The sequence below is a fragment of the Sulfitobacter mediterraneus genome, from assembly GCF_003054325.1.
Lineage (GTDB): Bacteria > Pseudomonadota > Alphaproteobacteria > Rhodobacterales > Rhodobacteraceae > Sulfitobacter > Sulfitobacter mediterraneus.
Genome location: NZ_QBKU01000007.1, coordinates 1 through 56,731, shown reverse-complemented (window position 1 = coordinate 56,731; position 56,731 = coordinate 1). Strand labels below are relative to the sequence as shown.

Genomic DNA, 56,731 nt, shown 5'->3' with positions numbered 1-56,731 from the left:
AAGCGCACCCGCAGGGGCAAGCCCCTGAGCACCTCGGACAGGGACGCGATGATCCCGATATAACGCAGGTTCAGCGCCGCCCCCGCCAGTGCCGCGCCCAAGACAGCGCCGCCGGTGGCGAATTGTTCAACCGCCACGATCTGCGACGATCCAGCGTGGACAAGCCCGCTCATCAACGCCACGCCCCACCATGGAAATCCGACCTGCGCGGCCAGCAATCCAAAGGCAAAACCATAGACCGCCGCACCCGCCGCCAAGGGCAATATTGCAAAAGCACCGTGTTTCATACGCCCCAAGTTATGCGGCTCCGTTGATCTATGGTAGTTGTGTTTTTATGATTATGTGATGCACTAAGATCAATATGTGCCACCAAATGAAAGAAGTCAGTCATGGACAAATCCGACCTCAAGCTGTTGGCCTTGCTGCAAAACAACGCCCGAACCACCGTGCAGGCCATGGCAGACCGGATCGGCGCGTCCACCGCATCAGTCCAGCGCCGCCTTAGAATGCTGCGCGAGGGCGGTGTCATCAAGAAAGAAGTGGCCGTGCTGGACGCGCAAAAACTGGGGTTTGATGTGACCGCCATCGTGTCTGTTGAGTTGGAACGCGACCGGCTCGATCAGATTGATGCCTTCAAACGCAAAGCGCGGATAGATGCGCAGGTTCTGAACTTCTATTGCATCGCCGGGGATGCGGATTTTGTGATGGTGGTCGTGGCCAAGGACATGCGCGACTATGAAGCCTTTACCCACAGGTTCTTTTTCTCTGACAAGAACGTGCGCAAATTCCGCACCTCCATCGTTGTTTCCACCGAAAAGGCGACCCTGGCCCTGCCGATTTGACCACAAACAAAAAGGCCCGCGTGCATCACGGCAAACGGGCCTTTTTCTAAGTCATGCAATCAGACCTCAGGCTGATGCTTTCTCCGATTGGCTTTCGCGCCGCGCCGACAGCTCTTCTGCCACGAGGAAGGCCAGTTCCAGAGACTGGCTGGCGTTCAGGCGCGGATCACAAGCGGTGTGATAACGATCTGACAGATCCTCATCAGACACAGCTCGCACGCCGCCGGTGCATTCGGTCACGTCTTGGCCGGTCATTTCGAAATGCACGCCGCCCGGCACAGTGCCTTCAGCGCCATGCACGGCAAAAAATTCGCGCACTTCACGCAATACGGAATCAAACGGGCGGGTTTTGTAGCCGGTCGAGGATTTGATCGTATTGCCATGCATCGCATCGCAAGTCCAAACCACGTTGGCGCCCTCTTCCTGCACGGTTTTGATCAGACGCGGCAGGTGTTCACCCACCGATCCGGCACCGAATCGCGCGATCAGGGTCAGACGCCCCTCTTCGTTGTCGGGGTTCAGCGTTGCCATCAATTTCTTGAGATCTTCGCTGGTCATCGTGGGGCCACATTTCAGGCCAATCGGGTTTTGCACACCCTTGGCAAACTCCACATGTGCGCCGTCCGGCTGCCGTGTACGATCACCAATCCAGATCATGTGGCCGGACCCGGCCAGCCATTTACCTGTCTGGCTGTCCTGACGGCACAGCGCCTCTTCATACTCAAGAAGCAGCGCCTCATGGCTTGTGTAGAACTCCACCGATTGCAGGGTATGGGCGGTCTCTGCGGTCACACCGGCCGCCGCCATAAAGTCCAGCGTATCGGAAATGCGGTTGGCAATTTCGCGATACTTTTCGGTCTTTTCGTTGTCGGTAAAGCCAAGCGTCCAGCCGTGCACCTGATGCACATCGGCATAACCACCTGTCGAAAACGCACGGATCAGGTTCAGCGTCGCTGCCGCCTGTGTATAGGCCCGCAGCATCTTTTCCGGGTTCGGAATGCGAGATTCTGCAGTAAAATCAAGCTCATTGATGATATCACCGCGATAGCTTGGCAGCTCAACACCATCAACAACCTCGGTCGGGGCCGAACGCGGCTTGGCAAATTGCCCGGCCATGCGGCCCAGTTTGATCACCGGCACCTTGGCGCCGTGGGTCAACACAATCGCCATCTGCAACATCACCTTGAAGGTGTCGCGGATCGCATCAGATGAGAATTGTTCAAAGCTTTCGGCGCAATCGCCGCCTTGCAGCAAAAACGCCTCACCGCGCCCTGCGGCCGCGAGGTTCTTTTTCAGACGACGCGCCTCTCCGGCAAAAACCAAAAGCGGATATCGTGCCAATTGTGCCTCAACCGCATTCAATGCGGCCTGATCAGGGTAATCAGGCATCTGGATCCGCGGTTTCGCGCGCCAGCTTGATTTGCTCCAATTGGTCATCGTCTTTTCTCCGGTCTGTTGCGCCACGGTTAGCGCGATCAAGAAATCTTTCTATACAAAAGCTTGGCCAGAGTGACCAGAACTCAAATTCGACCTCTTGACGAACTGCGCAACGCGTGAGCAAAGATTACGTCAGGTTATGTCGCAATTACGTGGTATAACCTCGTGAATACCCCAAACAAAGGACGCCGCGATGTCAGACCCGCGCTCGGCCACCCGCATCCCCCCCAATGAAGACAAACCCATGCGATTTGTCTTTGTTCTGCTTGAGCAGTTCAGCATGTTGTCCTTTGCGACAGCAATTGAAAGCCTGCGCATTGGCAACCGGATGGCAGGTAAAACCCTCTATACTTGGCTTGTCATCGGTGAAGGGGGCGAAAATGTCACCTGTTCTGCGGGCACTGTTTTTCAATTGGACGATGATTTGATTGATCTGGCCCGTGACGACAAGGTCATGGTTTGCAGTGGCCTTGACGTGCAAGATTTCACCGGCAAGCGCGTGCTTGGCTGGCTGCGCCGCGAGGCCCGCAAGGGGCTGGTTATGGGCGGTCTTTGCACCGGTGCATTTGCGCTGGCCAAAGCTGGCCTGATGGATGGCAAACGCGCCACGATCCATTGGGAGAATCAGGACAGCTTTTCCGAAGAGTTCCAAGAGGTCGAGCTGACCAAATCGGTCTTTGTTGTGGACGGCAACCGCCTGACCACGGCGGGCGGCACGTCGTCAATTGATCTGATGCTGAAGTTGATCGCGGATGATCAAGGCGAAGATCTGGCCAATGCGGTGGCCGATCAATTGATCTACTCCTCGATCCGCACGGACCAGGACACCCAGCGTCTGTCAGTGCCCACCCGGATCGGCGTACGCCACCCCAAGCTCAGCAATGTCATTCAGATGATGGAAGACAACATCGAAGAGCCGATCAGCCCATCGATCCTTGCAAAAGAGGTCGGCATGTCCACGCGGCAGCTTGAACGCCTGTTCCGGCGCTATCTGAACCGTTCGCCCAAACGCTATTACATGGAATTGCGTCTGCAAAAGGCCCGCAACCTTTTGATGCAGACCAATATGAGCGTGATCAACGTGGCGCTGGCCTGCGGCTTTGCCTCTCCGTCGCATTTCTCCAAATGCTACCGCTCGCACTACGACACAACGCCTTACCGTGAACGCGGCAGTCACGCGGCGCGGTTGTCTTTCTAGATCAAAAACGGTCCATAATTGGTGTGCTGTTTGAATTGAGCGCGAAATTGATCACCACCAGATCATTTTCGCGCTGATGCAACAGCGCGTAGAAGTAGCAATAGCTTTTGCCTGTCCAATACATCCGCGCCTCTTGCGACACGCCGCCGCCCAGATCCTGTCGGTTGAACACCGTGCCGTTTTGAAAATTTGCAGACCAGATGCCGTCGAACTGCCGTTGCAGGCTGGCGATCTCTTCTTTGGTGTATTCGTCGCGCCCACCCAGACGTAGGATCACCTCAGTAAAATCGCGGGTGCTGATATGCTGGTCTACAAAATGGGCATAGGCCGCATAACCGGGAAAAACACTGTCCGTCTCCTGCGCCCGCAGCGGCAGGGCGGCAAGGGTGAACAGGAAAAGGGAATATAGAGTAGCGCGCATAGCGGACCTCAATTTTTGGGTACAATGCGGTAAACGCTACCCTGCCCGACCGAAATAAACCAGATCGCGCCGTCCGGACCTTCAACGATGTCGCGCACGCGGAGGGTTTCATCGGTTTTGATCTGTGCCACCTCTTTCAGCGGATCACCGGCCAGCACGGCGATATGATCGAATTTGAGCGATCCGACAAAGAAATGCCCGCGCCATGCGGGAAATTGCGCACCCGAATAGATCATCAACCCTGACGGAGCGATGGACGGATCCCAATAATACGCAGGCTGTTCCATGCCGGCCTTGGCCGTGCCCTCGCCAATCTTGGCACCGGAGTAATGCCGGCCATAAGAGATAATCGGCCAGCCATAGTTGGAACCGCCCCGCACGGCATTCACTTCATCGCCGCCACGTGCGCCATGCTCGGCCACCCATAAATTGCCCCTGAGATCCAACGCCGCACCCTGCGGGTTGCGGTGCCCGTAAGACCAGATTTCCGGCAACGCATCGCCCTGCCCAACAAAAGGATTGTCCGCAGGCACCGATCCGTCTGCGGCAATCCGGATGACGCTGCCATTGTGACGGGTCAGATCCTGTGCCGATGGCCGGTCGCCGCGATCTCCGATTGTCAGGAACAGGCTGCCATCCGGGGCCTCCACCACGCGCGAGCCAAAATGCCGCCCGCCGCGACTGCCTTTCTTCATCGCGAACAGCTCTTTCACCTTTTCCAATCGTGTGCCATCCGCCGACAATTGCGCCGAAGCAACGGCCGTGCCGCTGCCGCGCAGACCCTGCGGTTTGGCATAGGTCAGATACAATCTGCGACTTGTGGCAAAATCGCGGGCCAGGGTGATGTCCAAAAGACCGCCCTGCCCGCGCACCGCGACCTTTGGAACACCCGTGACAGAGATGCGCCTTTCGCCATCATAATAGATCAAAGCGCCGCCCCGCTGGGTCACCAAAACGCCGCCGCCGGGCATAGGTGCCACCGCCCAAGGGGTATCAAGACCGTCCAAGACCGGCTCAATCTGATAAGAAACCTGCCCATATGCGGCGGTTTGGGCAAGGATGAGCCATCCCGCACAGAGCATTTTCGCGAAGAATCCTTTCAGGGCATCCATAACGCACCTCCGTTTTTGAACATCTGTCCCGCATATCGACCATTTCAAGCAATAAATTGTCGTGAATTGATATGCAGACAAGGACATTGCAGCATCTGCAATCCGTAAAAACCGCTTTTCTTTTTCAAGGCCTTTGCCTAACCTTTGCGCCGAACGTTACGTTCCAACAAGGGAGATACCTCATGAAGAAGATGCTTTTGGCCACAACGGCCGCGGCTCTTGTGGCGACAACGGCAATGGCCGACGGCCACGCAAAAGAAGTGAAACTGGGCGTTGAATTTGGCTTTACCGGCCCGATTGAATCGCTGACCGGTCCAATGTCTGCGGGCGCTGAGCTGGCGATGAAAGAAGTCACCGACAGCGGCATGCTGCTGGACGGCGCAAAAGTCACATCCATCCGCGCAGACAGCGGCTGTATCGACAACGGTCTGGCTGTGGCCTCTGCCGAACGTCTGATCGCCGAAGGCGTAAGCGGCATCATCGGTGCGGATTGCTCCGGTGTGACCGGCGCGGTTCTGCAAAACGTTGCCATTCCAAACGGCATGGTCATGATTTCGCCTTCCGCGACATCCCCAGGCCTGACCACAATGGAAGACAACGGTCTGTTCTTCCGGACATCCCCATCGGATGCACGTGAAGGTCAGGTTATGGCAGAAATCCTGCAAGAGCGCGGCGTCAAATCCATCGCGCTGACATATACCAACAACGACTACGGCAAGGGTCTGGCGGACGCCATCGAATCCTCGTTCAAAGCGGTTGGCGGCGAAGTGACCATCGTAGCGGCGCACGAAGACGGCAAAGCGGATTACTCTGCTGAAGTTGGCGCACTGGCATCTGCTGGCGGTGATCTGCTGGTTGTTGCGGGCTACCTTGACCAAGGCGGCGCAGGCATCATCAAAGCGGCGCTGGACGCCGGCGCATGGGATCAGTTCGGTCTGCCAGGCGGCATGATCGGTGAAAACCTGCCAAAAACCATTGGTCCAGACCTGAACGGGTCTTACGGTCAGATCGCCGGCTCTCAGGGCAACGGCATCGAGACCTTCACCAAGATGGCCGAAGCCGAAGGTTTTGACGGCACATCCCCCTACGCACCGGAAGCCTATGACGCAGCAGCGCTGTTCCTGATGGCGATGCAGGCGGCAGGGTCCATGGATCCGGCTGACTACAAAGACAAGATCCTCGACGTGGCCAACGCGCCAGGCGAAAAGATCTATCCTGGTGATCTGGGCAAAGCGCTTGAGCTGATCAAAGCGGGCAAAGACGTAGACTACGTTGGCGCCTCCGCGGTTGAGCTGATTGGCCCCGGCGAATCTGCGGGCACCTACCGCATGATCGAGATCAAAGACGGCAAAAACGAAACCATCGGTTTCAAATAAGCCCTCTTCGACCACAAAAAACACGAGATGCAGCCCGGACACTCCGGGCTGTATCTTCATAAGGGGACCGGCCAACAAGGCCGGCACGGGGAAAACATATGATCGTCGTTGACGACCTGCACAAACACTTCGGCGGCTTTCATGCCGTGGACGGGGCCAGCCTGTCTATCGAACAAGGTTCCATCACCGGGCTGATCGGCCCAAATGGCGCCGGAAAAACCACTCTTTTCAACGTGATCGCCGGGGTTCTCAAACCGACCTCTGGCCGCGTTTACATGGACGGGGAAGACATCACCGGGATGCCCCCGCACGAGCTTTTTCACAAAGGGCTATTGCGCACCTTCCAGATTGCGCATGAATTTGCCTCCATGTCCTGCCGCGAAAACCTGATGATGGTGCCGGGCGGGCAATCGGGTGAAACACTGTGGAACACATGGTTTGGCCGCAAACGCATCGCGGATGAAGAACGCGCCCTGAGGGCCAAGGCCGACGAGGTGCTGGAATTCCTGACCGTCGAACATCTGGCCGACCACAAGGCAGGCCAGATCTCTGGCGGGCAGAAAAAGCTGCTGGAGCTGGGCCGCACGATGATGGTGGATGCCAAGATCGTATTCCTCGACGAGGTCGGCGCGGGCGTGAACCGCACCTTGCTCAACACCATTGGCGACGCGATCATCCGCCTGAACAAAGAACGCGGCTATACCTTCGTGGTCATTGAACACGACATGGATTTCATTGGCCGTCTGTGCGATCCGGTGATCTGTATGGCCGAAGGTCATGTTCTGGCCCAAGGCACCCTGGCCGAGATCAAAGCCAACGAACAGGTCATCGAAGCCTATCTTGGCACCGGCCTCAAGAACAAGGCGCAGGTGGGCGCATGATGCGGCTCGCCATGACGGCAGCACAAGCTGCCCCCCTCACCAAGTTGGCCACAACGCCGCTTGTTTCAGCGCATTTTCAAAAGGATAAAACGCATGAGCAGTGATCCTTACGACGATCGCGGCAACAAAGACGCCTCGATCACCAACCCCAAGGGCATGGGCAGCCAGATCCCCAAGTCCAGCGGCACCAGCTTTTCCGCGCCGGGCGGTCCCTTTCTGATTGGCGACACAATGACTGGCGGCTATGGAAAAGGGCCCGACATCCTGCATGATTGCACCATCGCCGTGGAACAGGGCGAGATCGCCGTGATCGTTGGCCCCAATGGCGCTGGCAAATCCACCGCGATGAAAGCCGTGTTCGGGATGCTGGATGTCCGGTCGGGCAGTGTGCGGCTGGATGGTGAAGACATCACCAACCTCAGCCCGCAAGACCGCGTTGCCAAAGGCATGGGTTTTGTCCCGCAAACCTCGAACATCTTCACCTCCATGACGGTCGAAGAAAACCTTGAGATGGGCGCCTTCATTCGCCGCGATGATTTCAGCGATACCATGGCGCAAGTCTATGACCTGTTCCCGATCCTCAAGGAAAAGCGCAAGCAAGCGGCGGGGGAATTGTCAGGCGGGCAGCGACAACAGGTGGCCGTGGGCCGTGCCCTGATGACCCAGCCCAAGGTTCTGATGCTGGATGAACCCACAGCGGGCGTATCCCCCATTGTGATGGACGAGTTGTTCGACCGCATCATCGAGGTGGCCCGCACGGGCATTCCGATCCTGATGGTGGAACAAAATGCCCGCCAAGCGCTTGAAATCGCTGACAAAGGCTATGTTCTGGTTCAAGGCGCCAACGCCTATTCCGGCACCGGCAAAGAACTTCTGGCTGATCCGGAAGTCCGCAAATCGTTCTTGGGGGGCTGAGCCATGGACCTACTCAACGCAATCGTCGCTTTCCTCAACTACGTCTTTGTGCCCGGCGTCGCCTATGGGTCGCAACTGGCGCTTGGCGCGTTGGGCGTCACGCTGGTGTATGGCATCCTGCGGTTCTCGAACTTTGCCCATGGTGACACCATGGCGCTGGGCGCGATGGCCACTGTGCTGGTCACATGGCTGTTTCAGTCCTGGGGCCTTTCGCTGGGGCCACTGCCAACCGCCCTCTTGGCCCTGCCCTTTGGCATCGGTTTTGCCATCCTGCTTTTGCTGTTTACCGACAGAACCGTTTACAAATTCTACCGTGAGAAAAAGGCGAAACCGGTGATCCTTGTGATTGTCAGCCTTGGCATCACCTTTATCTACAACGGTGTAACCCGGTTTATCATTGGTGCGGATGACCAGAACTTTTTCGACGGTCAACGCTTCATCATCTCGGCGCGGGAATTCAAAAAAGCCACGGGTTTGAGCGAAGGTTTGTCGTTCAAAACCACCCAAGGCATCACCATCATCACCGCCATTATCGTTGTGGCGCTGCTGTTTTGGTTCCTGAACCGCACCCGCGCTGGCAAGTCCATGCGCGCCTATTCAGACAATGAGGATCTGGCGCTGCTGTCGGGGATCAACCCCGAGCGGGTTGTGATGATCACATGGATGATTGTGGCCACACTCGCAACCATCGCAGGGGTGCTTTACGGGCTGGATAAATCCTTCAAACCCTTCACCTATTTCCAACTTTTGCTGCCGATCTTTGCAGCGGCAATTGTGGGTGGTCTGGGCAATCCCATTGGCGCCATTGCAGGCGGTTTTGTGATCGCCTTTTCCGAGGTGACGATCACCTATGCGTGGAAAAAGATCCTTGTTTATCTGATGCCTGACAGCCTTGAGCCCAGCGGGCTCGTGCAGCTGATGAGCACGGATTACAAATTTGCGGTCAGCTTTGTGATCTTGCTGATTGTGTTGCTGATCAAACCTACCGGACTGTTCAAGGGGCAATCGACATGAACGAGACGCTCAAAAACACGATGCTGTTTGGCATCATCGCACTGCTGATCATCTATGTCGGCTTTGTGCAAAGCTGGAACTCGGCGCTGCTGATTGTGGCGATGGGTCTGATCTCATCCATCATGGCGCTGGGCGTGAACCTGCAATGGGGGTTTGCGGGCCTCTTTAACGTCGGTGTCATGGGCTTTGTCGCCCTTGGCGGGCTGGCGGCAGTTCTGATCGGGATGCCGCCCACCGAAGGTGCGATGCGTGCGGGCGGATGGAATGTGGTTGGGGCCTTGCTGCTGGGTGCCGGTACGGTCTTTGCCGCGATCATCCTTGCCAAGACATTGGCAAAGGGCTGGTTGCGCAATCTCGCCGTGATTGCCATGCTTGTGATCGGTTTCTTTGTCTTCCGCGGTCTGCTGGATCCAGCGGTGGAGCTGGTCGAAGAGATCAACCCGGCGCAAACCGGCTATCTGGGCGGTCTTGGCCTGCCTGTGTTGCTGGCATGGCCAGTGGGGGGGCTCTTTGCGGCTGCTGCGGCTTGGATCATCGGCAAAACAGCCCTTGGCCTGCGCTCTGACTATCTGGCCATTGCGACCCTTGGCATCGCCGAAATCATCATCGCAATCCTCAAAAACGAAGACTGGCTAACGCGCGGCGTGAAGAACGTGATCGGCGTGCCGCGCCCGGTGCCGTATGAGATTGATTTGCAGGGCAGTGCAAGTTTTGTCGAACGGGCGGCCTCGTTCGGGTTCACCCCGGTTGAAGCATCCACGCTTTGGGTCAAAGTTCTTTATATCCTGCTGTTTGCGGCGGTTCTGATCATCCTGATGTGGCTGAGCCAACGGGCGCTGCATTCCCCTTGGGGCCGGATGCTGCGGGCGATCCGCGACAATGAGGTCGCCGCAGAGGCGATGGGCAAAGACGTCACCGCAAGGCATTTGCAGGTCTTTATTCTCGGCTCCGCGATCTGCGGCATTGCCGGCGCAATGATGACCACGATGGACAGCCAGCTAACCCCCGGCACCTACCAGCCGCTGCGCTTTACCTTTCTGATCTGGGTGATGGTGATCGTTGGCGGATCGGGCAACAACCTTGGCGCGGTTTTGGGCGGGTTCCTGATCTGGTTCCTTTGGGTGCAGGTCGAGCCGATGGGCCTGTGGTTGATGAACCTTGTCACCTCCGGCATGGCCGAAGGATCGGCGCTTAAGGCGCACTTGTTGGAAAGCGCGGCGCACATGCGTTTGCTCACCATGGGTCTGGTTCTGATCCTGGTCCTCAGGTTCAGCCCACGCGGTTTGATCCCTGAGAAATAAATCAAAAGGCCCCGCAAACTGCGGGGCCTTTTCTTTTGGCTGACGGATACCGGCCGATGCCTGGAATGGCGCGGCCCTATCGAAAGGTTTACAAATGAGCGGTTTGGTCTTTGTGGCGGTCATAGGCGCTGCCCTCCTCCATGCGGCGTGGAACGCCTTGGTCAAGGGAGGGGCTGACAAAACGCTCAGTATGGGTGCCGTTGTGATCGGGCATCTTCCCATTGCGCTTGTGGCACTTCCGTTTGTGCCGCTGCCAGCCGCCGAAAGCCTGCCATATCTTGCGGGCGGGCTCGTGCTTCATTTCGGGTATCAGCTGTTTTTGCTCCAGTCGTATAAAATGGGCGACCTGACGCAGGTTTACCCAATTGCGCGTGGCTCTGCCCCGTTGATCGTTGCGGTTTTCTCTGTGCTGGTTCTCGGGGTTCACCTTAACGGGCTCGAACTCCTTGCGATTGCGATCATTGGCTTGGGCATCATCAGTCTGGCACTGGTCAGGCAAAGCGATGGCCAGCAAAACAAAAACGCCGCCGCCTTTGCTTTGACAACCGGCGTTTTCATTGCGTCATATTCCTTGGTGGACGGGGTCGGAGCGCGGATTGCGGGCACCTCCTTGGGGTTCTATTGCTGGCTTTCATTGGGCAACGGGATCTTGATGATTGCCTATCTCGCGGCCAGATCACCACAAACCCTGCGGGCAATCCCCCGGACCGGCCTGCCCATTCTAGTGCTTGGTGGCGGCGCGTCCTTCATCGCCTATGCTGTTGTTACATGGGCCTTCACCCAGGCGCCGATCGCATTGGTTACAGCGCTGCGAGAGACAAGCATTGTCTTCGCCCTTCTGATCGGAGTGTTCTTTCTGAAAGAACCGCTGAACTTGGTAAAGGTTTTCTCAACTTTCTCTGCCCTGCTTGGCGCGATTTTACTGCGGTACGCAAGATCGTGAAAATTCTCGCCTTCTCCGACCTGCACCGCGACAAAGATGCCGCCAATGTGATCCTGTCGGCCAGCGTCGAGGCCGATATCGTTGTCGGCGCGGGCGATTTTGCGACCAAGAGAACAGGTGCAAAAGACACATTGGATATTCTCGCCCAGTGCCGCGTGCCGCTCGTCGTGGTCCATGGCAATCATGACGCGCCATCCGAGATCGAACACATCTGTGGCCAAGCGCAAAACCTGCATTATCTTCACGGGGCGGGAATGACTTTGCGCGGTATTTCATTCTTTGGATTGGGCGGCGAGATCCCGTCCAGAAATACATTTCACTGGAACGCCTCAGAGACAGAGGTCAATGCCGCAAAGATGCTAACCGCTTGTCCGCCAAACGCGGTTTTGATCACCCATACGCCGCCATTTGGCGCGGCTGATCTGCAAAACAATGGCAATCACGAAGGTAGCATTGCAATCCGGGATGCAGCGGAAAACCTCGCGCCTCAGTTGCTGCTGTGCGGGCATATCCATCACGCCTGGGGGTCACATGGCAAGGTCGCGTCGACACCGGTTCACAACTTGGGACCAACCATCAACTGGTTCGATGTATGACCATAAGCCTGTGAAATAGGATCAAAGCGCCTTGGCCGGTTCGCCCCCGATGGTTATCCATCTCAAATCTCCGGTAGGTTCAGCACCTTCACCCCGGCTTCATCACTGTCAACAAAACCGATGGATCCGTAATACGCCAGCCCGGCTGCATTTTCCGTCCCGATCTGCGCTTCCACATGTCGCAATCCCGCCACCAGCGCCACTTTGATCGTCTGCCCAGCCAGCCTTTTGCCAACCCCGCAACGCGCTGCAGAGGGGTGAATATGGGTGCCGATGATGCCCCATCCCTCCGGTGTGCCATAAGGGTTGCCCAGCGTCGCCAATCGCAAGGATTGAAAGCCGATCACCTGCCCGTCAACCTCGGCCACCGTGCATTGGATGCGGTCAGGATGAGTGATGTAATGGCCCATAACCTCCTCCGCATCCCCTGCTGTGCGCCGTTTTCCAGCGGCCTTCAAGGCCGCCAAGACATTCGAAATGCCCTGCGCGTCATTCTCCTCCGCAGGGCGTAAGATCACTTCAACAGTTTGGTTTTCCATGGAAACTATTACCGCCCTTTGAACAGGCCGCCCAAAATACCGCGCACGATGCGGCGTCCGGTTGTGCCTTTCAATTCCTTAATCACCACCTGCGCCACGGCTGCGCCGAACCCCTCTTGCGACTTGCGGCGGGGTCGCCGCGAGGTGGAGCGGGTCACGCCCTTGCCCGCATAGCGCCGGGCATTGTTGAACTCGCGCAATGCTGGCGTCTCCACTTCTTCGGCCTTCTCTTCCGCCTCGGCCGCCTCTTTCGCGGCGTCATCGGCCCGCTTGCGTAAAATCTCAAAGGCGGATTCGCGATCCAGCCGCTTGTCGTATTTGCCGGACATCGGCGACGCGGCCATCACCCCTGACCGTTCCATCGGCGTGATCGGGCCAAGCTGCGAAGACGGCGGGCGGATCAATGTCCGCTCAACAATGCCCGGCACACCTTTCTTTTGCAGAAAAGACGTCACTGCCTCGCCCACACCGACCTCACGGATCGCCTCTTCGGTGTCAAAACGCGGGTTCTCGCGGTAGGTTTCCGCCGCCATGCGCAGCTCTTTTCGGTCTTTGGCCGTAAACGCCCGCAAGGCATGCTGCACCCGGTTGCCAAGCTGGCCCAGAATATCGTCGGGCACATCCGCAGGGTTCTGGGTGATGAAATAAACACCAACCCCCTTGGACCGGATCAATCGCGCCACCTGTTCGACCTTATCCACCAGCGCCTTGGGCGCGTCATCAAAAAGCAGATGCGCCTCGTCGAAAAAGAACACCAGTTTGGGTTTGTCCGGATCGCCGACCTCTGGCAGTTCCTCGAACAATTCGGACAGCAGCCACAAAAGGAAGGTTGCGTAAAGCTTGGGCGCGGCCATCAGTTTGTCCGCCGCAAGGATATTGATCGCCCCGCGCCCATCCGCATCGGTGCGCATCAGATCGCTGAGGGCCAGCGCCGGTTCGCCAAATAGATCCGCCGCGCCCTGGTTCTCCAGCACCAGCAACCGCCGTTGGATCGCCCCGACCGAAGCAGCAGAGACATTGCCATAGCGCAAGGCGAGATCCTTGGCATTTTCCCCAATCCAAACCAACAGGGCTTGCAAATCCTTCAGATCAAGCAGCGCCAAGCCGTCTTCATCCGCGACCCGAAAGGCGATGTTTAAAATGCCTTCCTGCGCCTCTGTCAGGCCAAGAAGCTGCGCCAACAACAACGGCCCCATCTCGGACACCGTTGTCCGGACAGGGTGGCCTTGCTTGCCGTAGAGATCCCAAAAAGTGACGGGGAAAGCCTCATAAAGATAGTCATCAAACCCGATCTTTTCAGCGCGACTGGTGAAGGCGTCATGCAGCCTATGTGCCGCGCTGCCCGATTTGGCGAGGCCGGACAGATCACCTTTGACGTCGGACAGGAACACGGGCACACCCTGATTTGCAAACCCTTCGGCCAGAATTTGCAAAGTGACTGTTTTACCGGTCCCTGTGGCCCCTGCGATCAACCCGTGGCGGTTGGCATAGCCAATATTCAGGAATTGTTTGGTGGCGTAGTCTTCGCCGCCGCCGCCGATAAAAATGTCTTGCGTCACTGTAATACTCCTCAGGCCCGGCCGGGCGTCCGTTTGGAATGAGCATACTTACTTAACCTTTTTGCGCCACTGTCTAATTGTTCCGCTGGCAAAGTCCTTTTGCGGCGGAACATCCTCCCTGTCAGACTGGCCGCACCTTCGGGTGCGGCACTTTTTCCCGCTATGGTAGTGGTTTGAGAGCATTGGAAAATATTCAATTTTCCCTGTTGACCCGCGCACGCCCCTTTCGTAACGTCACGGCAATAAGTCGGCCCAGTCCGACGGGGAGAACCAAATGCAAAAAGAGGATGCTTCGCGTCCTCTTTTTCATTTTACGCAATGCCTTGAGATCAGCGGGTTCTTGCCAGATTATCAACCCCAAACCGACCAATCGCCACTGACATTGCCGCACGGGCGTGGTATTGGGCGGCAACTTAACAAACCTGGAATGATCATGAGCAATTTTTTCAAAGCGCTGCCGCTCTGTGCAGCATTGGCGTTGATCGCCCCAACCGGCGCATTTGCGCAGACCACAACCGAGACGAAACCAGCCGAAGCGACCACATCAACGGCAGATCAGGTCGTAAGCCAGCTGAGCCTTGGCGAAGATGCCGATGTGGATCCTGAACTGGGCAAACCCTACACCAAAGAAGTGATTGGTGCGTGGGAAATGCGCTGCATCAAGACCGAAGAAGAAGTCGATCCCTGCCAGATGTATCAGCTTCTCGATGACGGCGAAGGCGCACCCGTGGCCGAAGTTTCCCTGTTCCGCCTGCCCGGATCCGGCAAGGCCGAAGCGGGCGCAACCATCGTTGTGCCTCTCGAAACCGCATTGCCCCAGCAGCTGACCCTGTCGGTGGATGGCGGCAAGGCGCGGCGCTACCCCTATGCGTTCTGCAACCCGGTCGGGTGCTACGTGCGTCTGGGCCTGACAGCGGCGGATATTGCAGCGTTCAAAAAGGGAAACGAAGCGGTGGTGACGATTGTGCCTGCGCTGGCGCCTGACCAGAAGGTTGAGTTGAAAGTGTCCCTTGACGGGTTCACCGCCAGCTATGGCAAAGTGTCTGTTATCGAACAATAAAATGCCGCAGCCGAGTCTGTATGCACGGCGCGGAACTGTCTGATTATCAAAAAGGGGCTGCCTGATTGGCGGCCCCTTTTCCATGGTGTTTAGCTGTGCACAAAATGCACCTTGTCAAAGGTTTGACGCCATTCTGATACCTCTGGCAAAACCCCCTCTCCACGCAGTCCTGAAGCGATCAAACCTGCCAATCTCGGGGCGTCTGCCTCTGCCATGCCCCAGCGCACAAGCTCAGGTGTGCCGATGCGCAAGCCGTTCAGATCGCCCTCAACCGGATCAATAGGCAGTCCGATCCCGCAGGCCAGAAACCCGGCTTGCCGCAGTGTTTTGGATGCGGCTTGCCCCCCACCAAAACCCTCTGCGAGAACCGCAAATTGATGGGAATGCGTGGCCCCGCCAGCACCGGTAAAGACCGGCACGCCCTCCTCCTGCAACGCCTTTGCCAGCGCCTTGGCCATGGCAATCATCTGTGCTGCATAAGCCAGTCCATGGTCACGCCAATCCAGCATTGTCACCGCCAAAGCTGCCGATTTTGCCGCATCAAAGTTAGCTGTCATCCCGGGAAAAGCGATGGCATCCAAGGCTTTGGCAATTTCTTCATCATTGCTCACGATCAGGCCACCTGCGGGGCCGCCGAGGCTCTTGTAGGTGCTCATTGTCATCAAATGTGCGCCTTCCGCCAAGGGATTTGACCATGCTTTGCCCGCGATAATCCCGCATTGATGTGCGGCATCAAACAGCACCTTGGCCTCCACCTCGTCCGCAATAGATCGGACCCCGGCAACGGGATGTTCAAAGAGGTTCAGACTTCCGCCAATGGTGATCAGTTTGGGCCGCTCCTTCAACGCCAATGCCCGCAATCCATCCAGATCCACGGTATAGCCATCCGCCAACACGGGCGCCTCGATAATCCTCAATCCATATAGGCCGGCGCAGCCCGCGTTGTGGTGGGTCACGTGCCCGCCAATGGTTGCGGGCGGCACGATGATGGTATCGCCGGGTTTGCAAATCGCCATGAAGCCATAAAGATTTGCAATTGCGCCCGATGGCACCCGAATTTCTGCAAAGTTAGCGTCAAAGACCTCGGCACATAGGGCGGCAGAAATCACCTCGATCTCTTCAATCGCCTCAAGCCCCATCTCGTATTTGTCCCCTGGATACCCCAAAGACGGCCGCGAGCCGAGACCGCTGGCCAATAGCGCCTCTGCCTTGGGGTTCATCACATTGGTGGCAGGGTTCAGATTGAAACAGTCCACCTCGTGGATCTGTTTGTTGCGCTGCACCAAGCGTTCGATTTGCGTCATCAGCGCCTCTGAACTTGCCTGCGTTGTCTGACCCGCAATCTCCTGCATCCGTGTTTCACATTGGGCCGGAACCCAGTTTCGTTTGGCCAAAGTCATTTCCACGTCCTTTACTGTTTGACCCAATGTGCGCGGCACAATTGGACAGCGCAAACCAGTTTTGCTATTTCTTGCCCTAGAAAAACTAAGGCTATTGAAATGACTGTCCGCCCCCCGCGCCCAAAGGGGCCACCCTTGACTGCGATGCGCGCGTTTGAAGCGGCGGCGCGACTGGGTGGATTTGTGGCCGCCGCCGAGGAATTGAATGTGACCGCCGGCGCGGTGTCGCAACAGATCAAGGCTTTGGAAGGCTGGGCCGGTGTGGCCCTGTTTCATCGCAGCGCCCAGGGCGTTGTCCTGACCGAGGCAGGCCGCACCTTGCAACCCAGCTTTAGATCCGCGTTTGATGCGCTCGCCGATGCCACCCACGCGCTGCGCAATCTCAGCGCGGAGGTCGAAATTCATATCGCCGCTTTGCCCAGTGTGGCGCAGCTATGGTTGCCGCCCCGTTTGGGCAAAATCCGAAGCCATTTTCCACAGCTAAAGTTTTCGGTCACCGCGATGGAAAAACCGCCCAGCCTTCGGCGTGACCTGTTTGATATGACACTCTTTTTCGGCACTCCGAATCCCAGCGACACATGCATCACCCTTGCCAAAGACGAGATCACACCGGTTGCCGCACCCGCGCTTGCCGCCTCAATCCGCCAAGCAGAGGATCTGGCCGTGGCAACGCGGCTTCAGGATCGTACTTGGCAGCAGGACTGGCCGAATTGGTGCGCGGCCTCGGGGCTTCAGATTGATGATCCAACCGATGGGCCGGGCTATTCGCTTTATAGTCTGGCGGTGGAAGAGGCAAAATCAGGTGCGGGGGTTTTGATGGGGCATCTGTGCCTGATCGAGACCGCGTTGGGCAGCGATCAATTGGTGCCGCTTGGTCTTGAGACAATACCCACCGGCCGCACCCTGATCCTGACCCTGCCCGCCGCAAAATCACGGCGGCCGGTTCTGGAAGAGATCGCTGATTTTCTCAGGGCTTAACCCGGTTAGACCCGCCGCAGCGCCAGCACCGCATTCATGCCGCCAAAGGCAAAAGCGTTGCTGAGCGCCACATCCACCTTGGCCTCGCGGGCGGTGTTGGGCACAACGTCCAATGCGCATTCCGGGTCCGGTTCCTGATAGCCGATGGTCGGCGCAACCACCCCGTCACGCAACGCCATGATGCAAGCCAGCAATTCCACCGCGCCGGTACCGCCAATCAAATGACCATGCATGGATTTGGTCGAGGACATCATCAGATTGTCAGCATGAGGCCCAAATACATCCGCCACGGCAGCGCATTCGGTTTTGTCATTGGCCGCGGTGCCGGTGCCATGGGCGTTGATGTAACCCACCTCTTCGGGGTTGAGTTTTGCATCCTGCAATGCCCCTGAGATCGCCCGCGCCGCGCCCGCCTTGGATGGCATCACGATGTCGGAGGCGTCTGACGACATGGCAAATCCGGCAACCTCACACAGGATATCCGCCCCGCGTGCATGGGCGTGATCGTAGTCTTCGAACACAAAGATCCCGGCCCCTTCGCCCTGCACCATGCCATTGCGATTGGCCGAAAACGGGCGGCATGCATCGCGGCTCATCACGCGCAATCCCTCCCATGCTTTGACCCCGCCAAAGCACAACATGCTTTCTGATCCGCCGGTCACCATCGCGGGCGCCATTCCAGAGCGGACCATGGCAAATGCCTGCGCCATCGCGTGATTGGAGGAGGCACAGGCGGTCGAAACGGTGAAGGACGGCCCCTTGAGGTTGAACTCCATACTGACGTGGCTGGCGGCGGCATTGTTCATCAACTTCGGCACCACAAAGGGATGCACCCGGTTTTTGCCCTCTTCATAAACCGCGCGGTAATTGTCATCCCAAGTCGATACGCCGCCCCCTGCCGTGCCAAGCACCACACCGGATTTTGCGGACAGTTCACCATGAAAACTGAGGCCCGATTGGGCAATCGCCTCTTTCGCGGCGGCCAAAGTGAACTGGGTAAAGCGATCATAGAGAGACATCTGCTGGCGGTTAAAACGGCCCTCGGCCTCAAACCCATGCACCTGCCCGCCGATCTGGATCGACAGGCGTTCAACATCCCGAAATGACAGCGGACCGATGCCGCAGACCCCTTCGCGCATCGCGGTCAGGGTCTCGGGCACCGAATGCCCCAAGGCATTCACAGTCCCTGCGCCGGTGATGACAACCCGTTTCACCTGCCTAACCCTGTTCGGCCTTCAACCGCTCAATCCCGGCAATGATGCTGGCCACGTTGGAAATATCAAAGTCAGACTCGGAGGGGTTGTTGGCATTGAACGGCACCGAAATGTCAAAGGCCTCTTCAATGGCAAAGATGCTTTCGACCAGCCCCAAGCTGTCAATGCCAAGGCTTTCCAGCGTGCTGTCCAGCGTCACATCTTCGGGTTCCAACACCGCCTGCTCGGCAATGATGGCTATGACCTGCTCTTTGATGCTCATCGAGTTCACCCCTGAAACTTGCTCAAGGATGATTTAATCATCCTCGCCGGTCTTGAAAACAGCCTTTTGTAACGCCTTGATGTCACGCAGAACACGCGGCAATCGTCGCAGGGCCTTGTAGCTTTCGACCTGTTTGTCCATTTGGGTCGCCGGATAGCCCAGCATGGTACGGCCCGCTGGCACATTGGACATCAACTTGGTGCCGCCCCCCGCAATCACACCGTCACCGACAAAGATATTGTCGCTGACCCCGCATTGGCCGCCCAGCACCACGTTATCGCCGATCACCGCAGATCCGGCGATGCCGACCTGTCCGCAGATCAACGAGTTTTCACCGACCACCACATTATGCCCCATATGCACCTGATTATCGAGCTTGGTGTTGTTGCCGATCATCGTGTTGCGGATGGTGCCGCAATCAATGGTCGCGCCCATCCCGATTTCAACATCATCGCCGATCGTAACAGATCCAAGCGAATGGATGCGGATCCATTGCTGTGCCTTGCCTTCCCCTTGATCGCCAAGGGTTTTGCGGGCGGTTTCAACGGCACTGGGTTCTGCGGTGACAAAGGAAAACCCGTCGCCGCCAATCCGTGCGCCGGGCTGCGCAATAAAGCGAGCCCCAATCGTCACTCTCGCACCGATGCTGACCTGTTCACGCAGCAAAGCATCCTCGCCGATCTGCACATCGAGGCCGACAAAACAATGCGGCCCGATCACCGATCCGGCACCAATCGTTGCCCCGGCAGAGATAATCGCCAGCGGGCCGATGCTGACATCTTTGCCAATTTGCGCGGTCGGATCGACCACGGCACTAGGATGCACGCCGGGGGCAAACCCCTGCCCTGTGTCCAGCACGCGTGTCATGCCAGCCATGGCGAAGCGCGGACGCTCTGGCAGAATTGCGGCTTTCAGACCAAGGGCCTGCCAGTTGGCACCGGGCCAAAGCATTGCGGCCTGCGCCGCGCCATCCGCAAGCCCTTCGGCGTATTTCGGGCTCATTGCCAAGGCCAGTTGCGCCGGCCCGGCCTGTGCCGGTTCGGAAGCGCCTGTGATGATCAGTGATGTATCTCCGACCGCCTCGGCCCCGATGGCCGCTGCGATCTGTTTAACCGTGAAGGCCATTCGGCACCCCCTGCAAATGTTGCAGGCAGAATTACCCCTGAACGCCGCCCAAGACCACCCCTGCCTTGGACAGAGCGGCCCAGATCCGCGCATCACGCCCGTAGATGTCGGCGCGGTATTCGGTGTGGCCCCGCGCATTGGTCACGGCAGTCCGGTAGATCAGATGCACGGGAACTGGCTCCTTGAGCACAATCTTGGTCTCTTTGCCGGAATTCAGCGCCGCCTTGAACGTGCCCTCTGGATCGTCCGATTGTTTGGCAAGCAGCGCATAGGCAAAATCAAACGGATCGGCCAGACGCACACAGCCATGGCTGAACGCTCGGATGTCTCGGGCAAAGAGGCTCTTGGCCGGGGTGTCGTGCAGATAGATGTTGTGTTTGTTCGGGAACATGAACTTGACGAGACCCAGCGCATTGCTGCGGCTTGGCGGTTGCCGCATGGCAAAGGGGAAGGTCCGTTCGTTATATTTGCTGAAATTCGCAGTGCTGCGATTGACCACCCGGCCCCGACTGTCGGTGATTTCGATATGGCGCACCGCGTTTGGATTACGCTTGAGCTGCGGCAGATATTCCTTGGTGACGATCGAACGCGGCACATACCAGCTTGGGTTGATGATCATATGCTCCATCACATCGGAGAACTCCGGTGTGGGGCGATCTTTTGAAACGGCCCCAACCACAGACCGTGTGCGGAAAGTGACCTTGCCATCGTCGATGACCTTGGCCGAGAAATCAGGGATGTTAACCAGGATATGCCGCTTGCCGCGTTCGGTGTTGAACCAGCGTTCGCGCTCCATCGCGACCAGAACCGATTGCAGGCGCTTTTCCACGCCAACGTTGATCTGCTGCATGGTGGCCGCGCCCGCCACACCGTCGGCGTTCAGCCCATGATCCACCTGAAACTGCTGCACAGCGGCCTGCAAAGTATCATCATAGGTGACCGTGTTGGAACGCGTCAGATAATCCATCGCAATCAAACGGTTGCGCAGCGCAATAACCGCATTTCCTGAGGCACCAGGCTTGAGCGATTTGGCCGGAACACGCGGCCCCCAGCCGCCCTGCTGCAACAGCCGCTCCATCGTGACCTTTTCCTTGATCAGCGCGTTGTATTCCATGCTGCGCGGCGGCAATGACCGGAAGAATGTCGCCGGTTTCGTCTCTGCCAGACCGGTCAAATAGGCGCTGCGATCACGGTAGGGAATGTCGCGCACGATCCGGCTATCGACGCGGTTGGGGATCAACATGCCCGTCTGCACATCACGGGCGTATTTGAGAAACAGTTTGCTCAGCTCGACCTCGACGATGCCGCGATCCCGCGGGGTCTTGGCCGAACGCAGCAGATCCATCAGCCCTTGCGGGTCATAACGTGCCACGGGCAGCCCGTGATCATTCGCGTTTTCAATTGCATGCAGCAGCGCGGCCCGGCGGGCGCGATCGGCCTCACCTGCCCCGGTCCAGATCGGTGTATAGCCGTTGGTCCGGTAAAAACTGGCGATATCCTGATCTCGGGCTGCGGTTTCGGCAACCGCCTGTTTGAAGGCCGTCACCTGCGCAAAGGCCGGTTGCGGCGCGGTCATGGTGACACTCAAGCCAATTGTCACCGTTACTGCCAGCAAACCCCGGCGCAAAAAGGAATCGCGCATCATCATTATCCCCGAAAAACCAATAAACGTCCTGTTCTTGTCGGAAATGCTCCCACGTCTGTCCATTCACAAAACCGCAAGACCTTAAACAACCCTTAACCTGATGCCCAAAAAACACCCGGTTTGCCGGATCTGACAGAGGTGTTTGATCACTTTTGGCAGAAATTCGCCTAAAAAAGCAGTGGGATGGAACCAATCGGATTCAACACTTGGTTCATGATTCCCGCTATGTCATAAAGTTGACGCATCTGGGGGACAGATGAACGGCCTATGTAACATCATGGCCACAGGCAGACGACGGGACAGAAGACTTATGGCAGGCAATGATAGCACCTCGGGCATGACCCGGCGCGCCGTTTTGGGCGCTTTCGCCGCAACCACACTGACCGCGGCACCCACGTTCTCCAATGCAGCAGGCTTTCTGCGCGGCGCAGGCGACATTCGCCGCATCCGCATGTATTCCGGCCGAACTGGCGAACGCATCGACATGATCTATTGGATCGAAGGCCAGTACATCAAAGATGCTGTGAAAGAGGTGAACTATTTCATGCGTGACTGGCGCACCGATGGCGTCAAAAGCATTGATCTGCGCACCGTCGATATCATGGCCGCCTCGCACAACCTGCTGGACGTGAACGAACCCTACATGTTGCTGTCCGGCTATCGCAGCCCCAAGACCAACGCGATGTTGCGGTCCCGGTCGCGCGGCGTTGCCAAGAATTCCCTGCACATGCGCGGCCAAGCTGCGGATCTGCGGTTGTCCTCGCGGTCGGTGCACCAGATGGCCCGTGCGGCAACCGCCTGTCAGGGCGGCGGCGTTGGCCGCTACTCCCGCTCCAACTTTGTTCATATGGATTGCGGTATTGTTCGGTCCTGGGGCGGTTAAGCCTTTCAGGAATACGAATACGACAGGCGCCTTTCGAGGCGCCTTTTTTATGCGTCAGGTCTAACTTTGATCTGCCCTGGGCCGGATCATCATCGCGCCATAGGACAAGGCAAACCCGCCAAAGGCGATGACCCAGGCCGCGCCCGAAACCGCATGCAGGATGCCCTGCTGCTCTGGCCAGTTGCCCGCAAGCCACCGCAAAATAACTGAAATCACGATTGCGGCGTAGATCACCACCGTCACTGGATCACTGATCAGAGCCCGCCCGGAATGGCCAAGCGAGGCGCGGGTCATCACCGCAAGTGTCATCACCCCAAGCGCCCCTGCCATCCAAAGATGCTGTGCCGCCGCACCATTGCCAAAACCCAAGATGCCAAGCCCGATGGCCAGCGCCCCAAGCGGCACAAAAGCATAACCCAGATGCAGAATGACCACCAAAGGCTCTGCCAAAGTGAGATGTCCGGCCCAGCGGCCCAGCCGGAGCAGATGCAGGCACCCCGCCAATACCAAAAGCCCACCTGAAACGGCCCAATCTGGCATGGCCAGCCAACTGATCATGGCGGCCAGCAAGGCCAGCAGCGCGATCTTGTCAAATCCGGCCATCACCGGCGCGGGCAATACGGCGCTGCCCTGTTTGACCAACCAATTGCGCGTAAACGCCGGCACTATGCGCCCGCCAATCACCGCAACCATCATCACTGCCGCGCTGATGCCGATCCGCAGCCCAATGCCCTGCGCGGCATATTCACCGCCTGCCGCCTCAAAATGAAACACAGCATTGCCGCCCAGAAAGGCCAGCAGCATCGCGACCACAATCAGATTGCGCCAGTTCTGACCCGCGACTATCTCGCGCAACAGCCAAACCAGCACGGCCGCCAAAAACGCCAGATCAAGCGCGATGACCAAAGCGGCCGGCCACCACATTGCCGTGAGAACCGCCAGCCGCCCCAAAAACCACAACAATAACAATGCGATCAGCGGCGCGCCTGACAGCGCTGCGCGTCCTGTCCAATTGGGCACCGCCGTCAGCAAAAACCCGGCGATCACCGCGCTGAGATACCCAAACAGAAAGGCATGTGCATGCCATGACACCGGATCAAGCCCTATGGGCAATGCCAGCACGTCAAACATCTGCGCCAACCAAAGCGCCATGACCGCCACCGCCCAAAGCGCCGCGCCGAGGAAAAACGGGCGAAACCCAAGGGAAAAGAACATCGCAAGCGGTGAACGGGGTTGTGAAGTGGTATCGGTCATGCGCCTGCCTTTGATCGTTGTTGACGCATATTCAACTCTCAATGGCGATTGTCAGTGATCTGGATCAACTGAACAGACAGAAATCCTACCCCTGCACGGCCCGCCGAAACCCGGCCTCGCTGAAATCTGTAAACATCTGCACGAGATCCCCCGTGTCATCGCCCTGCCCCGACAGATCATCAATCCGCCAGCGTGAGGCACACAGCGATAACATGCCAGATACCATATAGACCAATGCCGCCGCCAAACGCGCCTGTGATGCGCCGGGCAAAACTTGTGCAAAAGCGGCCAGAAACACCTTGGCTGTCGGATCGAAATGCTGGCTCGCAATCGCCCGCCACCGATCATCTGCGGACACATAGGCAATCAGGCGCCCATAGGCCAACCAACCGGGATCACCGCCCAGAACACGGTCCAGAAACGGATGGGTAAAGCAACAGATCACACCGCGCAGGGTCACGTCACCTTTTGCTTGCAAGGCTGTCAGCGCCGCAGTTCTGGCACCTGACAAAGCAGCAGCGCGCCGCGCCACGACAGCGGCAAACAAGGCCTCTTTTGATCCGCCATGATGATGCACCAAGGCGCCCTGAACCCCGGCCAAGGCGGCAATATCGCGGATGGTTGCCGCATCAAACCCATGCGCCGCAAAGATCTGTTCTGCGGCATCGAAAATACGCACACGGGTTTCAAGCGACCGTTTACTGGGTGCCCTTTGCCGTTGTTTTTGTTCAGTTATTACATTCATTTCAAATTTATCTTGCCTTATTTTGAACGCTTGTTCAATCTAAATCAAATTTCAAGGCAAGGACGCACCACATGCCACAGGATCAAACCCCCTTGGGGGCCTCGGAAAAATTTGCGCTGATCGGTGCGGGGCCCATGGGCCTTGCCGCAGCCAAAGTCATGACCGAACAGGGCATTCCATTTCAGGGATTTGAGTTGCATTCAGATGTGGGCGGTCTGTGGGATATCGATGCGCCGCGTTCAACCATGTATGAAACCGCTCATTTGATCTCGTCGAAAACCATGACCGAATTTGCCGATTTCCCCATGCGGGAGGACGTGGCTGAATATCCCTCCCACACCGAGATGAAGCGATATTTTCAAGATTTTGCAGCGCACTACGGCCTCTACTCAAAGTATCACTTTAACACTGAAGTTCTCTCTGCCGTGCCGCTTGGGGCGGCGGGCGCAGGTTGGCGCGTCACGTGGCGCGACGCGCAGGGCAAAGAGCAAACGGATGTTTTTGCCGGCGTCATGATCGCCAACGGCACCCTCTCAGAGCCGAACATGCCCACCTTCAAGGGTCAGTTTGACGGCGAGCTGATTCACGCTGCCAACTACCGCGATCCGCATCAATTCACCGGAAAACGGGTTTTGATTGTCGGCGCGGGCAACTCCGGCTGTGACATCGCGGTGGATGCCATTCACCACGGCCAAACCTGCGATATCTCGATGCGGCGCGGCTATTATTTTGTGCCCAAATACGTCTTTGGGAAACCTGCCGATACCATGGGCGGGATGATCAAGCTGCCGATGTGGCTCAAACGCAAGGTCGACGGGATGATCCTGAAATGGTTTGTCGGAGATCCGCAGAAATACGGATTTCCCAAACCCGATTATGCGCTTTACGAAAGCCACCCTGTGGTCAACTCGCTGATCCTGTTTCATGCCGGGCATGGCGATCTGAAAGTGCGACCCGATATTGATCATCTGGACGGCAAAACCGTTCATTTTGCGGATGGAACGCAGGCCGAATATGACATGATCCTGACCGCGACGGGTTACCGCCTGCACTACCCCTTTATCGAAGACACACTGCTCAACTGGCAGGGCGACGCGCCGCATCTGTTCTTGAATACCATGCACCCGGACCGCGATGATCTGTTTGTGCTGGGCATGGTCGAGGCCTCTGGTTTGGGCTGGCAAGGACGGCATGAACAGGCGGAGATGGTTGCCCGCTATATCAAGGGCCTGCGCGAGGGACGCACCGCAGCCAAAGCCCTACAAGCCGAAAAATCGAGCGGTTTCAAACGGATGACCGGCGGCACCAAGTACCTCAAGCTACCGCGCATGGCCTATTATGTGGACAAGGCCACCTACCGCAAGGCGGTCACCACATGGATCGGCGCATTGGGAGGCACCAGCAAATGACAGATCTCGATGACATAATGCTGAACTTTAGCCCGGCCAGCCTGACCTTGCTCAACGCCATTTTGGCAATTGTGATGTTCTCGGTCGCGCTGGACCTCAAGGGGGATGATTTCAAACGCCTGATGCGCACACCCAAGCCTGTCGTGACCGGGCTGATCTCACAATTTGTGGTCCTGCCGGTGCTGACCTTCCTTCTGGTGCTTGTGCTGCAGCCGCGCGCCTCCATCGCGCTGGGTCTGATCCTTGTGGCGGCCTGTCCGGGGGGTAATATCTCAAACTTTATCTCGCACCGCGCGGGCGGTAATGCGGCGCTGTCTGTGTCGATGACCGGGTTTGCCACGGTGGGGGCGATCCTGCTGACCCCGCTGAACATCGCGTTCTGGGGCAATCTCTATGAACCGAGCCGCGCCATCTTGCAGGCCACGGCCATTGATCCATGGCAGATCGCCCTGACCGTGACCTTGATGTTGATCCTGCCGCTTATTCTGGGTGTCCTGCTCAACCGCAACAAACCGGCCCTCGCCGACCGCATTCGGCGGCCCTTACAGAACCTGTCGATGCTGATCTTTGTTGCCTTTATCGTGCTGGCATTGGCGGCAAATTGGGCGTTCTTTTTGGGCTATGCCCATTACGTTGCCCTGCTTGTTGTGTTGCACAACGCTTTGGCGCTGGCGGGCGGATATGGCACCGCGACACTTGCCGGATTGTCGCCATTTGACCGCCGCGCCGTGACGATAGAGACCGGTATCCAGAATTCAGGTCTGGGGCTGGTGTTGATCTTTGGCTTCTTTGGCGGCTTGGGCGGCATGGCCGTTGTGGCGGCATTTTGGGGCATCTGGCATGCGATCTCTGGCCTTGCCTTGGCCAAGGTGATGTCGCGCAGCGAAGCCGCGCGATGACCCGGATTTTGATCACAGGCGCCGCGGGTGCCGTTGGCCGCGCCCTGCTCTCCCAACTGGCCAGCGCGGGCGAGCACGAGGTCATTGCAACAGATCTGGCAGCCCCCTCTGATTTGCCAGATGGTATAAAGTTTGCGCCCCTGGACGTACGCGGCCAAGATCCAGATACCGCCATCGCCGCCCATCGGCCCGAGGTTGTCATTCATCTGGCCTCCATTGTCGGGCATACAACCCGTGAATTTGCCTATTCCGTGGATGTCACGGGATCGCAAAACGTGATTGCGGCCTGCCTCAAACATGGGGTGCGCAGGTTGGTGGTGACCTCTTCGGGGGCGGCCTATGGCTATCACCCTGACAACCCCGAATGGCTCAAGGAAACAGATGCCCTACGCGGAAACGCCGAATTTGCCTATGCCGATCACAAACGGCAGGTCGAAGAAATGCTGTCCCAGACCCGCAGAGACCATCCGCATCTGGAGCAAGTGATCCTACGGGTTGGCACGGTGCTTGGGGCCGGGTTGGAAAACCAGATCACCGCGCTGTTTCACAAACCGCGGCTACTGGCCGTTACAGGAAGCGACAGCCCGTTTGTGTTCATCTGGACGCAGGATCTGGCACGGATTTTGTACCGGGCGGCAACGGATGGACCGGCGGGGATCTTTAATGTGGCGGGCGATGGTGCACTTGGCATCCCTGATCTGGCACAGCGCTTGGGCAAGCCGGTTCTGCGCCTGCCGCCTGCCTTGCTCAGACTGGCGCTGGCAGTGGCCAAACCCCTCAAACTCTCGCGTTACGGGCCGGAACAGGTGCGGTTTTTGCAATATCGGCCCGTTTTGAACAACACCGCGCTGAAAACCGTGTTTGGCTATGAACCGGAACTAAGCAGCGCAGAAACCTTTGACCTTTGGCGCAAGGCGGCCGGACTATGACCCACAGAACCGCGATCATCACAGGCGGCGCTGGCGGGCTTGGCCTTGCCCTCGACAATGCATTGCGCGGCAAAGGTTGGCACACGGTGTTGATCGATTTGCCCGGTCCGGCCTTGAACGCATTGGAAGACATCGAGGGCCGCCGCGCCCTGCCCTGCGATCTCACAGACAGCGCGGCATTGTCGGCCCTTTGCGGCCAGATCCGCGATCATTGCCCAACCATTGATCTGGTGATCTACAATGCCGGTGTGACCCATATCGGACCCTGCGCGGAACTGACCGAAAGCACCCATAGAAAAGTCTTTGACATCAATTACTTTGCTGCAACGCGCATGGCGCAAGAGCTGCAAACCGAGCTACGCAAATCCAATGGCACACATCTGGCGGTTTCTTCTGTTGCGGGGTTTTCGCCATTGCTGCACCGCACCGCCTATGCCGCCAGCAAACATGCGCTGGAGGGGTTTTTTAAATCCCTGCGGGCCGAAGAGGCAGCCCACGGCGTTCAGGTGATGATCGCCGCGCCCAGTTTTGTTGCCACCAACCTTGGCAATGCGCAGGCGCAGGACAATGGCATCGCCCGCCCCGGATCGGCCACCGATGGCGTCGATTACATGAGCCCTGACGATGCGGCAAAAGTGATTTTGAATGGGTTGGAACGGGGCAAACCGTTTATCCCGGTTGGGCGCATTGCGCGGCTGTCTTATTTGATCAACCGCGCGTCACCTGCCCTGTTTGAATGGCTGATGCGGCGTAAAATAGGATGATCAAGCCGCCGAGAACGGATCATCCAGAATGCCAACAAGCGGCATCAGGAATGCCCCATCGGTTGGATCAATCGCATCAGCAAAGAAGCCATCAATGGCGGCAACCGCCGCATCGCGGCTGGCATCAGAACCGGTAAAGAGCGCCATCGCGGCCATCGCATCATCCACATCCGACATACCTTTGTGCACCGCGAAATAGGCCCCGATGTCAACTTTGGTGGTCAGATAGGCTTGATCGGCCTCTTGCTGTGCGACAAAATCCGGCCCCAACTCCGGTTTCGGATCGGCCCGCGCACCGCGCAAAACCTCTAGGATAAACTGATCGCGCTCGACTGCGCCCTGATCCAGAAGGCCCACCCAGAAATCAATGCCGGCCTGATCCGGGGTTCGGCCCAGAACATTGCTGTAGACCGAATGGGCAAAAGCAAGGTTGGTTGTGCCATCGGGATAGGATGCCTCAAACTCATCCTGATCAATAAACAGGGTCGCCATCTGCTCAAGCGTTGAACCCGTGGCAAAAGCGGTGCCCCAGAAATGCAGGCCCACTGCATCAGGCGCCCGGTTGAAGTAAGCGATGTAAAGCTCAACAAAGCTTTCCAGCTCAGTCTCCGACAGGCCCGCAGGCCCGGCGAAACGCGCCAGTTCAAAGGGCGTATCGTTGATATTGCTATCAAAATCAAGGAATTCAATATCAATCAACTGATCAACGCCGTTCTCACCCGCACGCCGGTCTTCGATCGACAACCCATCGGGTGCAACCGTCAGGGTGTAGCTGGCCTGCGCACCACTAAAGGCCGCAGTGTCGGTGCCTTCGCCGCCATTCAGCGTGTCATTGCCCGCGCCCCCCGTGAGGGTATCCTCGCCCGCGTTGGCGGTGATCGTGTCATTGCCGCCATCACCCAACAACGTGTCATTGCCAACGCCCGAGGTCATCAGATCATTGCCATCACCGCCCTCGGCATAAAACGCCGAACTGGCGCTGACACCATCAATGTGGTCATTGCCGCCATCAAGGAAGATACGGTCTGAATCTTCGTCATTTCCAATGAAAACTAAGTCATTGCCGCCACCGCCGTGGATCTCGTCATCGCCTTGGCTGCCGGCAAGCAAGTCATTGCCATCACCGCCAAACAGCGTATCCGCGCCGATACCGCCAATCAGTGTATCAAGTCCACCGCGGCCATAGACCAGATCATCGCCATCGCGGGCAAACACATGGTCATCCCCCGATCCGGCATCAATCTCATCGGCACCAAAAAGGCCCTCGATCTCGTCATTGCCTGCGCCGCCCAAAAGGGTGTCATCGCCGTGACCACCGCGCAACGTGTCATCACCCTCACCGCCGATCAGGGAATCGTCACCAGACTGACCGGTCAATGAATCATTGCCCTCCAACCCTTCCAGCGTATCGGCCCCATCGCCGCCCGCCAGATCATCATCTTCATCGGTGCCTGTGTCGGTGATGCCTTCGATAAACTCAGTGCCATCAAATTCGACAGAGGAAACAGCGCCGTTCAAGGGCCCTTTGTCGGCGGCATTGGCCGCGCCGACTTGCGCTGTGTCGCGATCAACATCTGCGGGAATTGCACCCTGCCCCTGTGCCAAAAGACTGCCTGCTTTACTCAGGCTCATCACCCCGGCCGCATCCACAGCCACAGTCCATTGCGCCGTTTCCCCAGCGACAATTGCATCATCCGCAGAAATCGCATGGCGCTGGCCGCCGAGGAAAACAACAAACTCCAAGGTTGCCGAATTGCTGATCTGGGCCAGCAAGATGTCATCCTGCCGCGTGCCATCGCCAAAATCAAAAACCGTTTGCCCGGTGCCACCGATCACGGTGTCAAAACGGGCGGTTACGGTCAGTGAAAAGGCACCGTTGATGTCTGGCATAGTAATAATCGGCATGACGTTGATCTCTCATTTGCATACGTGCTTGGCCGGACGCTGCCGCACAAAGGCAGCAACTAAGCGGCAGAAATCTGTCTAAAGGATGGAAATCCCTGCCGCAAACAACTTTAACGCGACTATCGACAAAGGCCAGAGTGCTGCCCCAACGTCTAAAACGTCGGAGGCGTGCAGGCGCTGACGATCCGGCAAATGCTCTGGCCCGTGTTCCGAAACCGATGCGGCTTGCGGCTGTCAAAGAGGTAACCCTCGCCGACCCCCAGAACCTGCACCTGATCTTCGACAGTGATCTCGATCTCGCCCTCCATGATGATCCCGGCTTCTTCGCCTGCGTGGGACAGAAACTCTGGCCCGGTATCAGCGCCGGGTGGATAGGTTTCATCCAGCAATTGCAGGGTGTGGCTGCTGGCATTGCCAAGCTGGCGCAGAGACACAGGCGCGTCACCAAACTGCGGCGCGATCTCGGTGAAATCTTCGGGCGCGTAGAAATATTTGGGCTGCTCGGCCTCTTCGATGGTCGCAAAAAACTCCGCAATGCTCATCGGTATCGCATCCAGCAGGCTCTTGAGAGAGGCCACCGACGGGCTGGTCTTGTTCTTCTCGATCAAGGACACGGTGCCATTGGTCAGCCCCGCGCGGGCGGCAAGTTCCCGCTGAGACAACCCATGCGATTTGCGCAACGCTTGCAGCTTTTTGCCTATGTCCACCCCGGTGATCCTTTGTCTGTCGCCGCTTTTCTCTTGCAAGATCAAGGTACTGCAACTCGCATTCGGCTGTAACCCATTTCCATAGGGCTTTTATGACCATTTGGCCCGGAAATGGACAGGTCAAATCCAACTGTCTCAATCCGTATTGACAGATAAATTTAACAGCGTATGAGAATTTTAAACACCCCCGAAAGTGCTCGGTCGTGTTCCCCTTGTGACAGGAAACTCTGATATGACCACCACCACAAAGAAAAAGACCCGCAAAACGCCCGCAAAAAGCAAGGCCAACATCTCTATCGTGCCAACGGTTGAGGCAGGCAAGGTGACCAACGCCGAACTGGTTGCACGCCGCGATGCTTCCGTCGCCCGCGGTGTGGCCTCTGCTGCGTCGATCTATGCCAGCCGCGCCGAAAACTCGGAGTTGTGGGACGTCGAAGGCAACCGTTATGTGGATTTCGCAGGCGGCATTGCTGTGCTGAACACCGGCCACCGCCACCCCAAAGTGATCGCGGCCGCAAAGGCACAAGAAGATCACTACACCCACACCAGCTTTCAGGTTGTGCCTTACGAGCCCTATGTCGCGCTGGCCGAAAAGCTGAACGCGCTGGCCCCCGGTGATCACGCCAAGAAATCCCTTCTGGTCACAACAGGTGCCGAGGCCGTTGAAAACGCGGTGAAAATCGCCCGCGCAGCCACGGGCCGTCCGGGCGTCATCGCCTTTACCGGCGGGTATCATGGCCGCACCTTGCTGACGCTTGGCATGACCGGCAAAGTGTCACCCTACAAAAAAGACGTCGGCCCCTTTCCGTCCGACATCTTCCGCGCACCGTTCCCAAGCCTGCGTGACGGCATCACCGTCGAAGACGCGCTGACCGGTTTGCAGAACCTGTTCCTCACCGACGCCCAGCCAGAGCGTGTGGCGGCGATCATCATCGAGCCTGTTTTGGGCGAAGGCGGTTATACACCGGTTCCGTTCGAAATGATGCAAGCCCTGCGCGAGATCTGCGACACCCACGGTATCTTGTTGATTGCAGACGAAATTCAAGCCGGTTTTGGCCGTACCGGCACATGGTTCGCGGTGGAACATTCCGGCGTTGTCCCGGATCTGATCACTGTCGCGAAATCCATGGCAGGCGGTTATCCCATCGCGGGCGTGATTGGCCGCGCCGAGGTGATGGACGCGGTGATCCCCGGCGGTTTGGGCGGCACATACGGCGGCAACCCGGTGGCCTGCGCGGCGGCACTGGCCGCGATTGATGCGATTGAAGAAGAAGGCCTGCTGGCCCGCTCCACCGCGCTTGGCGAACACTTCCGTGCCCGTTTCTCTGAAATCGGTGCGCGCGTGGCCCCGTTCCGCATGTGGGATATTCGTGGGTTGGGTGCAATGCTGGCGGTCGAGTTCGTCACCGACTTTGAAACCGCAACGCCCGATGCCGATCTGACCAAAGCCGTTGTTGCCCATGCGCTGAAGCGCGGCTTGATCCTGCTGGCGTGCGGGATGCACGGCAACGCGCTGCGGATCATGGTGCCGCTGACGGCGTCAGACGCGATCATCGACGAAGGCATTGCCATTTTCGAAGAGGCATTGGTTGCTGCAATTGCAGAGCAGAACGCCTGATCCCGACCAAAACAGATAAAAAGGGGCGGGCCGCCACGCCTGCCCCTTTTTTGTGCGCCCTGAAAAACGTCCCGTTTTTTCTCGGACAATTGGCCGCCACCGCAGTTAATTTCCGGTATGCGGCTAGGGATTTCGACGAATTTCGCGCATTTCGTTAAAAATATTAAACAAAACACCAAAACCCTCAGAAATTTAGTTGCAATACGCTGTGGCCTTCGTCAGTCTTAACAAACAGCGCTAACCTTGGCGATCCGGTTGAGGGTGCGCAACGACAACCATGCTGTGCTAGATCGCTCTGGCGCATCACGGAACGCTCATGGCGCGACCTTCGGGAGGGGTGGCGGAATTCTAGAGTTTGAATAGAAACAGATAGTTATGTCGTTAAGCGGCGTAAAATGCTTGGGCTATCTGTGTCTAGTAACAATGGTGTTCCGAAATCTGGTTCGGGACGCATGAATGTGAAATCAAAGCGGCCAAGCCCGTTTTTGAGTGCGCAAAACACTGGAAGAACGCGCATCTGACTGCGCGCAAAGGTTGACTTCACGCTCTGGCGCCCTTGATCTTGTAGGGCTCAGAATATGAATTCGTTAAACAACACGACCGTTTCAAGCGGCAAAAGGGGACAGATCAAAGTGTCAGCCATCACACCGCAGGATTATGCGATTGCACCGGTCAAAATACCGCTGCGGATGCGCGGGCTCTTGCTTGCACGATGTGCCAATCCTGCCTTGCGCCATTCTTCTGTTTTCGTTTCCGGCGCAAGGGCGTAGGGGATGCGTAACGCGGAGACATGGATGGCCCAGACGGGACGCCTCCGCATTTACGGAGCAGTAAGATTATGACCCCTTTCGCAATTGCCGGCGTGCAGATGTACGTCAACGCCCTCCAGCCCAATGTCGATGGCATGTTGCATCGTCTCGACATTCTGATGATGCGCTTTCCCTGGACCCAGATGGTGCTGTTCAGCGAACTTGCGCCCTTTGGCCCGCTTGAGAAATTCAAGCTGCCCCAGCAAAACGAAGTGATCGACAAATTTTGTGAGGCCGCGCGGCGGCACAAGATCTGGCTGATCCCCGGCTCGATGTTCCTGACCCATCCCGAAGACGGGCGCGTCTACAACACTTCACTGGTGATCAACCCGGACGGCGAAGTGATCCGCCGCTATGCCAAAATGTTCCCGTTCCTGCCCTATGAGGCGGGGATCGCGGCGGGCACAGATTTTTGTGTGTTTGACGTGCCGGATGTGGGCCGCTTTGGTCTGTCGATCTGTTATGACATGTGGTTCCCGGAAACCACGCGGCAACTGACATCGCAAGGGGTTGAGGTGCTGTTGCATCCGGTTCTGACCGGCACAACCGACCGCGACGCCGAACTGGCCATCGCCCGCGCAACGGCAGCGCAATTTCAGTGTTATGTCATTGATGTCAATGGCTTGGGTGCAGGCGGCGTGGGCAAATCACTGGTTGTCGATCCGACATCATTGGTGCTGCACCAATCGGCGGGCCAAGAGGATATGTTCCCCATCGAGGTCGATCTGTCCATGGTCCGGCGCCAACGCGAAACCGGTATGAAGGGTCTGGGGCAAGTTCTCAAAAGCTTCCGCGACAGATCCACCGATTTTTCCGTCTACGACCGCAGCAGCGGCGTGGACAGCTATCTCAGCTCGCTGGGCCCGCTTGAAGTGCCACAGCAAGGCTCTCGTGCGGGTTTGCACGTCGATGTCCCGGCAAACGCAGAGGCAGAAAAACTGGAACGCGGACCTCACATGGGGTTCGGGATTTCGCCCGCTTTGGGCAAAACGTCAGGCGGCTGAAACACAACGATTGCGGCACTCATACCGCGGACCCATCGTGTTTCAGCCTTTTTGAGGAGGATGAACGATGGATTCTGTCAGCGAGTATTATTCCGCAACCCAATTGCGTGCTGATCGGTGGAGCGCCCTGCGCGAAGCCGCCGCATCCCTGTCCCGAGAGACCGCCGCGAAAAAGGTCGCGGCGCTCAAGGTGCGCATTGGCGATTTGTTCGAATCCCTGGCCCTGATCGAGCCCTATTGGGCTTTCCCCGGCATGGCCGCCTTTGACCACATGCACCGCAATTTTGAGCATGGCAATTTTGAGGATTTATCCTTTACAATCAGCCGCGTCACCCGCGCCTTGACGACCGGCGCCTACCGGCGGCGCAGCATCCCTTTGGATCGTGACACCACCGACGATGACGAACACAACGACGAGGCGATGCTATCGCCCGAGGCTCGCGCCATGGCCCGCCCCTATTTCGAGGTGCTGATCGTCGACAACGTCAATGACCATCAGGAACGCTGGCTCAAAAGCAATGTTGCCCGCATGCGCCGCCCAGAAGATCCGTTTCATTATGAGGCCGTGGTGGTGCCCAGCCTTGAGGACGCCCTGATTGCCGTCCTCTTCAACCACAACATTCAAGCGATTGTCGTGCGCCCCGGATTGGTGCTGAAATCCAAGAACGACAATGAGATTTTGTCGAAATATGTCACCAACGCCAGCGATTCAGATGCCATCGACGCGATGCTGCCCGAAGATTACGGCCCCGAATTGTGCCGCCTGATCGCCCGTGTCCGCCCCGAGTTGGACGCCTATCTGGTCACCGAACGGTCTGTGGAAGATATCGCAGGGCTGGATCTGGGGATCTGCCGGCGGGTCTTCTACAACCAAGAAGACTTTATGGAACTGCACCTGAACATCCTGCGCGGTGTGGCGGCACGCAACAAAACCCCGTTTTTCACGGCGCTGGTTGAATATTCCAAACAGCCAACCGGTGTTTTTCACGCCATGCCGATTAGCCGCGGCAAGTCCATCACCCGGTCCCATTGGATACAGGACATGGGCGCGTTCTATGGGCCCAATATCTTTTTGGCTGAAACATCGGCAACTTCCGGCGGGCTCGACAGCCTGCTGGAGCCGCAAGGCCCGATCAAAGAGGCGCAAGAGCTGGCCAGCCGCGCCTTTGGATCGAAACAGACATTCTTTGCCACCAACGGCACCTCGACATGTAACAAGATCGTTGTGCAGGCCTTGGTCCGGCCCGGTGATATCGTGCTGGTGGACCGGGATTGCCACAAATCGCACCACTACGGCATGGTTCTGGCCGGGGCCGAAGTTGTCTACCTCGACAGCTATCCACTGAACCAATATTCGATGTATGGCGCGGTGCCACTCAAGGAAATTAAGCATCAATTACTTGCACTTAAGGCAGCAGGCAAGCTTGACCGCGTGCGGATGCTGCTGCTGACGAACTGTACCTTTGACGGGCTGGTTTACAACGTGGAGCGGGTGATGGAGGAATGTCTTGCCATCAAACCTGATCTGGTTTTCCTCTGGGACGAGGCGTGGTTTGCCTTTGCCCGGTTTAGCCCGACCTACCGCCAGCGGACCGGGATGCGCACCGCCAACAACCTGCGCAAACGCCTGCGCACGGAGGATCACAAACGCGCCTATGAGGCCCAACAAGAAGCCTTGGTAGATGCCAGCGACGAAACGCTGATCGAGACCCGCCTGATCGCCCCGCCGGAGGCGCGGATCAGGGTCTATGCCACCCAATCCACACACAAAACGCTAACCTCGCTCAGGCAAGGGTCGATGATCCATGTGAACGACCAGGACTTTAAAGGCGAAGTCGAACAAAGCTTCCACGAAGCTTACATGACCCATACCTCGACCTCTCCCAATTACCAGATCATCGCCTCGCTTGATGTCGGGCGCAGGCAGGTTGAACTGGAAGGGTTCGAGTTTGTGCAGCGCCAGATCGAGGCGGCCATGGCGATGCGCAAGGCGGTCAGCAGTCACCCGCTTTTGCAAAAGTATTTCAAGGTCTTGACCGCCGGTGACATGATCCCTGAACGGTATCGCCAAAGCGGCGTCACCAGCTATTTCGACAATGAACAAGGCTGGACCGACATGTGGGATTGTTGGGAACAGGACGATTTTGTCCTCGACGCCACCCGCGTGACATTGGCCGTGGGCGGCACGGGCTGGGACGGTGACACGTTCAAGACCCAGATTTTGATGGATAAATACGGTATCCAGATCAATAAAACCTCGCGCAATACCGTGCTGTTTATGACCAATATCGGCACAACGCGTTCTTCGGTGGCCTATCTTATCGAGGTGCTGGTAGAGATCGCAAATGAGCTGGACGAGCTGTTGGATGACGCCTCTAAAATGGAGCGGTTGTCGTTTGACCGGCGCGTGAAAAACCTGACGGAGAACTATCCACCGCTGCCCGATTTCAGCCGGTTCCACGATGCGTTCCGCCCCGATGATCTAACGCCCGAGGGCGACATCCGCACCGCATATTACCTCAGCTATGATGAGAAAAACTGCGACTATCTGGAGTTGGACGGATCGCTCAAAGAGGCGCTGGAATCCGATCAAGAGGTCGTCTCGGCCAGTTTCATCATCCCCTACCCGCCCGGCTTTCCGATCTTGGTGCCGGGGCAAGTTGTCAGCCGCGAGATCCTCGCATTTATGCTGGCGCTCGACGTCAACGAAATCCACGGATACCGCGCCGATCTTGGCTTGCGTGTATTCACACCAGAGGCCTTGGCCGCCTTGCCCAAGGCCAAATCAATCACAACAGCCGCCGAATAAGAAAAGGACACGAAGATGCCAACAGTGCTCAAGAATATTTCCGAAATCCGCCGGTTCTTTCATCGCAATGAAGACCCCGTCTATTTCATTTCGGCGACCAACTTTAACCTTCTCGGCCTTGATGAATGGGTCAAGAATTTCAAATACATCTGCTATATCGACTGTTACGGTGGCAAGCACCCGAATGTGTTCTGCCCCTCCGAACAACCCCATGCGGAATTCCAGTCCATCGAGGACATCAACAACTATTTGCTGCAACACAAAGAGGTGATTGATTTCATCAAACGCCGGGGCGGCAAGCCAAAGTTTGTGTTCTTGATGTTTGACGAGGAAACCGAACGCCTGTCCAAAGAGCTGGGCGCGGACGTGTGGTTCCCCAAGGCCAAGCTGCGCACCAATATGGACAACAAGATCGAAACCGTGCGCATCGGCAACAAGGCGGGCGTTCCGTCGGTGCCGAATGTGCTGGCCGAGGTGAAAGATTACGAGGATCTGAAAAAGACCTGTGAAAAGGCCGGGATCGGCCATGATCTGGTGCTGCAATCGGCCTTTGGCGATAGCGGGCACACCACGTTCTTTATCAAATCCGAGGCTGATTTCCGCCGCCATGAACATGAGATCGTCGGCGAAGGCGAAATCAAGATCATGAAGCGCATCGATTGCCGCGGCTCTGCCATCGAGGGCTGCGCCACCAAGGAAGGCACGATCGTTGGCCCGCTGATGACCGAACTGGTGGGTTTCAAGGAGTTAACCCCCTATCGCGGCGGCTGGTGCGGCAATGAAATCCTTTCAACGGCCTTCCCGCCCAAGGTGCGTCAGAAGGCCCGCGAGCTGACCTTCAAGTTTGGTGAACAGCTGCGCAAAGAGGGCTATCGCGGCTATTTTGAACTGGATTTCCTGATCGACAAGAAAACCGGCGATATCTGGCTGGGTGAATTGAACCCGCGTATCACGGGCGCCTCTTCGATGACCAACCATGCGGCCTTTGCCCATGCCGATGCGCCATTGTTCCTGTTCCACCTGTTGGAGTTCTCCAAGAAAAAATTCCAACTCGACGTGGATGAGCTGAACGCCCGTTGGGCCGATTCCGCCAATATCGACAGCTGGTCCCAGATGGTGATCAAACACACTGACGACAGCGTAGACATCTGCACCGCATCGCCAGAAACCGGCATTTACAAGATGTTAGAGGACGGCAGCGTGGTCTATGACCGGTTTGATTATCACCGCCGCGCCGTCGAAAGCGAGAACGAAGCCTTCTTCCTGCGCATCCTGCAACCGGGTGATTACCGCTATGAAGGGGCCGATATCGGTATCCTGGTGACGCGAGGTCGTTCTATGACCAAGAATTTCCAGTTGAATGAACGCGCCAAGAAATGGATACACGGCATCAAGAAAACGGTCGATGGCAAGCCGTTGCCCGTTGCCAACGCTGGTCCGGCCCTCGCAGACCCGGCGTTCAAAATCCTGTAAGGACTGCCTATGCACTGGCGCGCCCTCAGCGAAAACCTGCCCGGCCCCAAATGGGCCGGGCTTTTCGCGGAATATTGGCCCGATTATAGGCGCTGGTGGCTCAAAGAGGGCGACAGCGCCCGCCCCAGCTATCTGGAGAGCAAACGCGCCCTGAAAGAACACATGCCCGAGATTGTCCCGCTTTATGACGATCTGTGTGATCTGGCAGGCGGCGGCGATCAGGCGGCGCGGTTCCTCAGTTTTTATTGCCCTCCGCCCTACCTGTCCGGCTGTTCTCAGGCGATCTGGACGGGCGAAGAGCCGGTTCTGGTGCGCAACTACGACTATAACCCCAATGCCTTTGACAGCCTGATCCTGCACACAGGATGGCAGGGCCGCCGGGTTATGGGCACCTCTGACGGGCTTTGGGGCATGGTGGACGGCATGAACGATGCTGGCCTAGCAATCTCGCTGACTTTTGGCGGGCGGCGGGTGGTCGGGACCGGTTTTGGTGTGCCGCTGATCCTGCGCTATGTCCTGCAAACCTGCGCAACCGCCGAAGAGGCAGGTGCGGTTCTGGCCCGCGTGCCGACCCATATGAGCTATAACGTCACCGTTCTGGATGCCAAACGCCATTACCTGACCGCTATGATGGCCCCGGATCGCCCTGCGGTGATCACCCATGCCGCCGTGGCAACGAACCATCAAGAAAACGTTGAATGGGTGAGCCATGCACGGTTTACCGCGACTGTGGAACGCGAACGCTTCTTGTTGCAACGCCTGACCCTGCACCGCGACCCCGAAGACAAGTTCATCGGCGCCTTCCTGCGTCCGCCGCTGTATTCAACCGCTTTTGATGCCGGATTTGGGACGCTTTATACGGCCGTCTACCGGCCACGCCTGCAACAGATGGAAGTCCGCTGGCCAGGTACGATCTGGCCGCTTGAGATGGATGCCTTTCAAGAAGGCGGACGCCGGGTACAAATCCCCGGCGCGGCTTGATCTCAGGGCCTGCTGCCGGTCTCGCCCAGCACCGCATCCAGCCGATCCAGCAACATCTCAATGCCTTCTGCGTCCACGCTTAGCGGTGGTCGGATTTTCAGGATATTGTCATCCGGCCCCTCCCGGCCCATCAAAATCCGTTCCTCTCGCATCCGGTTAAGAACATAACTGCACTGTTCCGTCGCATGTTCTTTTGTGGCGCGATCCGTCACAAGTTCAACTCCGGCAAACAAACCCATACCGCGCACATCTCCAATAATATCATGAGCTTCCGACATGTTCTTGAGGCCTGACATTAACATAGCGCCCATCGTTGCAGCGTTCTGCATCAGCCCTTCGTCATCAACAATGTCCAGCACGGTTTTACCCACACGGCACGAAAGCGTTGAGCCGCCAAAGGTCGAGAAAAACTCAGGACCCTTGGCAAAGGCGGCGGCGATTTCAGGCGTGGTGATCAACACGCCCAAGGGATGGCCGTTGCCGATGGGTTTGCCAAGCACGACAATATCCGGCACCACGCCCTGCGCTTCAAACGCGAAATAGTGGTCGCCAAGCCGCCCCAATCCGGTCTGCACCTCGTCCGCGATACAAATCCCGCCAGCCGCGCGGATGCGCTCATAAACGCCCTTAAGATAGCCATCCGGCGGAATGATCTGTCCGCCGACCGAAGGGAAGGTCTCCGCGATAAAGCCTGCGGGCCTGTGACCACGATCTGCCAATGCGGCGATCGCCTGATCCACCTGTGCCGCATATTTGCCGCCCCGCTTAGGGTCATCGCGGCCAAAGATACCGCGATAGTCATCTGGAATATCAACCAGTTCCACCCAATCGGGTTGCCCCACGCCGCCCTTGGCATTGAACTTATAGGCCGAAATGTCGATCGCCCCGGTGGTATTGCCATGATAGCCGTGATTGGGCGTGATCATCCCTTTCGCCCCACTGGCCGCGCGGGCCAACCGCAGCGCCAGCTCGTTGGCCTCGGTGCCGGAATTGAGGAACCAACAGACCGACAGCTCCGGCGGTAGTTTTGACATCAATTTGTCCGCAAAGGCGGTCTGCGCCGGATGCAGATAGCGGGTATTGGAATTCATCCGCAGCAGTTGGTCGGCCACGACCGCCTGAATGCGCGGATGGGCGTGGCCAACATGCGGCACGTTGTTGTAGGCATCCAGATAGGGCCGGCCCCATTCATCAAACAGATGATGCTTCCACCCCCGCATCAACATCACCGGATCGCTATAGCTCAGCTTGAGGTTGCCGCCAAAATGCGCCTGCCGCTTTTCGAGAATACCATTTTTATCAGTGTCTTGGTGGGCGACATAAACGTCATCAAGGTTCAAGAGCGCCGCCGGATTGGGACAAATCGCGCCCCAAAGATCCAGCTCATCGGGATCAGCCACTCCGGGCCAATCCGTGCCCATACCTGCCAATGACAGCGCCAGCTGAAAATGCAGATGCGGCGCCCAACCGCCGTTGCAATCTGCCGCGCCCAGGCGGCAAAACACCTCGCCCTTTGCGATGCTCTGGCCCAGTTCCAGACCTGCAATGCTCGCCGGATCAAGGTGACCATAAAGGCTGTGAAAAGCGTCACCCTGCGGGGTTTCATGGCGCAGAATAACCATGCCGCCGTAGTCCAAACGCCCGCGCCGATCCTCGACAAAGGCAACCGTAGCGGCCATTGGCGCCATCAGTTCCTGTCCGGCGGGGGCAAAGACATCCACGCCAAGATGCACCGTGCGCCGGTTCGAGGCCTTCCATTTTCCCTTTCGGAATGCGGGGGCGGTGTAAACCAATCGCGGCTCACTGTAATAGCCCATCCAGATATCATCGGGGCCGAACCGATCTGCGCCCAGCGTCGCGGCCTCGTGATCGGTGATGTCAAAAGGATTGCGCGGACAGGTCGCCGCTTCAACCGCCAAAGCCTCCATGGGGGCATCCGACAGGGACTGGCCAATGATTTGCGCAAAACCGCCACGCGACTGATCCAGCCACAACGCGACCCGCGCGGCCGCATCATTGATCGGCAATCCGCATGCACTGCGCAGACGCATCCGCAGCATCTCGACGTTCAGCTCTGGCCCCTCCAGGAACCGCCAAGCGGGCGCTTGAGAGATTGTGATGTAGGGATCGTCGGGATTTTCCTGCGCCATCAACGTAGAATTGACGATGCTTTTGGCCAATCGCATCCGCAGCAACGGCAACAGCTTATCAATCTCGGCTCCCGTAAGCGGATGCACCTGATGATAGCCTTTGACCAACCCGGTGAGCGCCTGCTCTGGCTCCGGGTGATCCAAAACCGCATAAGCCGCCGTGATAGCCAGATCGCAGATGCGCGGCGCACGGCACATATCGCCCAGATCGATCACACCAGAAATATGCGGGTTGCCCGTGCTGTGATCTGCCAAGGCGTTATAATCATTTAGATCATTGTGAATGGCCTGTTGCGGCAAACCGGCAAGAGCGTTTTGCAGCGCATCAAATTCCTCGCAAATCCCGGCCAAGATCGCGCGGCGGCTGGTGTCTGTGACACAGTCCAGCTCAGCTTTGATCCAACCTGCCTGCATCAGGTTCCATTTGAAATCACGCGCCAAGGCAGGGTGATCGAAATCAACAAGTGCGGCGGTCAGCCTGCCGTTCTGCGCCCCCAGATCGGAAATCAGAGCCATGCTATGTGGGCTAAACTTGGCATAGCAGATCCCCGGCAAGGCTGATTGCAACCAGATCAGCCGCGCCTGCCCTGCACCATCTTTGGCCGTGATCATCGCGCTGCCATCATTGGCCGGAATGACCCGCGGCATCGGCACCTCAGGCGCTTGCGCTGCAACATGATCCAGCGCTTTGATCTGCATTTCGATCAGACCGGCGTCGCACCCTGCCCGCATCACCTTGAGAATGCTGGTCTTTCCGTCGTCTTGATTGACACGAAAGTTCAGATCATACTCGCCATCCAGCGGTTCAAGCTGCGCCGTGATACCCCAATGGGTTTTGAGTATCTCTGTCCAATTGTCCGACATGCCGCCGCCCCCCGAATTTCTGTTGTGCCATCAATGCGTGGCAAGATCAGGGGCTTCAAGAGGGATTGTCGGATTTGGCGAAACTGCGATCAATCCTCGCGGCAGTATACATCATAGAGGGTGCCCATCAGCGCCTGCATTTTTGGGTCCGCAATCCGGTAAAAGATCGTCTGCCCCTGCCTGCGCGTATCCACCACACCGCCCGCCCGCAGCTTGGCCAAATGCTGGCTCAGCGCGGATTGCCCAAGGTCGAGCGTTTCATGCAGGGCACCAACGCTGCATTCCCCCTCTGCCAGTTTGCACAGGATCAGTAATCGGCGCGGGTTGGCCAAGAGAGACAGCTGCCCCGCGACATGATCGGCTTTTTCTTCAAGCCCGGAGGAAAGTGTTTCAGACATATTTTATACTTTAGATATTGCTAATTTAGTAATTTCTTATTTATATCACATCAGTCAGGCGCTGCAAGAGCGCCGCAACACAACGGAGTTTGCGCTTATGGAATTGTCCACTGCAACAGAATTTACGCCGCTGCTGTCCCTCGTGGGCGGCATCCTGATCGGGATCAGCGCCTTGATGGTGATGGGGCTTTTTGGACGGATCGCAGGAATATCCGGCATCACCAGCGGCATGATGGCTGCGTTTCTGCCCATGCGCGGGGCGCCAACAGATCTGGCCTGGCGGCTGGCCTTTGTGGCCGGTCTGATCGCCGCGCCGCTGCTTTACAGCGTTTTTGCCGGGCAACTGCCCGCGCAGACCGTGCCAACATCCCTGATCGGCATGGCCATTGCGGGGATTGTGGTTGGCGTCGGCACCAGTCTTGGATCGGGCTGCACCTCCGGGCATGGGGTGTGCGGTTTGGCGCGGCTCTCGCCTCGGTCGTTGATCGCTGTCTGCACGTTCATGGCAACGGCGGGCGTCACGGTTTTTGTCCTGCGGCACATGGTTTAAGGAGCATCAGATGCATATTCTTTTTGGTCTACTTTCCGGTCTGGTCTTTGGCGTCGGCCTCGTTATCTCTGGCATGTCAAACCCTGCTAAGGTGCTGAATTTCCTCGATGTAGCAGGCACTTGGGATCCAAGCCTTGCCTTTGTGATGGGCGGTGCCTCGGTGACGACATTCATCGGCTATCGTTTGATCCTCAATCGGCCAGCTCCTGCCCTGGCGGATGTGTTTCAGATGCCCACAGCGGCGCAAATTGACCGGCCGCTGCTGGTCGGTTCTGCGCTCTTTGGCATTGGTTGGGGTATTGGCGGGCTTTGCCCCGGTCCGGCCTGGACAGCGCTGCCAATGATGGCGCCGGGGGTTTTGATTTTCCTGCCGATGATGCTCTTGGGTCTGTGGCTTGGCAGCCATCTGAAACGGCAATCCAGCGGTGATGCGGCCCCCGCCGCCAGCTGATACGGCACGCGATCACCTCGCAATGGCCGCACACCTGTCTTAAGGCGGCCAGAATTGCATGGGCATCCTCCCCCTGAAAAGCAAAGGGGATGCCCATGCAGAATGTTCCAACGGCGCGGCAGACCGCACAGGCCAAGATGTTCGAACTGATGCGCCAGACAGCGCTATCAAATCGGGCCGCGGCCAAGCCACATTGCGCCCTGTCAGACAAAGATGCCGATCGCCTGAAATCGCGGGCTTTGGCGTCTTTGGGTGTTCGATCAAAAACAAGCAGAACTGCAAGTCACAGGTTTGGCCGGTCTGTTATCAACCGTGTTACCCAGATGCGCCTCAGAAAAACGCAGCGCCGTCCAGCTCTACAATCAAGGTACCAATAACCCGCCCATTGCTGGGATCGGTCAAGGCAAAGACGGCCCGTGCGCGTTCAGTTTGGGCCGGATCGCCCGAGGCATCAAATATCTCAAATTGCCAAGGCGCGGCTTCGTAATGCTGGCGCAGGCAATTTCGAACCAGATCCGCCACTGCATCACCAGATCGCCTCTCTGCTAGGGTCATCCCGTCCAGATCACGCAGCGAAATCGAGCTGATGCGCCCTTCTGCGTCTTGCAGATGCCCTTGCAGGACCACATGCGCCGGATGGGCCGCTTGTGCGGCAAGTGGCGGATCCGTCAAGGCGCCCACCAGCCGTGCATCATTGACCCAAGTCATCACATCCCGGTCGATAAACCGCAGAATTGCCATCGGCCGATCCTGCGCCCAGCCCGGCGCGGCCAACATCCAAACAAGCGCCGCCATCACATAGCGTGTCATTACATTTCCCCAACTCCACTGCGCCACCGGGCGCAAACCACGGGTGAGCCTAGGAAAGGGGCGTTAAAGCGGGATGAATCGCCATGCAGTCTCTGTGGTACTGGTTAGCGTCAGGTTAACCTTGGTCCGGAACCTCACCGCGAAAGCCCAGTGCCACAACAAATTTCTCAGAACTGTCTGAGCGACTGGCCGGTGGTTTGTAGTTGTGGACCTTGGTGAACCGCTGTTTCAGCAGCTTTTGCAGATCCCCTTCGGCACCGCCGGCCAGAACCTTGGCGACAAACGTGCCGCCCTCATCAAGCACGTCAAAGGCGAAATAGGCCGCAGCCTCGCACAGGGCGATAATGCGCAAGTGGTCAGTCTGTTTGTGACCCGATGACGAGGCCGCCATGTCCGACATCACCACATCAGCCTTGCCGCCCAGCCATTCCTTGACTTGCAGATCGGCATCGTCTTCCATGAAATCAAGCTGGTGCAATTCGCAGCCCGCAATCGGCTCCATCTCTTGCAAATCAACGCCAAGAATGGTGCCCACGGCCTTGCCGCCGCGCTCGGCCAGAACATTGCTGCGCTTGACCGCCACCTGACACCAGCCGCCTGGTGCCGCGCCCAGATCAACGATCCGCGCGCCGGGAACAAGGAACCGGAATTTATCGTCCAGCTCCATGATCTTATAGGCCGCACGCCCGCGATACCCTTCGGATTGCGCGCGTTTCACATAAGGATCATTCAACTGCCGCTGCAACCAGCGGGTCGAACTGGTGGTGCGCCCGCGTGCGGATTTGACCTTGACCTTGAGGTCGCGCTGGCCCCGTCCGGAGGTGTTCTTGCCAGTAGGTGTCTTGCCCATCTCAATAGGCCCCTTCTTCCAATACGCCATCGGCGCTCATTTGTGCATATAACAGACCCTCGCGCAGACCGCGATCCGCAACCGAAAGCCGGTCCGTGGGCCAGCAGCGCATCAAGGCCTGCAAAATCGCCGCCCCCGACATGATCAACGCCGACCGGTCCTGCCCGATCCGCGGATCGGCGCGGCGGCCATTGGGCCCCATTGCCAGATAGGAATGGATCACCTTATCGATCTGATCGGTGGTCATCCGCAGCCCGTCCACCTTTGTGCGGTCATAGCGGCGCAGGCCCAGATGGCTGGCGGCGACGGTTGTGACAGTGCCCGAGGTGCCGACAATCTGGAACCGTTCCTGCGGCTGGGCCGAGTGATAGGGGGTAAAGTCCTGCAAATTTTCCTCAAAGAACCAACTCATCAGGGCAAACCGGGCCGCGTCATCATCCACATCACTGAACTGGTCGCGCAGGGTCGCCACGCCAAGCGGCACAGAGATCCAATCGACGACTTTGGCCGCCGGAATATCGGTTTTGGCCTGAATGAACCCCGAATGCAGACGCATGATGGATTGGGCGCGGTCTTTCTTGGGCACCTTGGAGATGTCGATCCAAACGAGTTCGGTTGATCCGCCGCCAATATCCACCACCAGCAGATTTTCTGTCTTGTGATTGACCAGTGGCGCACAGGAGATCACCGCCAGCTGCGCCTCTTCCTCAGGCTTGATGATATCAAGGCGCAGGCCGGTCTCACGCTGAATGCGGCGCATGAATTCTGCGCCATTTTGCGCCCGTCGGCAGGCCTCTGTTGCAACCAGACGCATCCGGCGCACTTTGTTGCGGCGCAGTTTTTGTTGGCAAATGCGCAATGCCTGAAGGGTACGCGCCATCGATCCGCGCGACAAACGCCCGGTACGTTCCAACCCCGCGCCCAATTGCACAGATTTGGAAAAACTATCAACCACATGAAAACCGCTGCCCTTGGGCTGCGCGATCAACATGCGGCAACTATTTGTACCCAGATCAAGGGCCGCATAGAGGTCAGACGATCTGGGCGGAACTGGCGCGGGGCTCAGAGCCGGTTTGTTGTCCTTTTCGAGCGCGCCCGCACCTTTGGGACGCTGTGGCGCCATGGTTTGCGCCTTTCATATCGAGTTGCCCTCAAGGTAGTCGCGCAGGCGGTCACACGCAAGCGCGAAGGTGCGACAATCGTGCAAATCTTATGCGCTTGGATGCGCGTCCCGATAGCGCCTGATCCAATCGGCGCTGGTCTCATCGGCCAGCTTGCGCAGCCCCGGTGCGGTATTGGCAGCAAGCGCCGGATTCTGACCGATTTGGCCCAGAACCCGTGCCAGAGTGGCCTGCGGCGCAGCAGCCAGCTCTTCGTAGCTCAGTCTCAGCGGCGCGATGCCCTGCGCCTCAAACCAGCGCGGCCATGCGGCATCATAGGCCGACAGCTCTGCCATACGCGCGGTGATCAGGGCCGGATCATAGCCCTGTGGCACTGTTGGTGCGATTTCCTCCAACGTGCTGCCATCGGGGCGGCCATGCCACAGCCCGGTCTGTTCTGCGCGGATGTAGGACACCGCCTCGGCCAATTTGTCGCTGCGCGACAGGTAGATATAGCGCAACGGACCAAACGCAGCGGCGAATCTGTCCGCCTCTGAGGGTCTGCCAGGATGCATCCGGCCCAGCCAGTCGCAGGCGAACTGCAAATCCGACCCCATCAGCCGCAAGCCAAACACCCCGGTTTCGCCCTGCCCGGCCTGCCGCATCGCCGCAAGGTAACGGGCAGAGAACGCCGCATCCTGACAATCCACACGCGCCCCCAATCCCCAGAGATCTGCCCAATACTTCAGGCTTTTCTGGCGAAAAAAGGAATCAGGATGCCCTGCCACCCCGGTCTGGGACAGCAGATCACACAAAAGCGTCGTGCCGCTGCGCGGGGTGCTGCACAGGATATATGCGGTGGGCTTGTCCATGGAGCATAGAGCTAACGACCCACGCTCACCCTGTCCATGTGGTGCGCCTCACAACAAAGGTGAATATTATGATGCTCCGCCCCCCTCGCGGTACAGGTCGCTGCGGGATAAACCTCACTGCGTCGCGGATGGAATGCTTTCGGTCGATATTCTGCCGCGTTTGAGCAACGTCTGCCGTTAGACAGGCCATGAAATGCAACAAGGAACGGGCACATGCCAGAGGTCACAATCGTATATTGGCGGGATATTCCGGCGCAGGTGATTGTCGGAAAAGGCCGCCGCGGGGAAAAGCGTGCTTTGCCGGAACGGTTTGAGCAGGCGATCGACCGCGCAGCCATGAAAGTGGGCGCCGAAGACACCGATGCCTATCTGGCCGAATGGCGCAAAGCGGCGCCATTCACCGTCGAAGGCAGCGATGCCGAAGTTGCAGATTCCGAGGCCGAACGGCTGGACAGCGAATATGACCGCGCCCGCATCAAGGCGCTGATTGACAACGACGGCTGGGCCTAAGGTCCGGCTTCCCATGTTCAAGGATAAACTCATGGCTCTGCTCAATTTCCGCCGCAAAGACACATCTGCCCCAACCACGACCTCCCCCGAGGTTGAGGCCCTGCTCAAGGATTATTCGATCGAGGTGATGCCGCGCACCGCCGAGAAAGTCGAAGATTTCCGCGACCTGCTGCCCGCCGAGACCCGCGTCTATATCGCCCATATCGAAGGCACACCCATCGAAGATATGGTTGCCACCGCAAAACGCCTGAACGAGGGCGGCTTCAAGGTGATGCCGCACTTCCCCGCGCGGATCATCAAGGACAAGGCGACGCTGGCAGACTGGATTTCCCGCTACCAGGGCGAAGCGGATGTGAAACAGGCATTGTTGCTGGCGGGCGGCGTGGCCTCTCCCCATGGTGATTTCTCCGATTCCATGCAGCTGTTGGAAACCGGCCTTTTTGATGAGGCAGGGTTTGAGCGCCTGCACGTTGCCGGCCACCCCGAAGGCAACCGCGACATTGACAGCGACGGCAGCACCACAAACGTGGACGCTGCGTTGAAATGGAAGAACGATTTCCAGACCCGCACAGATGCCGAGATGGCACTGGCAACCCAGTTTGCCTTTGATGCAGATCCGATCATCAAATGGGCGGACGACCTGCGCGAGGCCGGGATCACCCTGCCCGTTCACATCGGCATCGCCGGTCCGGCCAAGCTGCAAACCCTGATCAAATTTGCCATCGCCTGCGGTGTTGGCCCATCCCTGAAGGTTTTGCAAAAGCGCGCGATGGACGTGACCAAACTCTTGCTGCCCTATGAGCCGACCGATGTGATCAACACATTGGCCGCGCACAAGGCCGCCAACCCCGATTTCAACATCACTCATGTGCACTTCTTCCCGCTTGGCGGGATCAAGACAAATGCCACATGGGCCCAGGAAAATGGCGGCGCTTCTGCCGTTCCTGCCAACGCCGACTAAAGGACCAACCCAATGACACGCACGATTGTCGAATCCAAAACCAAAACAGCCGTCATCGGCTTTGAAGAGCCATTCTGCGTCATCGGGGAACGGATCAACCCGACGGGCCGCAAAATCCTGGCAGAAGAGCTGGAGCGCGGCGACTACAGCCGTGTCGAATTTGACGCTATTGCACAGGCAAACGCCGGTGCCACAGTGCTGGATGTGAACTCCGGCGCGGTCTTTTCCAACAAAATGGCCGAAGATCCACGTTACGCCGACAACAACTTTGTCGAGCCGATGCTGATGCCAGAAATGATCAAACGTGTGCAGGCTGTGACCGACACGCCCATCTGCATCGACAGCTCCGTACCCGGCGCGCTTGAAGCCGGCCTGCAGGCTTGTGAAGGCCGTCCGCTGCTGAACTCCGTCACCGGCGAAGAAGAACGGCTGGAAATGGTTCTGCCGCTGGTCAAGAAATACAACGTGCCTGTTGTCGCAATCTCGAACGACGACACTGGCATTTCCGAAGACCCGGATGTGCGCTTTGCGGTTGCGAAACTGATTGTCGAGCGTGCGGCGGATCACGGCATTCCTGCCCATGACATCGTTGTGGACCCGCTGGTGATGCCCATCGGTGCGATGGCGACAGCCGGGCATCAGGTCTTTACCCTCGTCCGCCGTCTGCGCGAAGAGCTGGGCGTGAACACCACTTGCGGTGCCTCCAACATCAGCTTTGGCTTGCCCAACCGTCACGGCATCAACAACGCCTTTTTGCCAATGGCAATGGGCGCGGGCATGACCTCGGCAATTATGAACCCTGTTGGTCTGCCGGTGAACGCCAAGAAGATCGAAGAGAAGAAGGCCGAACTGGCCGCGCTTGGTGTGGTTCTGCCCGAGGGCATGGATGACGAAGCCTTTGTGCAGCTCTTTGGCATGGGGTCCACCCTGCCGCGTGCGGGCAAGGAAATGGAAGCAATCCGCGCCGCCAACTTCTTGTTCGACCGTGACCCTCATGGCGGGGCGTGGATTGAATTTAACAAGGTTGCGCCCAAAGCCGGTCAAGAAGGCCGCGGCCGCGCAGCCCGCGTTGGCGGCCGTCGCCGCCGCGCTTGATCGGATTGAAAAGACTGCAAAGGGCCCTCTGTTTTCGCAGGGGGCCTTTTTTGTGTCTTATGCCGCCTCACCTGCCAGCGCCGCAAAACTGGTGACCCGCCGCAAGCCGCTGAACAGACATGCGGCAAAGGACAGGGCAAACGCCGCAAGCGCCAATGCCAATCCAACCTGCGGCCCCAATGCGCCGACCACCGTCCCCGCCACCAGCGCCCCGATCGGCCGCACACCATAGATCGCCGTCTGGATTACCGCGTTGATCCGGCCCAACATCTGCGGCGGCGCCACCACCTGCCGCAATGAGTTTTGCGCAATCAACCACATCGCAGGTCCAAACCCGACAAAGAAAAACCCGATATAGAGGGGCACGATGGCCTGCGCCTGCGCGGCGGTATAGACCACGATCATGGCAAGCGCAGAACTGCCCGGACCAAACAACAGCACAATGTTCGGGCGCACCCATGCGCCGATCCGGCGGATCGTCCATGTGCCCAGAAACCCGCCCAAGCCAAGGAAGGCCATCGCAATCCCGAAGGCTCCGGCAGGCGCCTCAAAAAGCGTTTGAACAGCTGGAACCATTGCCACCAAAAGCGCGGCAAATGCAAAGTTCCAGAAGATCGCACAAAGCGCCACGGACAACAGTAAGGAATGCCCAGCAACAAAGTGAACACCGTCGCGCAATTGCTTGATAAGGCTCAGTTGCTCTGTCAGTTTCCGTGCTTCGAAATAAGGCAAACCGCGCAGCTGTTGCATCCCCCAGATCAGGACCAGAACCGCCAGCGGAAACAGCCACAGCGCGCTATCGCCTGTTGCAATCACTCCCACCGCCAGCGGCACCAAAAAGGCGTTGAACGCGCGCGGTAATTCAATCCGCGCATTGGCAGCGGCCAGCGCCGAAACAGGCTCTGCGCGTGGCAAAATCGACAAAGCAGACAGGCCAAACAGCACAACGCCAAATCCGGCCAAAGTGATGGAGGCGCCAAACAGCAGCAACGTCTCAAACGCAATGCCCGCCGCAGCGCCAGCCGCTCCAACCACAGAAACCCCAACCGAAACCAACGCCAAACGGCGCAGGTCATGGCGATCCACCAACAACCCAAAAGGCAAAGAGCCCAACAAATGCGCCAATGACTGGCACGCCACGAGCAAACCAATGGTCTGTGCAGTGGCTTCAAACACCAAGGCAGCCAAAATAGGCACGGCAACAAGTGCCATTTGGTCTGCAAAATGCAAGGCAGCAGCCGCGCGGGTTAAAGTGGTGACAGCGGTTTTCATAAATCGTCCTCAGATAATCCTGAGCCGACCTTATGTGACCTTGGCTGTGTGACCGATCCGAATGATGCGCATTGGCTGCCATCCAATCACCCCTGCATGAATGAATTCCACGAAACCGCAAAACCGGTAACCCGGTATTAACGCACCGCCCTCTAGAAGGTTCTGACCCGACCCCAAAGTGGAGCGTTCTTTTATGTGTATTGCAGTGTCAATTTGTGACCCGGTGCTTTGTGACTGAACCGCTTTGCCCCGATGGAAAACTCGATGTCACAGCGGCGCCCGGCCTTCATGCTTCGCTTTTGCGCTGTGACGGTCAGGATGTGCAGGTTGATATGACCAGCGTCACGTCTATTGGCGCATTGTGCCTGCAAACGCTCATCGCGGCCGCGCGCAGTGCGCGGGATAACAACCATGATTTTCAGATATCAAACACCAGTGATCAGGTTCTGGCCCAAATGGCCGCCATGGGCATGACGCCCGAACTGATTGTGGAGGGATGCGCATGACCCTTGAAATTCTCGCCGTGGACGACAGCCGCACGATGCGGGACATGATCCGCCTGGCCCTGCTGCCCTCTGGATTTACCGTTCATACCGCCGATGATGGCGTGCATGGTGTCGAGGTCTTGGATGGCATCACCCCGGACGCGATCATCACCGACATCAACATGCCGCGCATGGATGGTTTTGGTTTTATCGATGCTGTGCGCGGGCAGGAAAAACACCGCTCCACCCCCATTCTGGTACTCACAACAGAGGCTGCCCCGGAATTGAAGCAACGCGCCCGCGTGGCAGGTGCAACCGGTTGGATTGTAAAACCTTTTGACCCGGTAAAACTGGTCAAAGCGCTGCAAATGGTTGCGGGATAGGAGGCAGGGATGACCGTAGATAACGATCCAATGGCCGAAATCCGCGCCTCGTTCTTCATCGAAAGCGAGGAATTGCTTGAGGCGCTGCAAGATGGCCTGCAATTAATGGATGACGGCGCTGCGGACAACTAGACCATCAACGTTGTATTCCGCGCGGTGCATTCGATCAAAGGTGGCGCGGGCGCATTCGGCCTCGAAGGCCTGGTTCATTTTGCCCACCGCTATGAAACGGTTTTGGACGAAGTCCGCGCAGGCCGATTGCAGGTCGAAACCGAGGCACTCAAAGTCTTCTTTCAAGCCGCTGATCACCTCTCCGATCTTGTCCGGATCAGCCGCGACAATGACCCGCTGCCCGATGAAGAAACCGAAGTTCTGTTGAAGGCTCTTGATGCCTTCCTTGGCGACACTGGCCCGGTATCCGGCACCTCCGAAGAGGACATTGAATTTCAACCAATGGGCCTGTCCCTTGATCTGGATTTACCAGTTGACGGTACCGCAGACCTGCCTGATCTGGACGCCCTGCCACCTCTCGACCTCGGTTCTGTGACAACGACCTATGAGATCACCTTTGCGCCGCAGGCCGACCTGTTTGACACAGGCAATGAACCTGCAACGCTGCTGCGCAATCTACAGCAGCTTGGCACCGCCAAAGTCACATGTGACAGCAGCCGGCTCCCCCCCTTGATCAACTGCGCCCCGATGTTCCCCACCTCAGCTGGACAGTGATCCTTCAAACGGATGTCGAAGAAAGCGAAATAGTCTCGATCTTTGAATTCGTAGAAGGGCTGTGCCAACTCGACATCAAAAAGCAGGGCGAGCCGGATAGCCGCGACCTGCCGCCACTTCCAGATCTGCCCCCAGTTGAACCCACGATGGCTGAACACCGAGAAACATTGCCGCAGACCCCAATTGAGGTGACACCGGCCCCATCAGCACCTGTTGACGATCCTGTTTCTACAGTCGCTGCGCCTACTCAACCCGCCCAAGCCACGGCACCTACCGCTGCAAAATCAGTGGTGCGCGTCGATCTGGACCGCATTGAACGGTTGGTAAACCTGGTAGGGGAGTTGGTGATCAATCAGGCAATGCTCAGCCAAAGTCTCGAACATTCGGGTTTGTCACCCCATTCGGACGCGATGAGCGGTCTGGAAGAGTTTCAGCGTCTCACCCGCGATATTCAAGACAGCGTTATGATGATCCGTGCGCAACCGGTCAAATCCCTATTCCAACGCATGTCCCGCATTGTCCGGGAAGCCTCAGCCGCCGTTGAAAAAGACGTAAGGCTGGTCACCACAGGTGAGGCAACCGAAGTCGACAAAACCGTGATCGAACGACTGGCTGATCCCTTGACCCATATGATCCGCAACGCGGTCGATCATGGCCTTGAAACCAAAGAGGAACGACTGGCCGCCGGCAAACCCGCCCAAGGTAAAGTCAACCTCAGCGCCGCCCATCGCTCCAGGCGCGTCGTGATCGAGATCGCCGACGATGGCGCGGGCATTGCTCGGCCCAAAGTGCTGCAACTCGCCATTGACAAGGGGCTAATCCCGCCAGACAGCAATCTCACCGACACAGAGATTGACAACCTTTTGTTTTTACCTGGGTTTTCCGCCGCTGCCACGGTTTCAAACCTGTCCGGCCGCGGGGTTGGCATGGATGTGGTGCGGACCTCTATCCAAGCATTGGGCGGGCGCATTACGACAACCTCTTTGCCCGGCCAAGGCACGACATTTTCTATCTCCTTGCCGCTCACGCTCGCCGTTCTGGATGGTATGGTCATTGAGGTGGCCGAAGAAACCCTGGTGCTGCCGCTCAACCTGGTGATCGAGACATTGACGTTGCAGCGCGGAGATGTGGAAATGGTGCGTCCAGGGCGCAACGTGGTGCGCGTGCGCAGTGGTTTTGTCCCTTTGTTTGATCTGGGTGCGGCGCTTGGCTACCGCCCCCCCTTGGACGATTTTGAGGGCTCCGTGGTGTTGTTGATTGCCAACGAAGATGAAACCAACGCCGCGCTTTTGATCGATAACATCCTTGATCAGCGGCAAGTGGTGATCAAAGGCCTGGACGAGAGCTTTTATCGTGCACCGGGCATTGCCGCGGCGACCATCCTTGGTGACGGCCAAATTGCACTGATCCTCGACCCTTCTGACATCATCAGCACGGCCATCCCCAAACCCGGTTTGTCGCAAACCAGCTCAGACGCAGGAGTTCCAGCATGACCGATACACAAAGCCCTCAATCTATTGAGCTTTTGACATTTCAACTGGCTGATCAGGAATATTCTCTTGATATCATGTCTGTCAGAGAGATCCGCGGCTGGACCCGCGCAACCCCGCTGCCACATGCGCCGAAATTCATGAAAGGCGTGATCAATCTGCGCGGCACCGTACTTCCCGTTATGGATCTTGCACAACGGCTTGGCCTCGCGGCCCGTGAACAGAACGACCGCAACGTGATCATTGTGGTCAAGCATGAAGAGACCATGACCGGCCTTCTGGTGGATGCGGTTTCTGATATCATCGCGCTCACCTCGGATGATTTGCAGCCGCCGCCTGAATTGTCATCGGGTACGGCCAATGGTGTTGTTAATGCGCTGACCCTGATTGACGACCGGATGATCCGCGTATTGGACCTTGCCGCAACCATCAATGACACCGAGAGCGCAGCGGCATGATCGCTTTGGCCCATAGCGAAGTTGCACTTGATCCGGACAGTTTTCGATCAATCGCTGACTTGGCATATCAGGAAAGTGGATTGACCCTGGTTGAAGAAAAGACCTCGATGATCCAGTCTCGCCTGCGTCACCGGTTGCGAGCTCTCAAACTGGACGATTTCGCCGCCTATTGCGCGGTTCTAAAGTCCGATGCTGGTCGATCGGAACGTCGGCATTTGATTTCAGCATTGACCACCAATGTTTCGCATTTTTTCAGAGAAGCGCATCATTTTGATCAATTGGCTGACCTGTTCGATGCCCGCGCCGCAGCCCTGCGCGCCGGGGGGCGGATGCGCATTTGGTCGGCGGGGTGCTCAAACGGGCAAGAGGCCCTGTCTGCCGCGATCACACTCGCGGAACGGGCGCCGGATCTGTCAAAGCTTGACCTGAAAATCCTGGCGACGGACATCGATCAGAATGTGGTCCAGTTTGCGCGGGACGCAAAATACCCGCAGCGGTTCATGCGCGGGGTGACGACTGAAATGCGCAGCAAGTATTTTAACGTCACTACTGAAGCGAATGGCGAGAAACACTATTCCGTTGCTCCATCAACGCGCCAATTGATTCAATTCAATGCCCTTAATTTACTGGGTCAATGGCCCATCCGCACCAAGTTTGACGTAATCTTTTGCAGGAACGTGGTGATCTACTTTGATGCGGAGACGCAAGAGCAACTTTGGCCCAGATTTCTCGAAGTGTTGCATCCGGATGGCCTTTTGTTTCTTGGCCATTCTGAACGGATCGCGGAGCCGGAAAAGTTTGGATTTGAATGCATTGGCCCGACAACCTATCGGCCTTTACCGCAGTGAAACACCGCCCGGCTGGGTAACGATTGAACAAGGAATAGACTTATGGCGCTGCGCGACCAGATCCGCATCATGGTGGTAGACGATATGTCAACCAGCAGAGGTCTCATCACCCAAGCGCTCGATGGTTTTGGCGTGCGCAATGTGGCGACTGCAGAGAACGGCAAACAGGCATTACATGCGCTGGCCAGCAAGCCGGCGCATTTGGTGATTTCAGATTACAACATGCCTGAAATGGACGGGCTGCAATTGCTGCAGTACTTGCGGGCGACACCGCAGACCAAGGGGGTAGGTTTTGTGTTAATCACGGGGCGCGCCGAACAACAAATCATCGATCACGGCAAAAAACTGGGCATGAATGTCTGAAGTCAGCGCTTATGGGTCCAAATAGTGTCATTTGCTAAGAGAGGGTTTGTTGCTCATCGTAACCACCGAGGAGTGGACGATGAGAAAG

Annotated in this window: 56 protein-coding genes (1 of these 56 cut by a window edge); 34 read left to right on the top strand and 22 right to left on the bottom strand. The window is 57.6% G+C overall.

Annotation, left to right across the window (positions count from 1 at the left end):
* Positions 1-287, bottom strand: the beginning of a protein-coding gene (locus C8N31_RS12430) for an AzlC family ABC transporter permease (protein ID WP_025046341.1). Its footprint begins 394 nt before the window's first position; the window shows 287 of its 681 coding nt (coding positions 1-287); it begins with the start codon at positions 285-287; its stop codon lies beyond the left edge, outside the window.
* Between the two features lie 102 nt (positions 288-389).
* Here C8N31_RS12430 and C8N31_RS12425 point away from each other — a divergent pair, with 102 nt between their 5' ends.
* A complete protein-coding gene (locus tag C8N31_RS12425) occupies positions 390-842 on the top strand; it encodes an Lrp/AsnC family transcriptional regulator (protein WP_025046342.1) in 453 nt (150 codons plus the stop codon).
* Positions 843-908: 66 nt separating this feature from the next.
* Here the strand turns inward: C8N31_RS12425 and C8N31_RS12420 are convergent, their stop codons facing one another.
* Complete coding sequence (locus tag C8N31_RS12420) at positions 909-2,279, bottom strand: class II 3-deoxy-7-phosphoheptulonate synthase (RefSeq protein WP_025046343.1); 1,371 nt, start codon at positions 2,277-2,279, stop codon at positions 909-911.
* 193 nt (positions 2,280-2,472) lie between these two features.
* On the opposite strand from C8N31_RS12420, the gene C8N31_RS12415 reads away from it, so the two are divergent.
* The gene (locus C8N31_RS12415) at positions 2,473-3,477 is read left to right on the top strand and encodes a GlxA family transcriptional regulator (RefSeq protein ID WP_025046344.1); all 1,005 of its coding nucleotides are present in this window, start codon (positions 2,473-2,475) and stop codon (positions 3,475-3,477) included.
* A 1-nt stretch (position 3,478) separates the two neighbouring features.
* Here the strand turns inward: C8N31_RS12415 and C8N31_RS12410 are convergent, their stop codons facing one another.
* Together C8N31_RS12410 and C8N31_RS12405 are read right to left on the bottom strand one after the other, a co-directional pair.
* Entirely contained in the window at positions 3,479-3,898 is a 420-nt protein-coding gene (locus C8N31_RS12410) for a hypothetical protein (protein ID WP_025046345.1), read from the bottom strand.
* Between the two features lie 8 nt (positions 3,899-3,906).
* A complete protein-coding gene (locus C8N31_RS12405; protein WP_025046346.1) occupies positions 3,907-5,010 on the bottom strand; it encodes a PQQ-dependent sugar dehydrogenase in 1,104 nt (367 codons plus the stop codon).
* 182 nt (positions 5,011-5,192) lie between these two features.
* On the opposite strand from C8N31_RS12405, the gene C8N31_RS12400 reads away from it, so the two are divergent.
* From C8N31_RS12400 to C8N31_RS12370, 7 genes are all read left to right on the top strand, one after another.
* The gene (locus tag C8N31_RS12400; RefSeq protein WP_025046347.1) at positions 5,193-6,386 is read left to right on the top strand and encodes an ABC transporter substrate-binding protein; all 1,194 of its coding nucleotides are present in this window, start codon (positions 5,193-5,195) and stop codon (positions 6,384-6,386) included.
* A gap of 98 nt (positions 6,387-6,484) precedes the next feature.
* A complete protein-coding gene (locus C8N31_RS12395; RefSeq protein ID WP_025046348.1) occupies positions 6,485-7,267 on the top strand; it encodes an ABC transporter ATP-binding protein in 783 nt (260 codons plus the stop codon).
* 93 nt (positions 7,268-7,360) lie between these two features.
* Positions 7,361-8,182, top strand: a complete 822-nt coding sequence (locus C8N31_RS12390) for an ABC transporter ATP-binding protein (RefSeq protein WP_025046349.1) — start codon at positions 7,361-7,363, stop codon at positions 8,180-8,182.
* A 3-nt stretch (positions 8,183-8,185) separates the two neighbouring features.
* Positions 8,186-9,196, top strand: a complete 1,011-nt coding sequence (locus tag C8N31_RS12385; protein WP_025046350.1) for a branched-chain amino acid ABC transporter permease — start codon at positions 8,186-8,188, stop codon at positions 9,194-9,196.
* Positions 9,193-10,497 (top strand): branched-chain amino acid ABC transporter permease, encoded by a 1,305-nt coding sequence (locus C8N31_RS12380; protein ID WP_025046351.1) that lies wholly within the window; start codon positions 9,193-9,195, stop codon positions 10,495-10,497. The genes C8N31_RS12385 and C8N31_RS12380 overlap by 4 nt, the downstream gene beginning before the upstream one ends.
* A gap of 94 nt (positions 10,498-10,591) precedes the next feature.
* On the top strand, positions 10,592-11,440 hold the full coding sequence (locus tag C8N31_RS12375; protein ID WP_025046352.1) for a DMT family transporter: 849 nt from the start codon (positions 10,592-10,594) through the stop codon (positions 11,438-11,440).
* Positions 11,437-12,036 carry a metallophosphoesterase family protein gene (locus tag C8N31_RS12370; protein ID WP_025046353.1) on the top strand — a complete coding sequence of 200 codons (600 nt, stop codon included), beginning with the start codon at positions 11,437-11,439 and terminating at the stop codon, positions 12,034-12,036. The genes C8N31_RS12375 and C8N31_RS12370 overlap by 4 nt, the downstream gene beginning before the upstream one ends.
* Positions 12,037-12,098: 62 nt before the next feature.
* On the opposite strand, the gene C8N31_RS12365 is transcribed toward C8N31_RS12370, so the two are convergent.
* On the bottom strand, positions 12,099-12,575 hold the full coding sequence (locus C8N31_RS12365) for a GNAT family N-acetyltransferase (RefSeq protein ID WP_197021484.1): 477 nt from the start codon (positions 12,573-12,575) through the stop codon (positions 12,099-12,101).
* A gap of 8 nt (positions 12,576-12,583) precedes the next feature.
* Positions 12,584-14,134, bottom strand: a complete 1,551-nt coding sequence (locus C8N31_RS12360; RefSeq protein ID WP_025046355.1) for a helicase HerA-like domain-containing protein — start codon at positions 14,132-14,134, stop codon at positions 12,584-12,586.
* A 433-nt stretch (positions 14,135-14,567) separates the two neighbouring features.
* Here C8N31_RS12360 and C8N31_RS12355 point away from each other — a divergent pair, with 433 nt between their 5' ends.
* Entirely contained in the window at positions 14,568-15,194 is a 627-nt protein-coding gene (locus C8N31_RS12355) for an invasion associated locus B family protein (protein ID WP_025046356.1), read from the top strand.
* Positions 15,195-15,283: 89 nt separating this feature from the next.
* Here C8N31_RS12355 and C8N31_RS12350 read toward each other — a convergent pair whose 3' ends face one another.
* The gene (locus C8N31_RS12350; RefSeq protein ID WP_025046357.1) at positions 15,284-16,594 is read right to left on the bottom strand and encodes a serine hydroxymethyltransferase; all 1,311 of its coding nucleotides are present in this window, start codon (positions 16,592-16,594) and stop codon (positions 15,284-15,286) included.
* A gap of 144 nt (positions 16,595-16,738) precedes the next feature.
* Here C8N31_RS12350 and C8N31_RS12345 point away from each other — a divergent pair, with 144 nt between their 5' ends.
* Positions 16,739-17,572 carry a LysR family transcriptional regulator gene (locus tag C8N31_RS12345; protein WP_231476659.1) on the top strand — a complete coding sequence of 278 codons (834 nt, stop codon included), beginning with the start codon at positions 16,739-16,741 and terminating at the stop codon, positions 17,570-17,572.
* A 5-nt stretch (positions 17,573-17,577) separates the two neighbouring features.
* Here C8N31_RS12345 and C8N31_RS12340 read toward each other — a convergent pair whose 3' ends face one another.
* Genes C8N31_RS12340 through C8N31_RS12325 form a run of 4 tightly spaced genes read right to left on the bottom strand, consistent with a single transcriptional unit; the run spans position 17,578 to position 21,818 of the window.
* Positions 17,578-18,786, bottom strand: coding sequence for a beta-ketoacyl-[acyl-carrier-protein] synthase family protein (locus C8N31_RS12340; protein ID WP_025046359.1), 1,209 nt, complete (start codon positions 18,784-18,786; stop codon positions 17,578-17,580).
* A gap of 4 nt (positions 18,787-18,790) precedes the next feature.
* Positions 18,791-19,048, bottom strand: a complete 258-nt coding sequence (locus C8N31_RS12335; RefSeq protein ID WP_025046360.1) for an acyl carrier protein — start codon at positions 19,046-19,048, stop codon at positions 18,791-18,793.
* 33 nt (positions 19,049-19,081) lie between these two features.
* Positions 19,082-20,173, bottom strand: a complete 1,092-nt coding sequence (lpxD, locus tag C8N31_RS12330) for a UDP-3-O-(3-hydroxymyristoyl)glucosamine N-acyltransferase (protein ID WP_025046361.1) — start codon at positions 20,171-20,173, stop codon at positions 19,082-19,084.
* A gap of 31 nt (positions 20,174-20,204) precedes the next feature.
* Positions 20,205-21,818 carry a L,D-transpeptidase family protein gene (locus C8N31_RS12325; RefSeq protein WP_025046362.1) on the bottom strand — a complete coding sequence of 538 codons (1,614 nt, stop codon included), beginning with the start codon at positions 21,816-21,818 and terminating at the stop codon, positions 20,205-20,207.
* Positions 21,819-22,155: 337 nt separating this feature from the next.
* Here C8N31_RS12325 and mepK point away from each other — a divergent pair, with 337 nt between their 5' ends.
* Positions 22,156-22,701, top strand: coding sequence for a peptidoglycan L,D-endopeptidase MepK (gene mepK, locus C8N31_RS12320; RefSeq protein WP_174233548.1), 546 nt, complete (start codon positions 22,156-22,158; stop codon positions 22,699-22,701).
* A gap of 60 nt (positions 22,702-22,761) precedes the next feature.
* Here mepK and C8N31_RS12315 read toward each other — a convergent pair whose 3' ends face one another.
* Positions 22,762-23,955 carry an NnrS family protein gene (locus C8N31_RS12315; protein WP_025046364.1) on the bottom strand — a complete coding sequence of 398 codons (1,194 nt, stop codon included), beginning with the start codon at positions 23,953-23,955 and terminating at the stop codon, positions 22,762-22,764.
* A gap of 85 nt (positions 23,956-24,040) precedes the next feature.
* Entirely contained in the window at positions 24,041-24,634 is a 594-nt protein-coding gene (locus tag C8N31_RS12310; protein ID WP_231476653.1) for a TetR/AcrR family transcriptional regulator, read from the bottom strand.
* A gap of 137 nt (positions 24,635-24,771) precedes the next feature.
* On the opposite strand from C8N31_RS12310, the gene C8N31_RS12305 reads away from it, so the two are divergent.
* From C8N31_RS12305 to C8N31_RS12290, 4 genes are read left to right on the top strand one after another with little or no spacing between them, the layout of a single operon-like run.
* The gene (locus C8N31_RS12305; protein ID WP_025046366.1) at positions 24,772-26,109 is read left to right on the top strand and encodes a flavin-containing monooxygenase; all 1,338 of its coding nucleotides are present in this window, start codon (positions 24,772-24,774) and stop codon (positions 26,107-26,109) included.
* Positions 26,106-27,008, top strand: a complete 903-nt coding sequence (locus C8N31_RS12300) for a bile acid:sodium symporter family protein (protein ID WP_025046367.1) — start codon at positions 26,106-26,108, stop codon at positions 27,006-27,008. The genes C8N31_RS12305 and C8N31_RS12300 overlap by 4 nt, the downstream gene beginning before the upstream one ends.
* Positions 27,005-27,937, top strand: a complete 933-nt coding sequence (locus C8N31_RS12295) for an SDR family oxidoreductase (RefSeq protein ID WP_025046368.1) — start codon at positions 27,005-27,007, stop codon at positions 27,935-27,937. Before C8N31_RS12300 ends, C8N31_RS12295 begins: the two co-directional genes overlap by 4 nt.
* On the top strand, positions 27,934-28,701 hold the full coding sequence (locus C8N31_RS12290; protein ID WP_037917408.1) for an SDR family NAD(P)-dependent oxidoreductase: 768 nt from the start codon (positions 27,934-27,936) through the stop codon (positions 28,699-28,701). Before C8N31_RS12295 ends, C8N31_RS12290 begins: the two co-directional genes overlap by 4 nt.
* On the opposite strand, the gene C8N31_RS20645 is transcribed toward C8N31_RS12290, so the two are convergent.
* Positions 28,702-30,606 carry a DUF4214 domain-containing protein gene (locus tag C8N31_RS20645; protein WP_156026837.1) on the bottom strand — a complete coding sequence of 635 codons (1,905 nt, stop codon included), beginning with the start codon at positions 30,604-30,606 and terminating at the stop codon, positions 28,702-28,704. It lies immediately after the preceding gene.
* A 152-nt stretch (positions 30,607-30,758) separates the two neighbouring features.
* A complete protein-coding gene (locus C8N31_RS12280; protein WP_025046370.1) occupies positions 30,759-31,313 on the bottom strand; it encodes a cupin domain-containing protein in 555 nt (184 codons plus the stop codon).
* 232 nt (positions 31,314-31,545) lie between these two features.
* On the opposite strand from C8N31_RS12280, the gene gabT reads away from it, so the two are divergent.
* The 5 genes from gabT (at position 31,546) to C8N31_RS12255 (ending at position 40,007) form a co-directional block, all read left to right on the top strand.
* On the top strand, positions 31,546-32,931 hold the full coding sequence (gene gabT, locus C8N31_RS12275; RefSeq protein ID WP_025046371.1) for a 4-aminobutyrate--2-oxoglutarate transaminase: 1,386 nt from the start codon (positions 31,546-31,548) through the stop codon (positions 32,929-32,931).
* 838 nt (positions 32,932-33,769) lie between these two features.
* Positions 33,770-34,744, top strand: coding sequence for a carbon-nitrogen hydrolase family protein (locus tag C8N31_RS12270; RefSeq protein ID WP_025046372.1), 975 nt, complete (start codon positions 33,770-33,772; stop codon positions 34,742-34,744).
* Between the two features lie 67 nt (positions 34,745-34,811).
* The gene (locus tag C8N31_RS12265) at positions 34,812-37,553 is read left to right on the top strand and encodes an aminotransferase class I/II-fold pyridoxal phosphate-dependent enzyme (RefSeq protein ID WP_025046373.1); all 2,742 of its coding nucleotides are present in this window, start codon (positions 34,812-34,814) and stop codon (positions 37,551-37,553) included.
* Between the two features lie 15 nt (positions 37,554-37,568).
* Complete coding sequence (locus C8N31_RS12260) at positions 37,569-39,026, top strand: biotin carboxylase (protein WP_025046374.1); 1,458 nt, start codon at positions 37,569-37,571, stop codon at positions 39,024-39,026.
* Positions 39,027-39,035: 9 nt separating this feature from the next.
* Positions 39,036-40,007 (top strand): C45 family autoproteolytic acyltransferase/hydrolase, encoded by a 972-nt coding sequence (locus tag C8N31_RS12255; protein ID WP_025046375.1) that lies wholly within the window; start codon positions 39,036-39,038, stop codon positions 40,005-40,007.
* A gap of 2 nt (positions 40,008-40,009) precedes the next feature.
* Here the strand turns inward: C8N31_RS12255 and C8N31_RS12250 are convergent, their stop codons facing one another.
* Entirely contained in the window at positions 40,010-43,021 is a 3,012-nt protein-coding gene (locus C8N31_RS12250; RefSeq protein WP_025046376.1) for an aminotransferase class III-fold pyridoxal phosphate-dependent enzyme, read from the bottom strand.
* Between the two features lie 89 nt (positions 43,022-43,110).
* A complete protein-coding gene (locus tag C8N31_RS12245) occupies positions 43,111-43,419 on the bottom strand; it encodes an ArsR/SmtB family transcription factor (protein ID WP_025046377.1) in 309 nt (102 codons plus the stop codon).
* Between C8N31_RS12245 and C8N31_RS12240 the strand changes: the two genes are divergently transcribed.
* Together C8N31_RS12240 and C8N31_RS12235 are read left to right on the top strand one after the other, a co-directional pair.
* Positions 43,418-43,969: a YeeE/YedE family protein gene (locus C8N31_RS12240; RefSeq protein WP_338063683.1), complete on the top strand. Its 552-nt coding sequence runs from the start codon at positions 43,418-43,420 to the stop codon at positions 43,967-43,969. The genes C8N31_RS12245 and C8N31_RS12240 overlap by 2 nt on opposite strands.
* A 10-nt stretch (positions 43,970-43,979) precedes the next feature.
* The gene (locus tag C8N31_RS12235; protein WP_025046379.1) at positions 43,980-44,420 is read left to right on the top strand and encodes a DUF6691 family protein; all 441 of its coding nucleotides are present in this window, start codon (positions 43,980-43,982) and stop codon (positions 44,418-44,420) included.
* 330 nt (positions 44,421-44,750) lie between these two features.
* Here the strand turns inward: C8N31_RS12235 and C8N31_RS12230 are convergent, their stop codons facing one another.
* From C8N31_RS12230 to C8N31_RS12215, 4 genes are all read right to left on the bottom strand, one after another.
* On the bottom strand, positions 44,751-45,230 hold the full coding sequence (locus C8N31_RS12230; RefSeq protein ID WP_025046380.1) for a cache domain-containing protein: 480 nt from the start codon (positions 45,228-45,230) through the stop codon (positions 44,751-44,753).
* A 115-nt stretch (positions 45,231-45,345) separates the two neighbouring features.
* Positions 45,346-46,080 (bottom strand): RlmE family RNA methyltransferase, encoded by a 735-nt coding sequence (locus C8N31_RS12225; protein WP_025046381.1) that lies wholly within the window; start codon positions 46,078-46,080, stop codon positions 45,346-45,348.
* 1 nt (position 46,081) lies between these two features.
* A complete protein-coding gene (locus C8N31_RS12220; protein WP_025046382.1) occupies positions 46,082-47,203 on the bottom strand; it encodes a Ppx/GppA phosphatase family protein in 1,122 nt (373 codons plus the stop codon).
* Between the two features lie 87 nt (positions 47,204-47,290).
* A complete protein-coding gene (locus C8N31_RS12215; protein ID WP_025046383.1) occupies positions 47,291-48,052 on the bottom strand; it encodes a Stf0 family sulfotransferase in 762 nt (253 codons plus the stop codon).
* A 213-nt stretch (positions 48,053-48,265) separates the two neighbouring features.
* On the opposite strand from C8N31_RS12215, the gene C8N31_RS12210 reads away from it, so the two are divergent.
* Genes C8N31_RS12210 through C8N31_RS12200 form a run of 3 tightly spaced genes read left to right on the top strand, consistent with a single transcriptional unit; the run spans position 48,266 to position 50,618 of the window.
* Entirely contained in the window at positions 48,266-48,562 is a 297-nt protein-coding gene (locus tag C8N31_RS12210; RefSeq protein ID WP_025046384.1) for a virulence factor, read from the top strand.
* 31 nt (positions 48,563-48,593) lie between these two features.
* Positions 48,594-49,523 carry a methylenetetrahydrofolate reductase gene (locus C8N31_RS12205; protein WP_025046385.1) on the top strand — a complete coding sequence of 310 codons (930 nt, stop codon included), beginning with the start codon at positions 48,594-48,596 and terminating at the stop codon, positions 49,521-49,523.
* 12 nt (positions 49,524-49,535) lie between these two features.
* A complete protein-coding gene (locus C8N31_RS12200; RefSeq protein ID WP_025046386.1) occupies positions 49,536-50,618 on the top strand; it encodes a methyltetrahydrofolate cobalamin methyltransferase in 1,083 nt (360 codons plus the stop codon).
* A gap of 57 nt (positions 50,619-50,675) precedes the next feature.
* On the opposite strand, the gene C8N31_RS12195 is transcribed toward C8N31_RS12200, so the two are convergent.
* Positions 50,676-51,890: an MFS transporter gene (locus tag C8N31_RS12195; RefSeq protein WP_025046387.1), complete on the bottom strand. Its 1,215-nt coding sequence runs from the start codon at positions 51,888-51,890 to the stop codon at positions 50,676-50,678.
* 230 nt (positions 51,891-52,120) lie between these two features.
* Here C8N31_RS12195 and C8N31_RS12190 point away from each other — a divergent pair, with 230 nt between their 5' ends.
* Genes C8N31_RS12190 through C8N31_RS12165 form a run of 8 tightly spaced genes read left to right on the top strand, consistent with a single transcriptional unit; the run spans position 52,121 to position 56,643 of the window.
* A complete protein-coding gene (locus C8N31_RS12190) occupies positions 52,121-52,396 on the top strand; it encodes an STAS domain-containing protein (RefSeq protein ID WP_170116162.1) in 276 nt (91 codons plus the stop codon).
* Complete coding sequence (locus C8N31_RS12185; RefSeq protein ID WP_025046389.1) at positions 52,393-52,758, top strand: response regulator; 366 nt, start codon at positions 52,393-52,395, stop codon at positions 52,756-52,758. The genes C8N31_RS12190 and C8N31_RS12185 overlap by 4 nt, the downstream gene beginning before the upstream one ends.
* Positions 52,759-52,767: 9 nt before the next feature.
* Positions 52,768-52,890, top strand: a complete 123-nt coding sequence (locus tag C8N31_RS20710; protein WP_420834937.1) for a hypothetical protein — start codon at positions 52,768-52,770, stop codon at positions 52,888-52,890.
* A gap of 24 nt (positions 52,891-52,914) precedes the next feature.
* The gene (locus C8N31_RS20705) at positions 52,915-53,484 is read left to right on the top strand and encodes an Hpt domain-containing protein (RefSeq protein ID WP_420834938.1); all 570 of its coding nucleotides are present in this window, start codon (positions 52,915-52,917) and stop codon (positions 53,482-53,484) included.
* A complete protein-coding gene (locus C8N31_RS12180; protein WP_420834939.1) occupies positions 53,481-54,977 on the top strand; it encodes a chemotaxis protein CheA in 1,497 nt (498 codons plus the stop codon). The genes C8N31_RS20705 and C8N31_RS12180 overlap by 4 nt, the downstream gene beginning before the upstream one ends.
* Positions 54,974-55,432: a chemotaxis protein CheW gene (locus C8N31_RS12175; protein ID WP_025046390.1), complete on the top strand. Its 459-nt coding sequence runs from the start codon at positions 54,974-54,976 to the stop codon at positions 55,430-55,432. Before C8N31_RS12180 ends, C8N31_RS12175 begins: the two co-directional genes overlap by 4 nt.
* Positions 55,429-56,280 carry a CheR family methyltransferase gene (locus tag C8N31_RS12170; RefSeq protein WP_025046391.1) on the top strand — a complete coding sequence of 284 codons (852 nt, stop codon included), beginning with the start codon at positions 55,429-55,431 and terminating at the stop codon, positions 56,278-56,280. Before C8N31_RS12175 ends, C8N31_RS12170 begins: the two co-directional genes overlap by 4 nt.
* A 42-nt stretch (positions 56,281-56,322) precedes the next feature.
* Positions 56,323-56,643: a response regulator gene (locus C8N31_RS12165; protein ID WP_081785613.1), complete on the top strand. Its 321-nt coding sequence runs from the start codon at positions 56,323-56,325 to the stop codon at positions 56,641-56,643.
* The last annotated feature ends 88 nt before the right edge of the window (positions 56,644-56,731 follow it).

Bases quoted from the DNA above. Each gene is read 5' to 3' on its own strand.
- C8N31_RS12425 (WP_025046342.1), top strand. From the start codon at position 390: ATGGACAAATCCGACCTCAAGCTGTTGGCCTTGCTGCAAAACAACGCC.
- C8N31_RS12420 (WP_025046343.1), bottom strand. From the start codon at position 2,279: ATGACCAATTGGAGCAAATCAAGCTGGCGCGCGAAACCGCGGATCCAG.
- C8N31_RS12415 (WP_025046344.1), top strand. From the start codon at position 2,473: ATGTCAGACCCGCGCTCGGCCACCCGCATCCCCCCCAATGAAGACAAA.
- C8N31_RS12410 (WP_025046345.1), bottom strand. From the start codon at position 3,898: ATGCGCGCTACTCTATATTCCCTTTTCCTGTTCACCCTTGCCGCCCTG.
- C8N31_RS12405 (WP_025046346.1), bottom strand. From the start codon at position 5,010: ATGGATGCCCTGAAAGGATTCTTCGCGAAAATGCTCTGTGCGGGATGG.
- C8N31_RS12400 (WP_025046347.1), top strand. From the start codon at position 5,193: ATGAAGAAGATGCTTTTGGCCACAACGGCCGCGGCTCTTGTGGCGACA.
- C8N31_RS12395 (WP_025046348.1), top strand. From the start codon at position 6,485: ATGATCGTCGTTGACGACCTGCACAAACACTTCGGCGGCTTTCATGCC.
- C8N31_RS12390 (WP_025046349.1), top strand. From the start codon at position 7,361: ATGAGCAGTGATCCTTACGACGATCGCGGCAACAAAGACGCCTCGATC.
- C8N31_RS12385 (WP_025046350.1), top strand. From the start codon at position 8,186: ATGGACCTACTCAACGCAATCGTCGCTTTCCTCAACTACGTCTTTGTG.
- C8N31_RS12380 (WP_025046351.1), top strand. From the start codon at position 9,193: ATGAACGAGACGCTCAAAAACACGATGCTGTTTGGCATCATCGCACTG.
- C8N31_RS12375 (WP_025046352.1), top strand. From the start codon at position 10,592: ATGAGCGGTTTGGTCTTTGTGGCGGTCATAGGCGCTGCCCTCCTCCAT.
- C8N31_RS12365 (WP_197021484.1), bottom strand. From the start codon at position 12,575: ATGGAAAACCAAACTGTTGAAGTGATCTTACGCCCTGCGGAGGAGAAT.
- C8N31_RS12355 (WP_025046356.1), top strand. From the start codon at position 14,568: ATGAGCAATTTTTTCAAAGCGCTGCCGCTCTGTGCAGCATTGGCGTTG.
- C8N31_RS12350 (WP_025046357.1), bottom strand. From the start codon at position 16,594: ATGACTTTGGCCAAACGAAACTGGGTTCCGGCCCAATGTGAAACACGG.
- C8N31_RS12345 (WP_231476659.1), top strand. From the start codon at position 16,739: ATGCGCGCGTTTGAAGCGGCGGCGCGACTGGGTGGATTTGTGGCCGCC.
- C8N31_RS12335 (WP_025046360.1), bottom strand. From the start codon at position 19,048: ATGAGCATCAAAGAGCAGGTCATAGCCATCATTGCCGAGCAGGCGGTG.
- lpxD (WP_025046361.1), bottom strand. From the start codon at position 20,173: ATGGCCTTCACGGTTAAACAGATCGCAGCGGCCATCGGGGCCGAGGCG.
- C8N31_RS12325 (WP_025046362.1), bottom strand. From the start codon at position 21,818: ATGATGCGCGATTCCTTTTTGCGCCGGGGTTTGCTGGCAGTAACGGTG.
- mepK (WP_174233548.1), top strand. From the start codon at position 22,156: ATGACCCGGCGCGCCGTTTTGGGCGCTTTCGCCGCAACCACACTGACC.
- C8N31_RS12315 (WP_025046364.1), bottom strand. From the start codon at position 23,955: ATGACCGATACCACTTCACAACCCCGTTCACCGCTTGCGATGTTCTTT.
- C8N31_RS12305 (WP_025046366.1), top strand. From the start codon at position 24,772: ATGCCACAGGATCAAACCCCCTTGGGGGCCTCGGAAAAATTTGCGCTG.
- C8N31_RS12300 (WP_025046367.1), top strand. From the start codon at position 26,106: ATGACAGATCTCGATGACATAATGCTGAACTTTAGCCCGGCCAGCCTG.
- C8N31_RS12295 (WP_025046368.1), top strand. From the start codon at position 27,005: ATGACCCGGATTTTGATCACAGGCGCCGCGGGTGCCGTTGGCCGCGCC.
- C8N31_RS12290 (WP_037917408.1), top strand. From the start codon at position 27,934: ATGACCCACAGAACCGCGATCATCACAGGCGGCGCTGGCGGGCTTGGC.
- C8N31_RS20645 (WP_156026837.1), bottom strand. From the start codon at position 30,606: ATGCCGATTATTACTATGCCAGACATCAACGGTGCCTTTTCACTGACC.
- gabT (WP_025046371.1), top strand. From the start codon at position 31,546: ATGACCACCACCACAAAGAAAAAGACCCGCAAAACGCCCGCAAAAAGC.
- C8N31_RS12270 (WP_025046372.1), top strand. From the start codon at position 33,770: ATGACCCCTTTCGCAATTGCCGGCGTGCAGATGTACGTCAACGCCCTC.
- C8N31_RS12265 (WP_025046373.1), top strand. From the start codon at position 34,812: ATGGATTCTGTCAGCGAGTATTATTCCGCAACCCAATTGCGTGCTGAT.
- C8N31_RS12260 (WP_025046374.1), top strand. From the start codon at position 37,569: ATGCCAACAGTGCTCAAGAATATTTCCGAAATCCGCCGGTTCTTTCAT.
- C8N31_RS12255 (WP_025046375.1), top strand. From the start codon at position 39,036: ATGCACTGGCGCGCCCTCAGCGAAAACCTGCCCGGCCCCAAATGGGCC.
- C8N31_RS12250 (WP_025046376.1), bottom strand. From the start codon at position 43,021: ATGTCGGACAATTGGACAGAGATACTCAAAACCCATTGGGGTATCACG.
- C8N31_RS12245 (WP_025046377.1), bottom strand. From the start codon at position 43,419: ATGTCTGAAACACTTTCCTCCGGGCTTGAAGAAAAAGCCGATCATGTC.
- C8N31_RS12235 (WP_025046379.1), top strand. From the start codon at position 43,980: ATGCATATTCTTTTTGGTCTACTTTCCGGTCTGGTCTTTGGCGTCGGC.
- C8N31_RS12230 (WP_025046380.1), bottom strand. From the start codon at position 45,230: ATGACACGCTATGTGATGGCGGCGCTTGTTTGGATGTTGGCCGCGCCG.
- C8N31_RS12225 (WP_025046381.1), bottom strand. From the start codon at position 46,080: ATGGGCAAGACACCTACTGGCAAGAACACCTCCGGACGGGGCCAGCGC.
- C8N31_RS12220 (WP_025046382.1), bottom strand. From the start codon at position 47,203: ATGGCGCCACAGCGTCCCAAAGGTGCGGGCGCGCTCGAAAAGGACAAC.
- C8N31_RS12215 (WP_025046383.1), bottom strand. From the start codon at position 48,052: ATGGACAAGCCCACCGCATATATCCTGTGCAGCACCCCGCGCAGCGGC.
- C8N31_RS12210 (WP_025046384.1), top strand. From the start codon at position 48,266: ATGCCAGAGGTCACAATCGTATATTGGCGGGATATTCCGGCGCAGGTG.
- C8N31_RS12205 (WP_025046385.1), top strand. From the start codon at position 48,594: ATGGCTCTGCTCAATTTCCGCCGCAAAGACACATCTGCCCCAACCACG.
- C8N31_RS12200 (WP_025046386.1), top strand. From the start codon at position 49,536: ATGACACGCACGATTGTCGAATCCAAAACCAAAACAGCCGTCATCGGC.
- C8N31_RS12195 (WP_025046387.1), bottom strand. From the start codon at position 51,890: ATGAAAACCGCTGTCACCACTTTAACCCGCGCGGCTGCTGCCTTGCAT.
- C8N31_RS12185 (WP_025046389.1), top strand. From the start codon at position 52,393: ATGACCCTTGAAATTCTCGCCGTGGACGACAGCCGCACGATGCGGGAC.
- C8N31_RS20710 (WP_420834937.1), top strand. From the start codon at position 52,768: ATGACCGTAGATAACGATCCAATGGCCGAAATCCGCGCCTCGTTCTTC.
- C8N31_RS12175 (WP_025046390.1), top strand. From the start codon at position 54,974: ATGACCGATACACAAAGCCCTCAATCTATTGAGCTTTTGACATTTCAA.
- C8N31_RS12170 (WP_025046391.1), top strand. From the start codon at position 55,429: ATGATCGCTTTGGCCCATAGCGAAGTTGCACTTGATCCGGACAGTTTT.
- C8N31_RS12165 (WP_081785613.1), top strand. From the start codon at position 56,323: ATGGCGCTGCGCGACCAGATCCGCATCATGGTGGTAGACGATATGTCA.